Source organism: Vibrio sp. AND4 (assembly GCF_000171815.1).
Lineage (GTDB): Bacteria > Pseudomonadota > Gammaproteobacteria > Enterobacterales > Vibrionaceae > Vibrio.
Genome location: NZ_ABGR01000003.1, coordinates 230,686 through 288,356 on the forward strand (window position 1 = coordinate 230,686; position 57,671 = coordinate 288,356).

Annotated in this window: 38 protein-coding genes and 4 pseudogenes (1 of these 42 running past the window's edge); 24 read left to right on the top strand and 18 right to left on the bottom strand. The window is 42.8% G+C overall.

Annotation, left to right across the window (positions count from 1 at the left end):
- The 4 genes from malT to AND4_RS06285 all read left to right on the top strand — a co-directional run.
- On the top strand, positions 1 to 1,053 hold the 3' portion of the coding sequence (malT, locus tag AND4_RS06270) for an HTH-type transcriptional regulator MalT (RefSeq protein ID WP_009842090.1). 1,656 nt of this gene lie to the left of the window's left edge; the window shows 1,053 of its 2,709 coding nt (coding positions 1,657-2,709); its start codon lies off the left edge, out of view; its stop codon occupies positions 1,051 to 1,053.
- Between the two features lie 774 nt (positions 1,054 to 1,827).
- The gene (locus AND4_RS06275; RefSeq protein ID WP_043991502.1) at positions 1,828 to 2,745 is read left to right on the top strand and encodes a DUF368 domain-containing protein; all 918 of its coding nucleotides are present in this window, start codon (positions 1,828 to 1,830) and stop codon (positions 2,743 to 2,745) included.
- 183 nt (positions 2,746 to 2,928) lie between these two features.
- On the top strand, positions 2,929 to 3,354 hold the full coding sequence (locus AND4_RS06280; RefSeq protein ID WP_009842092.1) for a hypothetical protein: 426 nt from the start codon (positions 2,929 to 2,931) through the stop codon (positions 3,352 to 3,354).
- A gap of 9 nt (positions 3,355 to 3,363) precedes the next feature.
- On the top strand, positions 3,364 to 3,963 hold the full coding sequence (locus tag AND4_RS06285; RefSeq protein WP_009842093.1) for an SCO family protein: 600 nt from the start codon (positions 3,364 to 3,366) through the stop codon (positions 3,961 to 3,963).
- 238 nt (positions 3,964 to 4,201) lie between these two features.
- Here the strand turns inward: AND4_RS06285 and AND4_RS06290 are convergent, their stop codons facing one another.
- Together AND4_RS06290 and AND4_RS06300 are read right to left on the bottom strand one after the other, a co-directional pair.
- Positions 4,202 to 5,113, bottom strand: a complete 912-nt coding sequence (locus AND4_RS06290; protein ID WP_009842094.1) for a hypothetical protein — start codon at positions 5,111 to 5,113, stop codon at positions 4,202 to 4,204.
- A 288-nt stretch (positions 5,114 to 5,401) separates the two neighbouring features.
- Positions 5,402 to 7,126, bottom strand: a complete 1,725-nt coding sequence (locus AND4_RS06300; protein WP_009842096.1) for a S8 family peptidase — start codon at positions 7,124 to 7,126, stop codon at positions 5,402 to 5,404.
- Between the two features lie 1,009 nt (positions 7,127 to 8,135).
- On the opposite strand from AND4_RS06300, the gene AND4_RS06305 reads away from it, so the two are divergent.
- A complete protein-coding gene (locus AND4_RS06305; protein WP_009842097.1) occupies positions 8,136 to 9,311 on the top strand; it encodes an acyl-homoserine-lactone synthase in 1,176 nt (391 codons plus the stop codon).
- A 302-nt stretch (positions 9,312 to 9,613) separates the two neighbouring features.
- On the opposite strand, the pseudogene AND4_RS20440 reads toward AND4_RS06305, so the two are convergent.
- Positions 9,614 to 9,924: pseudogene (locus tag AND4_RS20440) on the bottom strand (IS110 family transposase); the annotation flags it as partial.
- A gap of 126 nt (positions 9,925 to 10,050) precedes the next feature.
- Between AND4_RS20440 and AND4_RS06310 the strand changes: the two are divergent.
- Positions 10,051 to 10,920 (top strand): acyl-homoserine-lactone synthase, encoded by an 870-nt coding sequence (locus AND4_RS06310; RefSeq protein WP_009842098.1) that lies wholly within the window; start codon positions 10,051 to 10,053, stop codon positions 10,918 to 10,920.
- On the top strand, positions 10,921 to 13,482 hold the full coding sequence (locus tag AND4_RS06315) for a response regulator (protein ID WP_009842099.1): 2,562 nt from the start codon (positions 10,921 to 10,923) through the stop codon (positions 13,480 to 13,482).
- Positions 13,483 to 13,638: 156 nt separating this feature from the next.
- Here AND4_RS06315 and catB read toward each other — a convergent pair whose 3' ends face one another.
- Positions 13,639 to 14,268: a type B chloramphenicol O-acetyltransferase gene (catB, locus tag AND4_RS06320; protein ID WP_009842100.1), complete on the bottom strand. Its 630-nt coding sequence runs from the start codon at positions 14,266 to 14,268 to the stop codon at positions 13,639 to 13,641.
- A 289-nt stretch (positions 14,269 to 14,557) separates the two neighbouring features.
- Positions 14,558 to 15,037, bottom strand: a complete 480-nt coding sequence (locus tag AND4_RS06325) for a DUF1456 family protein (RefSeq protein WP_009842101.1) — start codon at positions 15,035 to 15,037, stop codon at positions 14,558 to 14,560.
- A 614-nt stretch (positions 15,038 to 15,651) separates the two neighbouring features.
- Between AND4_RS06325 and sstT the strand changes: the two genes are divergently transcribed.
- Entirely contained in the window at positions 15,652 to 16,869 is a 1,218-nt protein-coding gene (sstT, locus tag AND4_RS06330) for a serine/threonine transporter SstT (RefSeq protein ID WP_009842102.1), read from the top strand.
- 266 nt (positions 16,870 to 17,135) lie between these two features.
- On the top strand, positions 17,136 to 17,630 hold the full coding sequence (locus AND4_RS06335) for a hypothetical protein (RefSeq protein WP_043991504.1): 495 nt from the start codon (positions 17,136 to 17,138) through the stop codon (positions 17,628 to 17,630).
- A gap of 58 nt (positions 17,631 to 17,688) precedes the next feature.
- On the opposite strand, the gene pdxY is transcribed toward AND4_RS06335, so the two are convergent.
- From pdxY to AND4_RS06365, 6 genes are all read right to left on the bottom strand, one after another.
- Positions 17,689 to 18,552 (bottom strand): pyridoxal kinase PdxY, encoded by an 864-nt coding sequence (gene pdxY, locus AND4_RS06340; RefSeq protein WP_009842104.1) that lies wholly within the window; start codon positions 18,550 to 18,552, stop codon positions 17,689 to 17,691.
- 419 nt (positions 18,553 to 18,971) lie between these two features.
- On the bottom strand, positions 18,972 to 21,389 hold the full coding sequence (locus AND4_RS06345; protein WP_009842106.1) for a hypothetical protein: 2,418 nt from the start codon (positions 21,387 to 21,389) through the stop codon (positions 18,972 to 18,974).
- Positions 21,390 to 21,899: 510 nt separating this feature from the next.
- Positions 21,900 to 23,117: an SEL1-like repeat protein gene (locus tag AND4_RS06350; protein WP_009842107.1), complete on the bottom strand. Its 1,218-nt coding sequence runs from the start codon at positions 23,115 to 23,117 to the stop codon at positions 21,900 to 21,902.
- A 325-nt stretch (positions 23,118 to 23,442) separates the two neighbouring features.
- Positions 23,443 to 25,068 carry an endonuclease gene (locus AND4_RS06355; RefSeq protein WP_009842108.1) on the bottom strand — a complete coding sequence of 542 codons (1,626 nt, stop codon included), beginning with the start codon at positions 25,066 to 25,068 and terminating at the stop codon, positions 23,443 to 23,445.
- A 306-nt stretch (positions 25,069 to 25,374) separates the two neighbouring features.
- A complete protein-coding gene (locus AND4_RS06360) occupies positions 25,375 to 26,184 on the bottom strand; it encodes a MalM family protein (protein ID WP_009842109.1) in 810 nt (269 codons plus the stop codon).
- 104 nt (positions 26,185 to 26,288) lie between these two features.
- Positions 26,289 to 27,593, bottom strand: a complete 1,305-nt coding sequence (locus AND4_RS06365) for a maltoporin (RefSeq protein WP_009842110.1) — start codon at positions 27,591 to 27,593, stop codon at positions 26,289 to 26,291.
- A gap of 443 nt (positions 27,594 to 28,036) precedes the next feature.
- Between AND4_RS06365 and glgX the strand changes: the two genes are divergently transcribed.
- A complete protein-coding gene (gene glgX / locus AND4_RS06370; RefSeq protein WP_009842111.1) occupies positions 28,037 to 30,004 on the top strand; it encodes a glycogen debranching protein GlgX in 1,968 nt (655 codons plus the stop codon).
- Between the two features lie 911 nt (positions 30,005 to 30,915).
- Here glgX and AND4_RS19415 read toward each other — a convergent pair.
- Both AND4_RS19415 and AND4_RS06380 read right to left on the bottom strand, forming a co-directional pair.
- Positions 30,916 to 31,359, bottom strand: a complete 444-nt coding sequence (locus AND4_RS19415) for a polymer-forming cytoskeletal protein (RefSeq protein ID WP_083796270.1) — start codon at positions 31,357 to 31,359, stop codon at positions 30,916 to 30,918.
- On the bottom strand, positions 31,263 to 32,216 hold the full coding sequence (locus tag AND4_RS06380) for a M23 family metallopeptidase (RefSeq protein WP_009842113.1): 954 nt from the start codon (positions 32,214 to 32,216) through the stop codon (positions 31,263 to 31,265). Before AND4_RS06380 ends, AND4_RS19415 begins: the two co-directional genes overlap by 97 nt.
- An 895-nt stretch (positions 32,217 to 33,111) precedes the next feature.
- On the opposite strand from AND4_RS06380, the gene AND4_RS06385 reads away from it, so the two are divergent.
- From AND4_RS06385 to AND4_RS06410, 6 genes are all read left to right on the top strand, one after another.
- On the top strand, positions 33,112 to 33,534 hold the full coding sequence (locus AND4_RS06385) for a hypothetical protein (RefSeq protein WP_009842115.1): 423 nt from the start codon (positions 33,112 to 33,114) through the stop codon (positions 33,532 to 33,534).
- The gene (locus AND4_RS06390; protein WP_009842116.1) at positions 33,527 to 34,489 is read left to right on the top strand and encodes a Gfo/Idh/MocA family oxidoreductase; all 963 of its coding nucleotides are present in this window, start codon (positions 33,527 to 33,529) and stop codon (positions 34,487 to 34,489) included. The genes AND4_RS06385 and AND4_RS06390 overlap by 8 nt, the downstream gene beginning before the upstream one ends.
- A 496-nt stretch (positions 34,490 to 34,985) precedes the next feature.
- A complete protein-coding gene (locus tag AND4_RS06395; RefSeq protein WP_009842117.1) occupies positions 34,986 to 36,719 on the top strand; it encodes a hypothetical protein in 1,734 nt (577 codons plus the stop codon).
- Between the two features lie 880 nt (positions 36,720 to 37,599).
- Positions 37,600 to 38,784 carry a hypothetical protein gene (locus AND4_RS06400; RefSeq protein WP_009842118.1) on the top strand — a complete coding sequence of 395 codons (1,185 nt, stop codon included), beginning with the start codon at positions 37,600 to 37,602 and terminating at the stop codon, positions 38,782 to 38,784.
- A 225-nt stretch (positions 38,785 to 39,009) separates the two neighbouring features.
- Positions 39,010 to 42,849, top strand: coding sequence for an RHS repeat protein (locus tag AND4_RS06405; protein ID WP_009842119.1), 3,840 nt, complete (start codon positions 39,010 to 39,012; stop codon positions 42,847 to 42,849).
- Positions 42,850 to 42,875: 26 nt separating this feature from the next.
- On the top strand, positions 42,876 to 44,114 hold the full coding sequence (locus AND4_RS06410) for an RHS repeat-associated core domain-containing protein (RefSeq protein ID WP_144017042.1): 1,239 nt from the start codon (positions 42,876 to 42,878) through the stop codon (positions 44,112 to 44,114).
- A gap of 31 nt (positions 44,115 to 44,145) precedes the next feature.
- Here the strand turns inward: AND4_RS06410 and AND4_RS20445 are convergent.
- Positions 44,146 to 44,361, bottom strand: a pseudogene (locus AND4_RS20445) (IS256 family transposase); the annotation flags it as partial.
- 7 nt (positions 44,362 to 44,368) lie between these two features.
- Positions 44,369 to 44,599 (bottom strand): annotated as a pseudogene (locus tag AND4_RS19425) (IS3 family transposase); the annotation flags it as partial.
- Positions 44,600 to 44,865: 266 nt separating this feature from the next.
- Here AND4_RS19425 and AND4_RS19430 point away from each other — a divergent pair.
- Positions 44,866 to 44,997, top strand: a pseudogene (locus AND4_RS19430) (transposase); the annotation flags it as partial.
- Between the two features lie 241 nt (positions 44,998 to 45,238).
- Here AND4_RS19430 and AND4_RS06415 read toward each other — a convergent pair.
- Both AND4_RS06415 and AND4_RS06420 read right to left on the bottom strand, forming a co-directional pair.
- Positions 45,239 to 46,144, bottom strand: coding sequence for a LysR family transcriptional regulator (locus AND4_RS06415; RefSeq protein WP_009842121.1), 906 nt, complete (start codon positions 46,142 to 46,144; stop codon positions 45,239 to 45,241).
- A 389-nt stretch (positions 46,145 to 46,533) separates the two neighbouring features.
- A complete protein-coding gene (locus AND4_RS06420; protein WP_009842122.1) occupies positions 46,534 to 46,962 on the bottom strand; it encodes a Spy/CpxP family protein refolding chaperone in 429 nt (142 codons plus the stop codon).
- Between the two features lie 394 nt (positions 46,963 to 47,356).
- On the opposite strand from AND4_RS06420, the gene AND4_RS06425 reads away from it, so the two are divergent.
- From AND4_RS06425 to AND4_RS06450, 6 genes are all read left to right on the top strand, one after another.
- Positions 47,357 to 49,243, top strand: a complete 1,887-nt coding sequence (locus tag AND4_RS06425) for a methyl-accepting chemotaxis protein (RefSeq protein ID WP_009842123.1) — start codon at positions 47,357 to 47,359, stop codon at positions 49,241 to 49,243.
- A 220-nt stretch (positions 49,244 to 49,463) separates the two neighbouring features.
- Entirely contained in the window at positions 49,464 to 50,402 is a 939-nt protein-coding gene (locus tag AND4_RS06430; RefSeq protein WP_009842124.1) for a hypothetical protein, read from the top strand.
- Between the two features lie 216 nt (positions 50,403 to 50,618).
- Entirely contained in the window at positions 50,619 to 50,864 is a 246-nt protein-coding gene (locus AND4_RS06435; RefSeq protein ID WP_009842126.1) for a DUF3297 family protein, read from the top strand.
- 455 nt (positions 50,865 to 51,319) lie between these two features.
- On the top strand, positions 51,320 to 52,039 hold the full coding sequence (locus AND4_RS06440; RefSeq protein ID WP_009842128.1) for an ABC transporter ATP-binding protein: 720 nt from the start codon (positions 51,320 to 51,322) through the stop codon (positions 52,037 to 52,039).
- Positions 52,026 to 54,569: an FtsX-like permease family protein gene (locus AND4_RS06445; RefSeq protein ID WP_009842129.1), complete on the top strand. Its 2,544-nt coding sequence runs from the start codon at positions 52,026 to 52,028 to the stop codon at positions 54,567 to 54,569. The genes AND4_RS06440 and AND4_RS06445 overlap by 14 nt, the downstream gene beginning before the upstream one ends.
- Entirely contained in the window at positions 54,569 to 55,693 is a 1,125-nt protein-coding gene (locus AND4_RS06450; protein WP_009842130.1) for a lipocalin-like domain-containing protein, read from the top strand. The genes AND4_RS06445 and AND4_RS06450 overlap by 1 nt, the downstream gene beginning before the upstream one ends.
- 67 nt (positions 55,694 to 55,760) lie before the next feature.
- Here AND4_RS06450 and AND4_RS06455 read toward each other — a convergent pair whose 3' ends face one another.
- Complete coding sequence (locus tag AND4_RS06455) at positions 55,761 to 57,107, bottom strand: sphingomyelin phosphodiesterase (RefSeq protein WP_043991508.1); 1,347 nt, start codon at positions 57,105 to 57,107, stop codon at positions 55,761 to 55,763.
- A 300-nt stretch (positions 57,108 to 57,407) separates the two neighbouring features.
- On the opposite strand from AND4_RS06455, the gene AND4_RS06460 reads away from it, so the two are divergent.
- Positions 57,408 to 57,668 carry a DUF2999 family protein gene (locus AND4_RS06460; RefSeq protein ID WP_009842132.1) on the top strand — a complete coding sequence of 87 codons (261 nt, stop codon included), beginning with the start codon at positions 57,408 to 57,410 and terminating at the stop codon, positions 57,666 to 57,668.
- Positions 57,669 to 57,671 lie beyond the last annotated feature (3 nt).

The window sequence follows — 57,671 nt, forward strand, 5'->3', positions numbered from 1 at the left end:
CTACAAGATTCTGGTTTCCGCTTGATTGAAGATCAACAACTGCAGCACATTCCTCTTCATGAGTTTCTATTGCGTATTCGCGCACAAGTACTTTGGTGCTGGAACCGTTTAGATGAAGCGGAAGAATGTACATACAAGGGTCTTCAAATTTTGGAGAACCACTCACCAAGCAAGCACTTACACAGCTACTCTATGTTGGCTCGTATTGCGGTTGGACGCGGTGAGCTGGATAAAGCAGGTAAGTTCATCGAACACATCCAACATTTGATGAGGCAGTCTACTTACCACGTAGACTGGACGGCAAACGCCTCACTTTCTCTGATCATATTCTGGCAAGCACGTGGTAACACAGGAGCAATTCAGGAGTGGTTGAACACCACCGTTCGTCCTGAATCCGCATGCAATCACTTCCTACAGTTACAATGGCGCAATATTGCGCGTGCTCATATCAACCTCGGTCAGTATGCCGAAGCACGAGAGGCTTTGGATTTTTTGCACAGCGAAGCTCACCGCACGAATTTGGTTACCGATACGAATCGCAACTTGGTTGTTGAAGCAACTTTAGCAGCTCGCCAGAAAAATGAAGACCAAGCGAAAGCGCTATTGAAGCAAGCGCTGATCATGACAAACCAGACCGGCATGATAGGTAATTTCTTAACAGACGGTGCCACCATTGGTAGCCTGCTAGAGAAGCTGAGCTTGCGTAATGAATTAAGCGATCTGGAACGCCATCGTGCACAAAAGTTGATGAAAGACATCTCTTCAAACCAGCGCAGCCGTTCTATTCACTTCGATGAAGACTTTATCGAAAAGTTGGTGAATAACCCGAACGTGCCGGAATTAGTTCGTACTAGTCCATTGACTCAAAGGGAGTGGCAAGTGCTTGGCCTCATATACTCTGGCTTTAGCAACGAACAAATCGCACAAGAGTTAGATGTGGCAGGAACAACCATTAAGACTCATATTCGTAACTTGTACCAAAAGCTGAACATTGCCAATCGTAAGGAAGCAATCTCCACAGCAGAAAACTTATTGCAGCTCATGGGTCAGTGAGCAAACAGTCCAATGAGACAGAAGCTCAATCGAATAAGTCAGTAGTAAACTCTAAGGCCGGTGCAATGCATCGGCCCTTTTATATCAATTACACCACGAAAATACTAAAAATGAGCGTTCTTACACGCAGCACGAACTGCTGTCGACAACGGTTTTGGCCCATTATCCTTTAAAAGTGCAAATTGCAAAGCCAGTAAGAAACGTTACACATATACAGAAAACAAAAAAAAAGCCAATCGCAAAAAGGGCAATTGGCTTATATATATTGTGAACAATGTGTATTCACTAACAACGTCAGTTGGCTAGGTGACCCTCGGCTTAAGAAGGGTCGAAAAGAATTATGCATTAATCATGCCAATTTTGAAAGGGCTATTTTTGGGCACAAGATCTCATATCAGATCTTGTTATATTTTTCATTTGTGCATAATGCAAAGGCCGAACGCAATATGCAATTCCAAAATGCAAAAGACTAATATAAATGATAAATGAATAATCAACACATCAAATAAGTGAGAATAATCCTTTATTCGGCACAATTTGCATTATGAGCAAACTTTAATATTTTGTTGCATTTGTCCATAAAACCTCGCCTACCAGTATGGTTGTATTGACTGACATCGCATACTCAAGTGACTTCAACAGCAAAATTCAGAGTATCTTTAGAATACGTCCCTATAAGCCGTCACTTCGATATCGACCGGAGCACTATTTAATACTTTTTTGACATCAATGTTTGTATACTCACTGCCATCAACATGACTAAGTACTTGAGAAATGAACTATCTAATCACCTACTTTAAAGGAATGGCCATGGGAGCCGCAGATGTCGTCCCTGGCGTATCAGGCGGCACCATTGCATTCATTACTGGGATTTACGATACACTGCTAGAAAGCATTCGACGCATCAATCCTTCACTTTTCTCAATTTGGAAAAGAGATGGTTTCAAAGCCACGTTTAATCATATTAACGGTTTCTTCCTGATTTCATTGTTTGCAGGTATCTTAACCAGCATTGCAACTCTGGCTAAGCTGATCAGTTGGCTACTAGAGACACATCCGATCCCAATTTGGTCATTCTTCTTTGGCCTAATTTTGGTATCGGTCTACCACATCATCCGCCAAGTAGAAAAGCGTGATGCGATACGCTTCGTTGCACTATTGATAGGTATTGGCTTTGCCTACAGCATCACGGTACTAAAACCACTTCACATGGAACCAACCGCGATCAACACCATCCTTGCGGGGGCGATTGCGATTTGTGCAATGATTCTACCGGGTATTTCTGGCAGCTTTATTTTGCTGCTAATTGGCATGTACGCTCCAGTGCTAGGGGCAGTAAAAGGCTTCCATATTGATATCCTTGCTCTGTTCCTTGTTGGCTGTGTCACTGGCCTGCTGACCTTCTCTCACCTATTGTCTTGGTTACTAAGTAAATTCCGCGATTTAACCCTAATGTTCCTGACAGGCTTGATGATCGGAACATTACCAAAGGTCTGGCCTTGGAAAGAAACGCTAACATGGCGCACGAATTCGAAGGGTGAGCAAGTACCACTTCTACAACATAACTTATCGCCGTTTGAGTTTGAGCACATCACATCTCAGCCATCGCAACTGGTATTGGCCATCATCATGATGCTAGCTGCAATCTTTTTGGTACTTGGTTTAGAGAAGTTTGCTGATTCAAACAAATAAACTCATGTCCCCTGTTTACACTTTAAGAGCGGAGCCATTGGTTCCGCTTTTTGTTACGACCCGATTCCATTGAGGAATGTTAAATGGATGGGTACAGTGCACAATTTATTGAAGTCACGAGCTTTAGTAACTGCCACCTGTGCTATGATGCTGGTCATGTTACGTGATAAGTACTGACTCTTAATGAAAGTGTTACAAATTACAGGGATAACTATCGCACTGGTTGCTGGCTTTTACGCACCCACTTTACTTAAAAGCTTCTCTTCAACACCCGCTGCAAAATCAGACGACGAATACTGTTTCCTCTCTACGCAACCCTGTGTCCAACATAATGTTGTGATGACACTTGGCGTCGATAATGCGCAACCTTTGATCCCAGCTCAGTTTCAAGTCGAATGGCAAGACAGCGAAGCCAAACAGCTCGTATTAAGCTTGGTTGGACGAGAAATGGACATGGGCGAGCCCAAATTCATACTAAAAAAAGTAGCACCGGGTAAATTTGTCGGCGACGTAACATTACCGGTTTGCAGACAAAGTTCAATGACATGGGTTGGTGAGCTTTCTGACGGAGAAAACACCGTCTACCCTGCCCTCAAAATGCAAAAATAAGGAATGATTATGAACCGTAATTGGTCTCTTATTCTCGTGGTTGCTTTCGCCTTTGGCTTTGGTGCTAAAACGTATCTAGACAGCCAAAAAAAAGCAGAGGAAAAGCCGCAAGAGCCCACCGAACAAAGCGTGCTGTATGGCGAAGGCGATAACGCTGTCGATATCTTCGATACCAACGATGAACGCATTCGTATTGTTTACTTTGGCTTTACTCGTTGTCCAGACGTATGCCCAACCTCACTCGCTATGCTCGCTGGCGCACTCAATCAAATCAACGACGCACAAAAAGCGCAATTGCGTCCTATGTTCATCTCACTTGATCCAGAACGCGACGGAGCAGATGCATCAGCCAAGTACGCTCATTATTTCCATCCTATGATTGAAGGCTTGTCAGCACCACTCAACGTGACCACCCCACTTGCTCACAAGTACGGCGTAATCTTCCGCAAAACAGAGATGGAAGGCTCGGAGCTGAAATACACACTCGACCACAGTTCTTATTTCTATTTCTTGAAGCCTGACGGCACACTCATCACCAAGGTGCCACATACGTTAACACCTGCGCCAATTGTCGAGGCAATAACCAAACTGACGGCGAACAACTCATAAAGCACAACTGCCATCAGAACGTTGGCACACTCAACCCTACTGCTCAGTCCTTTAGCGCAAACGAAATTTACAAAGCTCTTCCGTAGTGAAGAGCTTTTTTATTTATCATTCTGTTATGCAATCATACCAACCTGTAAGCGTTCAGAATATCGCCATCAAAGCTCCCCATGCTTTGTATCGAGTCTCCGCTCGCTCCAAAAAGTCACGCTTGGTGATCACACTGATATCGAGTTACTCATCAGTCATTCCTGGTCATATTTGGCATTTGCCCCAACATGCCATCTTCACCAAAATGGAATGTTTCAAGCTGAGCTCTAGGCGTGGTGCTCGATTTTATCGAGCTTGTATGCAGGGCCTCATCATTTGTACTCGCAGCATAAAGCTGCCCCGAAAATGGGATACTAGTGTCGTAATTTTCAAACCATACCGCCATTGCTTTTGTTAGCAAAGCATCAGACTTATCTACATGTGCCAAATAAGAGCCATGGTTAGCAAATATTCTCAAATCATGAACCAAATTCGGTATGTTTTCATCAGGAAAGACGGCGGCCATCAAGATGCCTGGGATCTTTTGGTACCACATATCACATACAGTCTGGAATGAAGTGCCTAGATCCTGTATTCGTCCTGGTTTCACGTAACGCATGGTAAAACCAAACAACGGAGGACCCTCTTCTCTACCGCCATCAGGTTTAATGAAGCCAGCGATACATTTCTTAAACTCGTAGTGTACGCCAGAAACAGCTTGGACTCTCTTTTTACACTCCTCATCCCACCCGCCGTACACAGTTAAAATATCTGGGCTTTCAGGTGAGCAGTCATACATATCCCACAAGGGTTCTCCTTTAGTAGGGCGAGATAAGTAATCGTTGAGGGCACTAGCATTTCGCACCCATACGATATGCCAGTATGCAAACGGATCTTCTGTGTCTGGGAAGGCAAATATTGCCTTTATGTCAGGGTTCTCTTTGTAAGTTAACTTGGAAAAAACTTGGTACGCACTTTTAAATTCGACAAGTTTTTCTCTGTTAATATGACGCTTACCATAAATAACAGCAGGTGTTATGTTTGCTGAACCATGTATAACAGCCCTCTCTTCGCACCGAGATGCGATAGGATTTGCTTGCTCTTTCTTATCTTTAGGTTTCATACATTCTCTTAACTGCGTTACCTCAACTCCCTATATTAATAGTTGAAGTTTCCGTTTTCTTCCCATTGAGTCAGTTAGAGAGTTCTCGACCTTCGGTCTATAAAATGCGCCTTCGCCATCTTGTAACTCAGTTTGGAATTTTAGCTGTTCCCCGTGATACAGCACGGGGATCAACATTAACAGAATGAAATCAATGACCTCAGAAAAAATAAAAACTAGGGGCATTTGTTAATGCCCCTTTTTGTACTAGGAAGCTAACGATGCCCATTGATTTAACATCTATAAGCTCTATGGCTGTTCAGATAAACTTGAAAAAATGGCTTCGGCATCAACAATACCGCCAGAAATTGACACCGTTTCAAATGGAACGAGGTCCGATGGCGAAGAAGGTTTTTTTACCAACAAACCTGAATAAAGTCTGGACTCTTCCATTAACAAAGACTTCAACTCTGTGGCCGTTAGATCTGGATAGTTTGACCAGACTAAGGCAGCAACACCCGAGACAACTGGCGCAGCCATACTTGTGCCACTGAGAGACGCGTAGGTATTATCAGGTGTTGTAGATAGAATACGATAACCTGGAGCGAAAATATCGACGCTGTTTTGACCAAAGTTACTGAAGCGGGCGACCAGTTTTTCGTCAGCGTATTGTGCTGAAGCTCCAACATCCATCCAAGTTTCAATTGGCTGCGACCAAGCATGTTGAGCAAATCGATTCGGGAAACTTGGTTTTAAGTCGTTGTCATTTTTACTGTTACCGGCTGAGTGAATAATGAGTACCCCTTTTTTAGCCGCATAGCGAAAAGCATGATCAACGATAAACTTGCGTGGGGAATAACTTTTACCAAAGCTCATGTTGATGATTTTAGCGCCATTATCAACAGCATATCGAACTGCGTTGGCAATATCTTTGTCACGCTCATCACCATTGGGGACGACTCGAACTGACATAATTTCAACATTTTGAGCAATACCATCAATACCAATCCCGTTACCGCGCTCTGCCGCAATGATTCCAGCTACATGAGTACCATGCCTGCCTGACGGACCTTTAACGAGGTTATTTCCATAGCCTTTCTCCCATGGATTACTGATATCATCTTGAACTATCATTTGACGACTATTGAAGTTGACATTGTAATGATATTGCAATGATTCTAGATAACGATTACGGCGAGAATCTAAATAATCAAAGGAATACCAATTCTCAAAAAGTTTAACCAAATTACCTGCAGCTTCAGAAACAAGTGGAGATTCATGTTCAATCAGAGGTGTTAATCCACTGATGCTAAAGTCGTCGTGTAAGATGACATCTAAAATCTGTTGTTGGTACGTTTGAGCAAGCTCTATTGCCTCTTCAACGCGCTCTAAAGCAGTACGCTTGCCTTCAATGGCTTGGAGAAAATCCTGCTCAATTTTTTTGAAGTACGCTTGTTGGTCTGCGTCCAAAGGTTGTTGTTCTGCTAAAATATCGAGGTACTTTTTGTATTCGCGTGTCACCTCTAGTGTGTCTTGATTAACGTTTTTTCCATGTTGGTTGCCAAGGAAATTCCAACCGTGCACATCATCAATGTAACCGTTGTTATCATCATCGATCCCATTATCAGGAATTTCATCTTGATTGGTCCAAAGCTTATTCTTCAGGTCCTCATGCTCGATGTCGACACCTGAATCTAAAACGGCGACGATGATCGTTTTTGGTATTGCCGGAGGCAATAATGCTTCATAAACAAAATTAGAACCGACACCTTGCACGTTGGATGATGTAGCTGAAAGATTAAACCAATCTTGCTGACTTTCTTCTGGTGGTGTTAAAAAATGCAAAACAGAATGCATCGGTTTAGGTTGCTTATTGATTGAATAATCTTCAACAATAGTACCTTTGACGTTTGTTATGTAAGGGGAATTTAGAGCATGAGGTGAATCAGTATCTTCCACAGCTTGCACAGCAAGAGCATTAGAGGAAGCTAAAATAGCTATATTTGTAAAAGAAAGTCTCAGCGTTTTCTTCATGGTAATTACAACCTTTCATTGTGGGATCGATGTTACGTTGAGAAAATCCTAAATATTAAAAACGACCTTGCGAACAAAATGTTAAACAAATGTTAATTTGATCTCACTAGAGCAAAAAACAATTTAATAAAATTTGAACTGACCATCTTTATAAATAAAACAGCAGATAATTTTATTGTGACTATGATTGTGAGTTTATATTGTTAATTCTAATATTTAACTGTTGTTAAGAGATTATTGAGATCAGTGTTTATAATACTAATTAATACTTTATCATTAAATTATCTAGTATCGGCCTATGCGCTTTAACGTCGTAGTGTAAAGACAAAGGCGCAACGTTATCCTACCCATGCAAATCAAGAGAGACTTTGAACTACCGCACATGTTAAATGCTAATTTAATGAAAAGTTATTCGGTTATTGAATCAGCACTAAACCGTTTTCTAAACTCTGTTGGGGTAAGGCCTACTCCCTCAGAAAGACCTTCCTAAAAGCGCTAACATCATGATGCCCCACTTCATAAGAGATTTCATAGATTCCTTTTTTAGTTAGTTCGATCAGTTGACATGCATTGTGCAATCGCAATTTTTTCAAGTACTGGAATATGGTTAAGACGACAGCTTTTGTAAATCACCTTTGTAGAGTTATAGGACTAACAAAGTAACTCTCTGCTATGTTCATTACAAAAAAAGGTTTAGCGTAGTGTTCTGATAACTTTTGGGAGGGTCCGTGTAATACCGTTTCGGTGTCTGCTATAACTTCCTGTATCGCAAACTCAGCAAAGTAATCTGCAGCGGAGTAATCACACTAAAAAGGAAAGGAGCAATTTCGAGTTACAAAGTTCCTCGGGTAAAATTCAATACTATCAAGCCCAACCTGACTCATTGCTGGACAAAAAATTAGATAAATTCTGAATCACTTAATGCAAATCAATAAATCATTATGCTACTATACACACATTGTCCCATTTAAATTCACATCCTGTGAACATTAATAATTAAGTAAATAATATGAATTTTGAGACGACACTTAATAGGATTCTAAATGAATCCCACTTATTAAGTGCAGGGAGAGTGCTCTCTTCAATAGAACCAATTATAGATAGACTTCCTAATAATATTTTCTCCACAATTCTTAGAACTCGAATTGAAATAACAAATCAAATAGATGAAAATGCCAAGAACTATAATATTGCAGGTATCTTAGAAACAGAAGCTTTCCAAAAATCGCTACTTTGTAAAATTGATCATTGGCCAATCGAATACTTCTTACTCGAGCAAATTGCAACGAAGTACTTTGGAAACTGGGCAATATTTTGGTGCGAATATGAAATATATATAATTAAATCTAAATACCCTGCAAAAGAATATCATGGTCTCGGTATGGAGCTTCCAATCAAGGAAGAAAACTACGCTTCAACGGTTATCAATGATATTGAAATGTCACAAAGTAAATACTATACCCACCACCACAGTGCCCCATTAGTGCTTAAAGATGCCATATTGCTGATTAATCTTTGTACTTTTATAGCAAAACTTAAATGGTATGAAATGTTAGAAACATTAGCTCTCTCTCAAACAGGGTGTCATTTTATACTTAAGTGCGAAACTGAAACGAAAGAGCTTCCTGTCATTGTTTCTTCTGCTAAAATTCAAGGTTGGAATGACTCTTCACAATGGCTCTATTTCACGCCCTTTTTCAAGCCTGATAATTGGAACTTATGCCTACCTAAATCTTTTGAAGAGAAATATATCGATTTAGAAGTGTTACAACCTGACTTTAAGCCAAGACTGGAATCAGCCAAGAACTTTGAAAACCACCTGTGGAATAGTCTTCAAAGAACAGATAAGATTTGTGAAGTTTTACGCCTCACAGTGAGCGGAAGCATGCAACAGTGCGCATTTTACTTATACCTAGCTCAGAAGCATCTAATGCGACACTTAGACGAACTAGGTTACAGATTGACGTTCACGATAATTGAACAGCCTTGGATGATTCGTTTCTACAATACCTTACAACTTAATGGGTACTTTCACACAAGTCGAAAAGACCTCAACGATACGGGAAGATTCACATACAAAGGCGCGTGGGTTGTACCTAACTTAAGAAAAGAATTAGATAGCTTGTGCTTTCGTAAATATAAACAAAGAGTTGTTATCGGAAAAGAAAGACTCGAGACAGATTAGTGACGGAAACCCTCATCACAAACATTCTGAATAGCAGAGCTATCATATTAGTACTAGCATGAGCGTCTTTTTTTGTCGATCGCTCTATTTTAGTCGGGGGCCGAAAAGCTTGGGTGATTCGGCCAACCATAGATAATTGCTGCTATCGTATTGTCTGAGAGGCTTTGTGGCGTAATTCAGCGGAACTAAATCCAAAGCCTACGCTCTGACCAGTTACGGCCACTGTCCCTCGTAACCAAGCTCCCATAGGATGCGAGCTCGAAGCTCTGCAACGTACTGCTCCATGAATGAGTCGTTTCCATAGGTCTCGAATAAGCTTCACAAATGGCTCTTGCATCATTTGCATCGCTCTTTTGTCTACCCACAAGAAGCTTAACATGCTGTGCTGAAATGAATGATACCTTAAAGCCAAGTCTTTCTAAGGCTTGCTTCAATAGCATGATGAAGCGCATGACCCCGTAGCCAGTAGAGTGTTATCTAGAAGCTAAGGGATTGTATGGGGCAGTTTAACTCGAGCAACCTTACGATTTAACGAGATAATACCGTCAATATTCAATACACATACTTGAAAGCAATTTTTAGCTAAATCGATACCGACAGTTTTAATAGATATGGCTGTTACTTCTAACCTTGATGGCTTTGCCTGTCGTGTAGTACAACAATGTTAGAGGGGAGGCACGTCCATAATATCAAAGTCCTTTATCTTATTCGAGAAATTACATAAAACCTGAATTATTTAATGCAAATTAACAACTTATTATGCTACTATCAACACAAAATTCCACCTATTAAGTGCAGAGAGAGCACTCTGGCAATATTTTGGTGCGAATATGAAATATATATAATTAAACCTAAATATCCAGCAAAAGAATATCAGGGTCTCGATATGGAGCATCCAATCAAGGAAGAAAACTACGCTTCAACGGTTATCAATGATATTAAAATGCCACAAAGTAAATACTACACCCGCCACTACAGTGCCCTTTTAGTGCTTAAAGATCTCACATTGCTGATTAATATTTGTACTTTTATAGCAAAGCTTAAATGGTATGAAATGTTGGAAACAATAGCTCCCTCTCGAACAGGATGTCATTTTATACTTAAGTGTGAAACTGAAATGACAGAGCTTCCTGTCATTGTCTCTTCTGCTAAAATTCAAAGTTGGAATGACTCTTCACAATGGCTCTATTTCACGCCCTTTTTCAAGCCAAGACAGGAATCGGCCAAGAACCTTGAAAACCACCCTTGGAATAGTCTTCATATAACGGACAAGATTTGTGAAGTTTTACGCCTCACAGTGAACGGAAGCATGCAGCAGTGCGCGTTTTACCTATACCTAACTCAGAAGCGCCTAATGAAACACCTAGACGAACTAGGTTACAAATTGACGCTCACGATAATCGAACAGCCTTGGATGATTCGCTTCTACAATACCTTACAACTTAATTGGTACTCTCACACAAGTCGAAAAGACTTCAACGATACGAGGAGATTCACATTCAAAGGCGCGTGGGTTGTACCTAACTTAAGAAAAGAATTAGATAGCTTGTGCTTTCGTAAATATAAACCGAGAATTATTATCGGAAAAGAAAGGGGGGAAATAGATTAGATGACTGAAACCTTTATTACACACATGCTGTACAGCAAAGCTATCGTGTTAACACTAGCATCTTTTTTAGTTCTGACATGGGTATCTTTTTTTTGTCGCTCGCTTTATCTCAATCGGGGACCAAGAAGCATCGGCAATTATACGTTTTACATCATCTATACAATCGGGTTATTTTTTTGGATCCTAAGCAATGCGTACTTCCATAGCGGTTTTTTGTTACTTTACTCTAAGCAAGCTGCTATCAAAATGGCGATCCTCGCTAATATTTCTGCATATATTGCATTCGCTGCGGCATATTTATTCTCATGCAGACTCAGAGAAAGTATATCGAGAAAGCCCACCCCTAAATTGCAATATGCATTGTTAATATGCTTTACAGTATTCACTGCCATAATCAATACCTACAAAGGACTTGCTGTCGTCGATGTTGTTATCTTAGCCCCGAGCCAGTTTAGTATAGTGTTTGGCCCTTACACGAAGTTTTTTTTCTATGTGCTTACGTTTCTGATCGCTTTAACTTTCATGAATTTGCTATATCTTAGAAACGCATCTGGGCGACTAGGCCAAACAAAGTCCAATTACATGATTGCTGGTATCGCAATTTTCATGACTTCAACAGCAATCTTCCAATTGGGATTTACTTATATATTACATGACTTTTCATTAACTTGGCTGCCACCTGCACTATCAATTAGCGAAATGTTCTTTGTTGGCTACGCTTTGCTTACATCACGCTTTTACAGTACAAAGCACATCGCCTTTATCACACTGTCTGTCATAGGCACCAGTGCCGTGTTCGCATTGTCTATCTCGTCTCTCAGTACTATGTTTAGTACATATAACGAAACAGTTGTAGCGGGCACACTTTGCTTCTTAGTTGGCCTAACTTGGACAAAGATTTACTACATAGTAAAACGCGCTGTCGCCAGAGTTCTGTATGGTTCACCATATACACCTGTGGAACAAGTTATTGCCCTAGAGCGCGACTTTCAATATTCAACTCGTAACCCAATTGAAAGACTTGCAGAGCTATTGAATATTCCTCACGAAAAATTACAGCTAGTCACAAATAACTATCAAGACATACCCTATGCGAAGTATTTATCCTCAAAAAAATCTATTCTCATTGTCGACGAAATCGCTAACGAACTTAGTGATTCACAATCCAATTTAGATGATACGCTGAGCGAGCTGCACACGAAAATGCACTTGAGTAACACAGCACTAGTTTTACCGCTTTACGATCATGACGCAAAAGTCTCTCATCTACTTATCTCCTCGCACAAAAAGGATGGTTCACTATTTTCTAACGAAGAGATAAGTGCACTTCAAAAGGTCTTCTCGAAAGTGCAAACTTATATCAATGCGAATAGAAAAGTCTCAAAATCCCAAGCCCTCGCTAATTCTATCGCACATGAAATGCGTAACCCACTCGCCCAAGTACAATTACAATTCGAGCATTTGAAACTACAGGTCTCTAATGAGGAACCAGTCCAAAGTATTCTAGGATCGATAGATAAGGGCACCTCAGCGGTCCTGAGAGGACAACAGTTAATTGATATCATCCTACGGGAGGCTCGCCACACTTCTTTGCAGCAAGAACCCACTTCACCTAGTTCAATTTCCCAAGCTCTTTCAACTGCTTTAGGACGTTACGGATTCGAAAACGAATCGTTTCGCCAGCGTATTCACTTTACTGGCGCTAATGATTTTATCGCTAATATTAACGACACTCTTTTTAGCTTTGTCGTATTCAATTTGCTTAGAAATGCGATTTATTATTTCGACTCTTATCCTGACAGCCAAATTGAAATCACACTAAAGGGAGGAGAGCACGAGAACTGTATACTTTTCCGTGATTCAGGCCCAGGCATCAAACCAACTCTTAGACACAAGATTTTCGATGATTTTTTTACACACAACAAGAATGGTGGCACTGGCCTAGGTTTAGGCTATTGCCAACGTGTGATGAAAACATTTGGTGGCAGGATTGAATGCTTTTCAGAGCTTGATGAATTCACCGAATTCCAACTATATTTCCCAGTTGTATCGGTTCACCCCACTATTTCTTTGCCTATCACATCAAATGACTCAACCGATAGGGACACAATAGACACTGGCTTCTCAGGGTTAACTCCAGTCAATATCAAAACGCCTGTAGGCACCACAAAAAAGACAGTACTTGTCGTTGATGATAAAGAGGTCCAACGGGTATTGGTAAAAATGTACCTAGAGCAATTGGATATCAATGTGATTCAAGCCGATAATGGCGAAACTGCTGTGAGTATTTTCCACTCAAATGACGTCGACTTGGTATTGATGGACATACAAATGCCAAAAATGAATGGATTTGAAGCAAGTAAGTTAATCAAAGAGATTTCTCCTCTAATACCAATCATCGCTTTATCAGGGGAGTCTGGAGAGCACGAATTAGATATGGTCAACGAGTTGATGGACGGTAGGTTGGAAAAACCAACTTCGTTAAACGCTTTGCGTCATACTTTGGACAACTGGTTAAGCAGAGACATTGTATTAAGCTCTATTGAAACTGAGAGAGGATAGTTAACAGCTAAAGTCAGCTTTATTGCACTTCCCAGCCCGCTTTGTCTTTTACTAGCGCATAAACCCTAATGCATAACAGACCACCAAAACGCTCATTCTTTTGAGGCATGAGCTACGCACAGTAAAATGCCACGAGTTTCGAATCTTAACAAAGAGTTATGTTTGTACTTCCGATTTCCAATAGTCATAAAGGCACTTGATGTCAGACGAACATAGTTGTTTCATGCAACCTTTTAGCTTTGACTCTGGCCAGTCCCACCACTTCATTTCAAGCAACATGGCTATCTGTGACTCAGAAAATCGATACTTAATGTGCTTAGCAGGGTTAGAACCAACAACCTCGTACGGTGCGACATCTTTGGTGACAACAGCACGGCTTGCTATGACCGCACCGTGACCGACTTTAACACCAGCCATTATCATCGCTTCAGAGCCAATCCATACATCGTTTCCGATGATAGTGTCTCCTGCACGTTTAAACCCATCCTCAGCGAAAGCAAAGTCGTCATTGTCCTGATAAAAAAACGGAAAAGTACTAATCCAATCATTTCGATGCCCTTGGTTTCCTGCCATCATGAACACTGCGCCTGAACCAATAGAGCAGTAACTACCAATGATGAGTTTGTCGACATCATCGCGATCTGGATTCAGATATCGAGCACAGTCATCGAAGCTATGGTTGTGATAATAGCCTGAATAATAGCTATGTTTACCAACGATGATGTTCGGATTTGTTACTTGTTCAATTAAAGGAACGCCTGCAAAAGCAGATTCAAAGTAGTTCATATTTCGATCCCCCTCGAAGCACATAACGCCGACTTAAATGGTAAGCAATGCGCTGCCGCGATATAACACCTTAACGACTAAACGCAACGCATAGCAAAAGTGCCAAGCGTTGCGAATCTATTTTATAAAAGGTTATACCCAAGTGACTTCAAGATGCAGGATTCAGAGCGTTTTCATTGATTCGAGAGCAAGGAAAACAACGCAGTGTAATAGCCAGCTCTTTCCAAGTTGTTTGACGCAGCAATCGGATCAATGACACGCTCCCAAAGGGCGAGGTTACTTGGGTATACTATGATAACGTCTCGTCACCAATTGGGTGCAGCTGACTCTTCAACCCCAGCAGGAAACTTTGAAGAACTTGGTCTTTACATTCTCTGTAATGCTTATTCTCCGGCTTACGGAAAAAGGCACTTAGTTCATGCTTGCTCAAACGAAAATCAGCAAGTTGCAGAATTTCGAGAATATCCTCGGCTTTCAAGTCCAAAGCAATGCGTAACTTTTGGAACACAATATTATTACTCAATTTCTCTTCTGGTTTAGGCTGCTCACCTTCACGTTTGCCGCGCTTGAAATTGATGAAGCCGTTTAGAAACACCGCGAACTCTGTATCACTAAGTTCGACAAACGATTCATCGTCCTCTTTTTTCAGCCAGCAGGTGACTTGTTCATCCGTTACAGTTAAGTCTGCTAAAGAAAAAATTGCAGTCATTACACTGTCTTTCAAATCAAACGTATGACGTACATCGCGTAAAATATCATTATTGGTCAAATTAGTTCCTAGTCTTAGGTAAATCCAGTGCGATCAACGTGATTACTGGAAGACTGTGATTTTATCAGGTTTACGGTCTACTTTGCGAGAGAATCATAACCCCCCATAAAGGATACCCACATCGAAAATGCCGCTAATGCCTGTTAACCGCAGCCACCGACGGATGACCCAACGCCCCTTCAATGCTGAACACTGCAATTCAACTGAACATAATAAGCAATGAATACGCTCCTTTCTCTGAATATCCTAAAAACACTGTTTTGTTACTAATCCGTAAACAATTGAACAAAGAGAGCCAATCCCTCACTTTTTTAGTAACTAACGAGAAAGTTATCAATCATAATACACCAAATAAATCAACACAAAAGACCAATAAAAATAACACCAAGCAAACATTTAGACCAAGAACAAACTAAAACTAGACACAAAATATTACCAAGTTAAGATATGTGATATTCAGCAAGATATGGCTGAATTTATAAATTAAAGATAACTATTAATCAGGACGCCTTAGCAACGCAAAAACAGAGTTTAGCCTTATCTAATCGGGCACATTACGCCGTGTGATGACTGAAATTGCACAGTTGCTGAGGTAAAAATTGCAGGAATGATGTATGCAACACAACAGTCTCGTTGCCCGATACGCTCGTGGTAACCTCGTTCTCCAAATCTTAGTCGGTATCGTATTCGGTGCCCTGCTCGCAGTAATTTCGCCAAGCCACGCTCAAAGCGTTGGTATGCTGGGTAGCCTGTTCGTTGGTGCTTTGAAAGCGATTGCACCAGTATTGGTATTCATCTTGGTTGCTGCATCAATCGCAAACCAAAAGAAAAACCAACACACTTACATGCGTCCAATCGTCGTTCTTTACTTGGCCGGTACCTTTTTTGCAGCATTAACCGCAGTGTTACTTAGTTTCCTTTTCCCGACCACTTTAACACTAGTAACGGGTGCGGAAGGTGCGACACCACCACAGGGTATTGCAGAAGTACTACAAACCTTGCTGTTCAAACTGGTTGATAACCCAGTAAACGCACTAGTAGAAGCGAACTACGTCGGTATTCTTGCTTGGGGTGTCGGCCTTGGTCTTGCGCTTCACCACGCATCAGCCACAACAAAAGCGGTATTCGAAGACTTAAGCCACAGTGTTTCTCACATTGTTCGCTTCATTATTCGTCTTGCACCTTTCGGTATCTTTGGTCTGGTTGCATCAACGTTCGCAACAACAGGTTTTGACGCACTAGCAAGCTACGCTCGCCTTCTAGCGGTACTACTGGGGTCAATGATGATCATCGCACTGGTTGTTAACCCAGCAATTGTGTACTTCAAAACCAAAGAAAACCCGTACCCATTGGTGCTGCAATGTCTGCGTGAAAGTGGCGTAACGGCATTCTTCACGCGTTCAAGTGCCGCGAACATTCCTGTCAACATGAACCTATGTAAGAAGTTAGATCTAGACGAAGACACTTACTCTGTATCTATCCCACTGGGTGCGACAATTAATATGGCGGGCGCGGCAATCACCATCACTACGCTAACACTTGCTGCCGTGCACACTGTGGGTATCGAAGTTGACCTATTGACAGCTGTCCTGCTTAGTATTGTTGCAGCAGTGTCAGCATGTGGCGCATCTGGCGTTGCAGGTGGCTCTCTACTGCTTATCCCACTAGCGTGTGGCCTGTTTGGTATTTCAAATGATGTGGCAATGCAGGTTGTCGCGGTTGGCTTTATCATTGGTGTGATTCAAGACTCTGCTGAAACCGCTCTAAACAGCTCAACAGACGTGATCTTCACTGCCGCTGTTTGTAAGTCAGAACAACGAAAAGCACAGTAAGACCGCAATATAGTCCGCGAGACATCCAGAATTAATGAACGGGGGCCAACACGGCCCCTTTTTTTTGTTTACACGTCACTTAATGCAGGAACACCAAACTAAGCAAAAATCCAAGTGGTCAATATAAACCAACATAATACATTGACCATTCTCACACTTTACATCAGAACCTTCTTAAATACGCGATTTTCTCTTAGACTTTAAAAATTCGATGCGTAAACTTTCGCCCATATGCACATGATTGAAATTAAAGTAAGGATGCACCGATTGTGTTGTTGTCTGGATTCTCGCTTAAGGAATGGCTGCTAACCGCTGTCTTGCTCGGTGGATTCACTGTATTTGTCATTAAGCATTCTCATCAACGTACCTCAAAAGCCCGCAGCGCAGCGGTTCAAGTACTCTACGCAGACATGCAATACCAAGTCTCCATTCTCAATCAAAATGCTAAAGCCTTTAAACAAGGTGAAAAGACAAGTCAGTGCGTACTAACGCCCGTAGGTTATCAAGAGTTTTACAATGGCTATCCAAAGACCCAAAGTGAATGTGGTGAGCTTATTGGTTTTTTTGACAATCTAACTATCGACGACGAGATGAAGCAAACGGATTTAGTCTTTATAGAGAACGACCTCTATTCCATTGTTGGTTATGGCGATGATGAATCACCTGAGTCATTGATGGAAAGTCAGTGTTACGCCTACTATCGAATGGACAGTAAAGGTGTTGATGGGCATAGCTTTAACATCGACACAACAGGCTGCTAATCATGTACAAAAGGGAGCGCTGGGCTCCCTAAATTAACACTGCTGAAAATGTTATGACTTAGCTTAACATCACAGCTTCCAACGGGAAGTGCTTGCTAGGCTCTACAAACTCTTGTTGTGCGGCAATGGTTTGCAGTTCCCATTCCCCCGCCTGATAAGTCGCATTAAGCACGCCGTAACATGCATCATGACAATGCTGAAAAGCTTGCCTTGCTGGCCAACCTTTCAGCAAGCCAGCGGTGAAGATAGCCGAGATCAAATCGCCTACACCAACAGGCGCTTTGGCGAATTCGAAATGAGGCCGCTTTGCCAGATAGCAGCCATCTTGCGTTGCAAGCAACATATTGAAACTGTCGTCTGACAAACAGTACAAATGTTTTACTAACACCACTTTCGGACCTTTCGCTAGCGCACGCTGACAAGCTGTAATTACATCATTGAGCGTGTGAATTTCCATCTCTGCAAATTGACTTAACTCGAACTGGTTAGGCACAATCACGTCTGCCATTGGCATGAGGCGGTTTAATAAGTTTTCTGCAATCCCCGGAGCCACAATACAGCCTTTGTCCGGCGCCCCCATTACAGGATCGCACACGTAGAGCGCGTCTGGGTTTGCTTGTTTTACTTTGGTGACGGTATCTTCAACTGCTAGACACTGCTCTGCGCTGCCTTGGTAGCCCGTCAGAACCGCTTGACACTTATTTAACGCGCCGATATTACCAAGACCACGAACCAGTTCGCTGATGTCATCAGCCGAGAACGCACGTCCTGTCCAGCCTTCTTGGTATTGAGTGTGGTTAGAGAATTGAACAGTATGAATCGGCCATACTTCGAAGCCCATACGTTGCATCGGGAAAACAGCGCTGCTGTTACCAGCATGACCAAAAGAAACATGAGATTGTATAGAGAGGATACCTTGCATAGTACCAGACCTCTTCTTGTTGTTATAAATAGTTTAAAGACAGCGGCGAGCGCGAAATTTTCTCAACCAGTAGTGTATACGACAAGCCTAGATGAACTCACTTAATTTTAGCCTCCTTCGCTGAATTGGCTGGAGACCTGGCTTGCAATACCATTTCTTAATTTCCATATTATCTAATTAAGCACCATTTCTTGAGGTACTCTTAGTCTCAATTCAATCCAGATGACACTTGGAATGACAGACTGCAAGGTCTCACCGCCAAGTTTAACAGCTTGACTCACGACTTTTCGTCCTCCAATTGTCAAAAATGAGTTTTCACATCGTGTCGGCTTGTTGCCAAACCCTCTCTTAATTAAGCGGTCTTTTACATAGAAACCTCGCACTTGATGTGAGGTTTCTTGTAATAAGACTCTTAACAACTATAACTCATCTTCTAATATTCTAAGTTTTGAGTTTTTCGTTGGAAACGCGGTGATAACGAAACCGTCACTGCCGACCACAATGGTGACATTCGTGAACAAATAGTGGAAGCGACCATATACAAATGTCACTGCGGCATAATCTCTTCGTTGTCCGCCCTCACCTGTCCTCATTGTAATATGAGGATTACCATCAGTACTGGTTAAAGCCGCCATAATCATTCGGGCCAACATCACTCGGTTATGAAAACCATGCTGCGCAAAGTCTACTTGGTGACCACCTGCTTTCTTTGTCCATATATGCGCCAGACCGAATCCTGCCCGCTCACCGCGACGTCCATTATCGGCATCGGATAGAACCACAAACCTGCGATTATTTCCCGCTGCCGCGCCATCATAGGCAATTGCCCATGAATGTGCCGCCAATTCATCTATGCTCATGCGTGAACTTACGCCACTGTGATTAAATGCTCGAATCATATTGTGAAAGTTTTGAGAGCCTGAAAGTCTGGTGAAATATTGCCTCCCAGTTTGCAAGAGCGGAGGTAAGCTCACCACAGCTTCTGTTGTTCCCTTACTTGCTCTCCTCCGTAATTTTGTCACACACTGGAAGCTATCATCAGCTTTAACCTCTGTATTGCCATTAGCGCAAGCTCCCGTCAGGACGTTGTCATTACGCTTTTGGCCTTTATTAGCTCGTTGTGAAACAAGTTGTTTCGGTTTTACGTTCGATGCATTGGCAATTTGCATGGCACTATTTAATAGGTCGATTGCAACCTCAGGGTTACGGTTAATAAAGTCATTGAGATGATCATTGCCAGTATTAACCGAAAGTGCAGGGCTCGCTCCTTGCTCAGCGAGATTCAGATGTTCTTGGACATCATAAATGACAGCTGCAAGCTGATCGTGGGTGAGGTCGCCCATCAGGTTAATTGCGTCATTTTGTTCCGTGGTACATGTTCCCTCATTCTCATCGGTATTCACATTGTCATTACAAACCAGTACATTCATTGCAGTGTTAAACGCATCGGGGTTATCACTATGTGGCCGAGCTTCTATCACTTCATAAACCACATTATCGATGTTCCCCATTGTCTGAGACTCATCAATAATAAGAGGGGGGACGTTGGCTATTGGTTGATGGTTTTGAACACCACAGACGCTTGGCTCTCCGAACCACCTTGCAAATCCCCAAGCACCAAGGCTTTGCAGCGACTGAATAAAATCTTCAAGACACCTTCTTTGTCGGCTGTGTGCATTTGGCAGCTCCAAAGGGATTACAGTTTGTTGAGCTAAAATGAGGTTATCTACGTCGCCAGCGTACCTATTGTCTGGAGTGCGATTAGAAAATACACTGATATGTTTCGCGCTAAAATAGCGATCATTGATGGCTTCAGAACTTGTGCTGTAAAGAAGATGATAAGAAGACCACTGGTTTTGTGAATAATCATCGGTTCGGAAGTGGATAGGGCTAGCGAGCAGTGAGTCACCCACGACCGTAACACCAGTTTCTGGGAAATATTCCGCATCATTCAGCTCGAAAGAAATGTTTGTTTTTTCGTTTAGTCGTTTTTGTGCTTTATCAGAAAAAATATTCAATGTTACTAGGGCATACCCTTCTTCAATACTTTCCTCAAGATTAAGCTCAAATTCCCAATACTTCATGAGAGGGTTACCAGAACCAGGCGTATAGAGCTTAGAATCCGACATTAGGGGACTAGGACCTAATGCTCGATCTCCTGTGCCGTTATACCTCATGCGAAGGTGGCTTCCGTTGATAGCCCCTACTAAGCCTACGTAACCCAAATTTCCATATTGGTCTACCGAGACTTGTGAATCCGCTATCGAATCTTCACCCACAGCTCTAATCATGAAACTTGTGCTATTGTCCGCATTCACTTTTACAAGGACTCTAATTCGACTGACTAAGTTGTCACCATACTTAGCCTGCGATACTTTATCTGTCGTTGCTGTATGGAGAACACCACCACTCAACGCCTGATCAATCGCTAACTCATTATAAATAATCTTTTGGTATTTAGTTTCACTACTGGTGTCAACTGCATAAAAGTTTCCGTCTTGTTTGGTACAAAGACTTTGTACTGTTCGAGTACTTGGATCATTATCTTCAATGCTAACCTTGTACCCAGAAGCATCATGAACCTCATCAATACTGTTGCCAGCGTCAATAGACAGTGTCTTTCCGTTATCTAAAAAATATCTCTCCCAGATGTTAATTTTTCTTTGATCATAGAGCACAGCAGATAACTTTTGGGCTTCTGCTGGTTTGAGAGCGCGATAGCCACTTTCGCACTGCTCACCTTGAACTTCTACATGACTAGGGGTGATATCAATCACGGCCAGTGAACTGGTTGAATAGAGTACAGATAGGAAGAACATTATTTTGTTTTTATGCATTAAACTTACCTCGTTCTTTGGAAAAATAACGTTTTGGATAAGGTGTATATCATTGATAAAAAAAGTAAAAATTGATTTAAAAATAAATAAACACAGGCCTAAAATATGAAATTAAGCCCCATCGTATAAAGATAATTAGGTTGTCTAATTACCTTCGACGATACAGATATCCCGCCCAACAGAGACGAAAAAACGTGCCAAGTTTGGTCGTTTTTTATCAACTTGAAACTTTAATGGACAAGTCGGGTGGGAAATGTCGAACCTAAAGGAATTTGCATTTAGTGGGAGGTAGCGCTACTCACCAATTGTTTTTAAGGACAGATTATTTTTAGGGACAAATTGTTTTTAGGAACAGACAGATTTTAGGAACAAACAGTCACAAGGAACAAATAGCCATTAGGAACAGATAATTGCGAGATTCAAAGTTAAACACGAGAAATGATACTCAAGGAACCTAAAGATGCTTGGTAAGCGAAGATCTGAGGTTCCTTGGTATATACGAGCCTATTTTTACGCTGTACGACCGTGGGAAGACTTATTGAGATTCTGAGGTTGTAAAAAGTCTTGCGTAAAATCGAGTGCTTCTTTCGGTGGCGGTTTTGGTGCAGTGACAACCTCTTGTTGAACTGGCATTTCAGTTTCATGGTTCAACGCTGAAGTACCCTCAATGGGTTTGAGGTCATCGTGATGCTCGTCACTCAACCGTTCATTCAGTTCATCCTCATCAGGAAAATAAGACTCTCGCTTATAGACCTTGTTCAAGGCACGAATAATGGCGTGTTTCTTTACCGTACCTGAGGCAAGTTTTCTTTGTAAGGGCTTAGCGATAGATTGCAAACCCACCACAACATCCACACCAATATTACTGGCGACCTCATCACGCACAACGCGTGCTGGTTCGTAACCCATGTTGGCAGATAAGAACAACCAAATGTACGCAATTGCATTACCTGTTTTGTCAGTGTCTTTCCATGCCTCACCAGCATGATACATGGCCTCTGCACTGCCACCTTCTGCGGCCCTTTCTAGCCAATAACAACCTTTTATTAAGCTCTTTTCTGTTCCCACGCCATTGAGATAGCACAAAGCCACTTGAATTTTACCGTCGACATTGTCTTGTTCTGCGGCTTTCATAAACCAAAACAGAGCATCTGAACGCTGACCAGAAGTGTTCTCCGGTGACCGTTGCCATTCCCCCATATAAAGCATGGCAGGAATGCATCCTTCATCAGCCGCCTCTTCGATCAATTGATGGCCCTTGGGGATATTTTTTTCGGTACCGCGACCAAATACGAGCGCTTTCCCATGGGCAAACTTTGCCTCAACATCCCCTTCTATGCCAGCTATCGCGGTACGCCAGAAATTCGCTTGTTCTTTTAAGATCACATCCTCACATACCCGCTCAGCTAGGCGTACGATGCCATACATACCGGGGACATTATCCAGTTTAGCGGCTTTGTCGTACCAATATAACGCTTGCTTAATATTGTCTCGTTCCGCCTCTTTGGCTAAATAAAGAATGGTCGGCACGTGACCCGTTTCAGCCTTAAATACACGTTCTCTAAGCTCTTGCTCTCGCGCTTTTTGCATCGCCTTGCGATACGCCGTCTCACGTGCTTTCTTCTCTGCTTCAAGACGTCGTTTACGCATCGACAGCGAGATCATCCAAACAAATATCAGGATAAGTGAAAGGCCAGTTGCCACAATAGCAATGCCCATACTACTCATAAACCGCCTCTTTAAGTCAGAACTCATCGTGGCTTCCCATCTTGGAGAAGCCTTCAAATTTTGGGATTGTGCGGCCGCACTTATCACGGCATGCAGCGCACTATTATATACCCAAATGACATCAAGATGCAGGATTCAGAGCCCCCGCAAAGCGAATCGCCTTGGCTTGAATACCTTATTACCGATTCTTGGCAAAGGATCACTCGATCCTTTACATTAACGCCACGCCTGCAAACCACGTCACACTCACTGAGTCAAAATATTCGCGCTAATCCAAGTGATTCACAAAACCCCTGTTATTCACGCCAATCCAAGCATCTTGAGGTTACTTGGGTATAGCCCAAATCATCTCAACAAACTCAGGGTGATCAATAAATGGGTTCCGGTTGCCCTGAAAATCAAACACTCTTTGGTTGCGGCTGATTTCCTTCACGCTCACTGGATCGTTTTTATGCCAACGCTTCAGCATGTTTAACATCCAGGGCTCAAACACTGTTGTGCTGGTACCATTCAATACCGCATCAGAACTGCTTGAATTGTTCTCCCAGTGACCGATGACATCTTCATAACGTGTCGCCATGTAAAAATATGCTCGAGCGAAGTCGCCTTTGAACTCATCAATAGGCTCAAACACTGTACCTACATAGTCCAACGACGTCGCAGCTAGTCCTAGCTTCGAACCATTACTAGAAACATAGGCGCTGCTACCTACTTCACCGAATGGCCAATTGCTGCGCTTAGCATTCACGTAACCATCGGTGGCAAACAAGTGATGACCATCAGAGTTCATCGGCTCTACCTTGCCACCAAACCAACTTTTTGGGAACGAATGCTCACGGTTGTAGCAATCACCCTCGGTTTTATATTGACCACATTGATCCGTAACCTTAGTAAAGTTGATTGTATCGTCACTGGTTGGCTTTTCAGAATACATATCGAGAATGGACCCATCTTGCTCATAGTAGTTATCCAAATCCGCCTCTTTTATCAGAGTCCAAATGGCAGAGTAGCCACGTCTAGTATGGTTCTTGATGATGTTGAACAACGCGGTTTTCAGCTCAAAACCGGTTTTCCCCTGTGCTGCTTTATAGTACTCCCCAACCACTGGCGGTGGCGTCGTTGAATTGCCAAGGGTAAAGGGTGTGGTTTGCGAATTCGTGAAGTCACCACCGGATGCGAGTATCGTCTCCCCTACCATTAGCGTGTATGAACCATTACCATTACCACAACAAATACCATCGCCATAACTATCACTGATCGTAAACTGGTAATCTCCGTTGACCAGACACATGGTTTTTCTATAGGCCTTCGAGGATTCAAAACCCTGTCCGGAAAACAGCACTTGCGATTGCTTATCCTTCAATTCCCAGCTCGTTTCTGAGCCATATCTATCTGTATTCAACGTCAGTGAAACTTCATTGTCATTACACGTTTCTATCGGGGGATGAGTGTCGCCACTTTGATTTGGCTGAAAGTGATCGACATAAACGATTTCTGAACCATCAAAACCTGATTCATCATAAAAGCGCAAACCAACCTTGATCGTTTTGTTTGATGATGCAGTGTAGCTGTGCGTTAGTTGCTGCCATTGATTAATTTGTTGCGGGTTGGAGTACCCATGATACCCGTCAACCACCAAACGTGCTTTGACATGACCTTCGGTGTGATAAACCGCGACAGAAAATGGGTAGGTTTTCCCTTGCTCGACATGAATGGTTTGTAAAAAGTCAGTATCACTTTGAGCACCAGTATTGACGATAACCTGAGCAGCAAGGCCACCTGATTGGTGTGGATTACTGGTGGGTGAAACAGCAATGCCAGAGTCAATCACGGACCACTGCACTGGCGCATTTCCATTCCATTGTTCAAAGTCTCCATTGACGACCCCAGCATAGGAAATTGGAGAACCAATGAGAGCAAAGAGACTGAGGGATTTCGTTATGGAGTTCATTATCATTTGCCATTCGTTGTATAACCCCAGAAAATATAAACATAACAGTTACATATGGATAATTTTTAAATCACATTTTAGGTTGCATATGGGGAAATATTTTCATTATCGTGCGGCACGTCTCACAATTGTGCACCGTTTCTATCACGGATAACACAATGACTGTGCGATATCAAACAAGAGAGGGACAAAGGCAAGGCAAGCGTGTGCAAACAAAATTTCGCGTTCAATTGCCAATAGAGCGGTATTCGATAACGATCTAAAAACGCCGGCCTGCTCAAACACAGCGCCGACGTTAGTACGGAATTATTTGGTATTTATCGCTTTAACAAAGACCTCTTGTGCGCCTTCAATTCCTAACGATTTTGCTTCATCAAGCAGTGTTAGCGCTTTAGGAATATCGTCCGCTGCTACCGATGCCTTGATAGAGCTGTGGTAGTAGCTGGTTAAATCCGTACCTTGCGGGATGTTGTCGCTTTTCGCAACAATCTTAGTATTCACGATGTCGTTCGCAGATACTGAAAAGCGGAACTGACCAAGTAAGCTGTGTTTCGCTTGAGGGTCTGCAATATCTGGCGGCTGAGTATGATTTGCCAGTGCGAAGGCTTTTGCAGGGTGAAGAACTTCAGAGCTTCCTCTTAAATCAGCAGAAGTTGTGTAAACCAATACATGCAAGTCATTACCTGTCATGTCTGGAATCACGTTCATTTCGAGTACGAATTTGTCGTTGTCCAACAGCTTTGCTGGCTCATACTTAAAGGTTGAGAAATCTGCTTGATAAATGGTTTCACCTGCCGTGTTCATCACCACGACGTTAGGTGCGTAAAGCTCTAGATTTTTGTTTACGAATGTCTCTAGTTTAATATCGAGACTGCCACGATTGCCTGGTAATGCGAATGCTGCAATTGCACCTGCGCTATTACCATCCAGTAGCATTTGGCTTTTATCAGTCAAAGCGAACTCAGTAACCGTAGGCACATCAACTGTTACCCAATGAATATCACCCGATTGTGTGATCACTTGTTGTTGACCTTTCGGGCTCATCTCGACTTGTTCTACAGAAGTACATCCTGTAGCCAACATTCCCAACAGCACGGGAGCAAGCCATTTTTTCATTACCGTCTACCTCAACTCATTATTGCTTTTTTTGAAATAAATACAGCCAGATAAGTTTCTGGCTGTATCATCCTAGGACAATTTAAGACTTAGTGGCTAGATGATTACCACCAAGCTTCAGCTTGTACACCGAATTGGAATGTATCGTCTGAACGACCGCCGTCAAATACGTTTGAGTTGTCTTCTTTATCAGCAGTTAGGTATGACGCGTAAACACGGATTTCAGGACGAGCCCAGAAGCTAGAGCCAGCAGACCATGCTTGAGCAACCGTTAGTTTACCGAACTTGTTCTCTGCACCGTCGTTATCATCGATAGAGTAACCTGCTTCGAAGATAGTTTTGTGGTTGTCATCCCATTTGTACATTGGACGCACAACTACAGACATGGTTTCCAACTTGTCTTGGCCAGCCGACATATCTTCACCAACGCCATATACTAACTGGTGACCCATTTCCCAGTTTTCGCCCATGCCGATTACACCCCAGTTGATTAGGCGGTAACCAGATGCGCCACTGTCAGCTTCTGCACCGTACCAGCTACCGTCACCGTAGTATGCCATTGTTTTAGAGTAGCCTTCTGTACCGTACTGGAATACTGTTTTGTTGAAGCCTGAATCTAGACCTTGAGTCAATTCAGCTGTGAACATTACGCCATCTTTAGCGTCTTTTGCTGCATCAGACGCGTCATCAGTTTCGTTAACTAGGGCATAGTTTAAGCCAAGTTCTAGAGAGCCGTTTTCCCATACTGGAAGACCCGCGTAACGTACATCAAGAGTATTAACGTTCGCTGCACCGCCATCGTTGCCTGCATCAGGTGTATCACCAACAGGATTCCAAGGTGGAGTGTCATTGCGGTCGTTACGTACCCAAGCTAGAGATAGTTTGCCTGGACCAGCTTCGATGTTTTCAATACCAGCGCCCGCGCCGGAGATATTCCAGTAATAGAAGTCAGAGATATGGATGTCGTGACGTTGGTAGTAACGCTTACCTGCCCATAGTGTTGCTTCTGGAGCGAAACCTAGAACACCTTTAGCTTGAACGTTGAACTGGCGTAGAGCGAATTCGGCGTCGTCGGTACAGCTGACTGCATCACCTTCATCGTTTAGACCACAGTTAGATGCTGTACCTTCCCAATCGTTAGAGCCGTTAGAAGTTACTGCGATCATCGAATCTACGTAGAACGTTTTACCGTTGTTGTTGTAAACTTCTTGACCTAATTGGATTTCCCCGTAGATGTCGCCTTCGTTACCTAGACGACCAATTTTTTTCTTCTCAAATGTTACTTGTTGACCACCGTCAGCGCTTGCGCCAACACCAGCACGCATGTAACCATGAAAGTCCACTGCGAAAGCAGAACCCGCAGCTAAAGTTGTCACAACCGCCGCCGCAATTACACTTACTTTTTTCATTCTTAACTCCATTAAGGGTATTTCTAATTCTGTCTTCCCTTCCTAATCTTTTGGCAAATATAGACAGTAAAAAACGCGCGAGATAAAGAAAGGTAAGATGGGAACATGTCCCCACTTGCTTCAACAGCAGCAAGATTACCCAAGGTGTATAAGGATGACGTCCTCCGCCCCTAATTATTTTAGGGGGGATGAGAAGGGATGAGAAAATGGACAGTACGCCGCTTTAAGGGGCCAGATCACCAATCTGGGGAGGAATTAGTAAGTTTGGGTAGGCTATCACCGCTACAAAGTGATAGCCATTTCATATTTTCGTAAAAAATAGGTCTTAGAAAGTAATTTAATTACAGTGATAATTTAGGATATAAGGTGGTTGACCTAGGTGATGGAAAGTTTTTTACTCATCGTTCTCGAAGGTCGTAATAAAAATTAAGAAAGACTCGCTGATGATACAACTCCACTCTCGCCCATATCCACTCGGCGCAACCGTTAGCAAGGAAGGTTGCAACTTTTCTATTCACGCGCCGATTTGTAAAGACATTCAACTTGCGCTCTTTGCAGAAGACGGTAGCTATGAGCTGCACGATCTATCAGACGAGTGTGCGGGTATTCGTCATACTTTCATCCCGCATATAAAATCGGGGCAAAAGTATGGCTATGTAGTGACGCATCAAGACCAACCTCTGTTGATCTCCGATCCTTATGCAAAGGCAATTGATAAGCGCCTTTACTACCAACCGCCCTTCTCCCCAATAAAAAGTTTTGATATGCCCAAATGTGTCGTGATTGAGGATAACTTCGATTGGCAAAACAGCGATCATCCACGCATACCACGAGAAGAAATGGTGTTATTTGAAACCCATGTGAAAGGGTTGACCCAACAACACCCTACCATCGCAAGTGATACTCGAGGCCGCTACTTAGGCTTATCGTCGCCAGAAATGTTAGCGTTCTACAAACAACAGAACATCAATACGCTGCAATTGCTGCCTGTGGCCGCGTGTATGCATGAGCCTCACTTGCTTAACATGGATAAAGTGAACTATTGGGGATACAACCCCTATTTATTCATGGTTCCCGACCCACGTTATGCAGAAATAGACGCCGTAATTGAACTGAAAACCACCATACGAGAACTGCATAAAAACGGCATCGAAGTGATTCTTGATGTGGTGTACAACCACACAGCAGAAGGTGGAGAAGGCCCAACCATCTTTAATTTAAAAGCACTCGATCCGCACTTCTACATTAAGCATGACCAGCGATTTGCTAACTTTACTGGCTGCGGCAACACCCTTGATATGACTTATCAACCTGCGCTCAACCTTGTCATGGATACACTGCGTTACTGGGTGAGCGAATTTAAAGTCGACGGCTTCCGTTTTGACTTAGCAGCAACATTAGGCCGTCAAGATAATGATTACAATCCTGAAGCGGCATTCTTTAAAGCCGTCGCGCAAGATCCGATTCTTCGTGAAACCAAATTGATTGCCGAACCGTGGGATATAGGACCAAATGGCTACCAAGTAGGCAATTTTCCATTGGGTTGGAACGAATGTAACGACAAACTGCGTGACATATCACGGAGCTTCTGGCGCGGTGATCAAGGTTACCTGAAAGAGTTTGCGACTCGATTGATGGGCTCGCGTGATATTTACAGCGCTGCACACTGGCCTTACAAACTGACGGTTAACTACATCACTTATCACGATGGCTTCACCTTGCAAGATTTGGTGTCTTATAGACAAAAGCACAACGAGGCGAACGGCGAACAGAACCGCGATGGCCACGGTGATAACCGCTCGGACAACTACGGCGTCGAGGGTACAACAGAAAACCTAATGATCATCGAGAAACGTGAGAAGCAAAAACGCAACTTAATTGCCAGCTTACTGTTCGCATTCGGAATCCCCCATATTCTGACCGCAGATTTACTCTCACATACTCAAGGTGGTAACAACAACGCTTACTGTCAGGATAACGAAACCAGCTGGTTGAACTGGGCAATGTCTGAAAGCAAGCAAGATTTCAAAACCTGGATGTCACAAATGGTCGCCAACCGCAATCAATACATGGTGCCATTCATTCGGGCATTCAGCGGTAAGAATCGTAATAATAACCGTATTTTCTGGCGTCGCATTGATGGTAGCTTAATGGAACACGAAGATTGGAACCGTTTAAGCTCAGTGGCCCTGCATTTAGGAATCGGCAAAGAAGGGCAAGAGTTGGTGTACCTGATCAACCAAACCAAGGCACCAGCCCGTTTCAGACTACCAAGTGAACGTGGCCAAGAATGGGTAACGGTTTGCGATACCAATGTACGCAACCTAAACCCGGGTCATGCAGAGGGGGAAGTACTTCTTTCTCCGACTTCAATGGCCATTTTGCATTATCAGCCGACTCAAACAACGTAACTGACTTAACTACTCCAAACTTATTGAAAGCACGTCGAATACTCTAGATTTTTATCTAAATTTGTCTATGGCACCGCATATTGTCGTGACGTAATAAAGATTAATTAAGCCTTTGTCTTATTCCTCTAAGAGAATGTTTATCAATCGATGTCAATTAATCGAGTGTGTAAGATCATCGTTAGTTTTGGTTGAGTACTGTCTATTTAAACAACATAGCTAATGATGGATTATAAACCACTGATTTTAAAAATTATTTTTCACACCAAAGAGAGGGGGGAAAGCCCTCACTCAGCGCTGTGAAGTTATGATTTTTTCATTTTACTATTCACACATAGGATTTGTGCTTTGTTGATAAGCGCTTAATTGCATATTGTACTGGTTCATTCCAATCAGTGATATAAATTAGTGCAGAAAAGTTCGTCAGAATAAAGCGAATATTTTCTATAAGTAGCTATTCTATAAAAATCTGAACAACGATAGCGAGGTCATAACAAGCCAAAAAGACCAGCAATTTTCCGTCGTAGATGTGGGTGGACAGTGTCGAATGAAACAATATTCAACCTAAGATTCTAGTTAATAGTATCAGCTATATTTTCGAAATAAATCACGAGATAAAGTCATAATCAGATAATATAAGGAGAAAATAAGGAGAAAATAAGGAGAAAATAATAATCTAGAACGCAATAAACTTTCAGTCATCAAAAATCAGAACCTTTTGAAAATAAGAAAAATTACAACGAGTTGAAATAGAAATATTACATTCGTACTATTAAGAAGTGGAAATGAATCGAATTGGTTGCGTCGCAATGATGACACCAAGAGCACTCTAACCACAATAAAATCCCTCACCAATCGGCGAGGGACTTTTTGTATTCGATAGGGATAAAGTTGGTTTTTATTCTTGAGGATAGTTAGGCGCTTTTGCGAGCTGATGACTTTTCTGTGTTCGCTGCTGCTTCTCTCGTTTCGACGGACTTATCTTTCAGCGTCACGCCCTCTTTCTCTGCAAGCTCTGCCGCCTCTCCAAAAAATCGACCACCTGGCTCAATGCTCAGGTTGTTGCTCCAAATTTTGCCGCTGACTCGGCCTTTTGGCAGGATTTGAATATGTTCCGCATGGCTGTTGCCGTCAAGCAAGCCATTGACGATGAGCTGTTTGGCGTAGATGTCACCTTTCACACGACCGCTTTCAGCGATGATCAAGGTGCCTTCGACATGCAACTGGCCATCGATGATGCCATCTACCTGAATGTTACTTTCTACTTTGAGTTCTCCGCTAACAGAACCCCCCTTGGCGATGAGAGTTGAAGCTGATGAGCCACTCGCTGTTCTACGGTTTCGATTAAAGATTCCCATCGTATTCTTCGCTCCTTAGTAAAAATATTCTCAAAATTATTAAGATCCCACCCCACGAATGGACTTGGGTTTAAGGCTCGCCCGATAAATCTCACCTCGTAATGAAGATGAGGACCGGAAGAGAGCCCGGTATTGCCGGAAATAGCGATGAGTTGCCCTTTTTTAACAAACTCACCGGTTTTAACTTTGAATGTTTTCAAATGCGCGTAGGAGCTTGAAAAACCAAATGAATGCTGCAAGCGCAAAAAGTTACCGTAGCCTTTGTTACTTCGAAGAGCAGCTTCCACGACGCCGTCAGCCGTGGCATAAACCTTCGTTCCCGTGTTAATGGCAAAGTCGAGTCCTCGGTGCATTTTTTTCTGCTTGGTGACAGGGTGAATACGCTTTCCGAACCCCGAAGACAGGCGAGCTTTGCCAACAGGGGAGCCGTTTGGAATTTGATTGAGCATTAGCAAACGCACATTGGAGGTAAGGGCGGCAACATTAAAACGCGCATCCAAACTGTCGCTGGTCGATCCTTTGGCGACGCCAAGCACTTTCTCTAGTTTAGCCAAACGTTCAGATACAAGTTGGACACGATCTTCTCGTTCTGATAAATCGTTCTCAAGGTCTGATTTTAGTTTTTTCAGCTCATTCAACTCTTGAGCGATATTTCGTGAATACTCGGATAACTTTGCTTGCTCTGATGCGGCTTCATTTAATTGATAGCAAAGATGACTGACCAGTATTGCAGTGGCGGCTAATCCCAAAGAGAGCGTCAGTAGGAAAATTTTAATGTTACGTTGCTTGTTTTTGCTGAAATACCAATGTCTAGAGCCATTGATGGTGGAAAAAGAAATAGTCAGCCGGTTTGTCATGACAACTACTTAGATATAGTGATGTAATCTTTTATTGATAGTTCTAACTTTAATTGAGAGTACCCTTGTCTTCTAGGGATGAGATAGAGGTAAATGTCAGGCTGTGAGTTGTTTTCAGATAATAAATAAAAGTATGACAATGGATTTAATATTGCATTGAATTTGGACGGTGGGCGATGACATGTCACTATCTGATAATTTTATCGGGTGCTGTGGCAAATAGTTGTTGTGACGTGACAGAGCATTCCTCCAGATACAATTATTCTGCGAGCGTACAAAATCGCACAAAGGCAGTCTCTAGACATGAGAGCCGATTTTAGTGTTGATTTTTCATTAATTGTACCAAAGTATCCAGATTTTACGACAAAACCGCTTTGCTTCCACTATCTTATGCTCCTTTTATTAATTTATAAGTGAAATTAAAATCTAATTTTAATAATTACATAAAACAAAAATTATTGAGATATTTTATAAAACAATTACTTTAAATGATTTAGTTAATTGTAATTCATTCTGTATAATAATGTTCTATTTTCTCTTGATGTGTTAAACAAATATGTTATGGTACTTAAAATATTAACTGACGGGTATCAAACCATGAAGTAATAAATAAAAATATCATTATTAGCAAGCCTACATTAGTTTTATGTATCAAATCTCGAGCGTTCAAAAGATTTATATAAATAGTATTTAACGTTAAACCTGCTTTTAGTCGCCCAAGTTATGTCGCGTTTCCTAATTCTGAATCTGGGGGATGCGTTTTGGTCGGGTGGATGAGTTCCTTTTTTTTGAAATCCAGAGATATGACGAAATCGGTATCATGCTGAAAAATAAAGGTGTGGGCCTTATGTTTGAAACATTAAAAAAAGCCTAAATTACATGATGGTGGGTGAGTATGAGTGATCCGGTAGAGAAGTATCGAAAGAATGGATTTGTTGTAGTTGATGTTCTTACCGCTGAAGAAGAAACAAAGGTGTTCGGAAACTCTAAGCACTATGCGTCCAACAATGCAGTATTGGATGGGCAATTGTGTGTGAAATTGAAGCCTGGGCAGGCGGCTATTTACAACAACATTGTACACCGTGGTTACTGTGAGCAGATTAAAGAACCAAGACGTATTGTACATATGGGTTACCATCCCATGCAGCACAGGCCGACTTGGCATGCTTACCATTTAAACACGCAACTGGTTGAGCAGTTGGACTTAGATATATATCCGATGAAACTCAAGGAGATGATTAGCAACAGTCTCAAAACGATGAAAGTGTATCCTCTTCAATCTGAGTCATGGTGTCGTATTGGAGAAGAGTATGCTTAATTGGGGCATTGCAGGTCTGGGAAATATAGCATATCGGGTCGCAAAAGACTTTGACTACATTTCAAATGGCCGATTAATAGCTGTTGCTTCGCGTTGCAAGGAAAAATCAAAAAAATTTGCTGCTGAATTTTCGGTTGATCATGCATTTGGAAGCTACGAGGACATGGCGAATTGCAGTAGTGTTGACGCTGTATACGTTTCAACGATCCACCCTCTTCACTACCCGCTGGCTAAGTTGTTTTTATCACAAGGCAAGCATGTAATGGTTGAGAAGCCAGCTGTTGTTTCGGTTAGCCAGTGGCTAGATTTGGTGGAAACGGCAAAAAGAAATAGCTGTTTTCTTATGGAAGCCATGAAATTTCCTTTGTTCCCTGCGTATGTGAAGATGAAGCAGTATTTACTAGAAGGGAATCATCGAGTAAATAAAATTAATGCCTGTTTTGGTAATCATCATGTGTTTGATAGAAACTGGCACCTTTTTGATAAAACGTTATACGGCGGTGCAAAGTACGATGTGGGCTGTTATCTCGTGTGGTTGTATGTCGATTTATTGTATTCATACATAACGTCAGACATAGATGTTAATCGTATTGAAGCGACAATTAATGAGAACTCTGATGTGGATGAAAGGACCGACTTCATATTCAAAAAACCTGCGCAAGCAACGCTACAAAGCTCCATTATTGATAATTATCCGCGCGATGCATTAATAACAACGGATCGTTCTACGATTAAAATACATGGTAAATGGTGGAACCCTAAAAAAATCGATGTACATCATTACAATAATGTATTCAGTATCGATGACTCCAAGAGTCAGGGAGGTGGGTTTCAATATGAATTCATCCACTTTGCAGAATGCGTTTTCCAAGGGTTTAACGAATCTCCCCTCATAACTCATAAAAAAACTGAGATTGTACTGAAACTAATTGAGTCTGAAAAATATGCTATATAACTACAAAATACTAAAAAAGGTGTCTTTACTTTTGCTTAAGCTTTGGAAAATGTTGAAGTGAAGGAAATAATACTCTCTCTGATACTGGAACATTTCAGCGTTGAACCCAGTGTTATAACAGCAATTGATAGTCAAGATGCACTACATAAATACCAATTGAGCCTAGATCTTGGGATTTCTTAAGCCCCACCAGCCAAGGATTCCAGCAGGTTGCAAACGGAACCTGCTGGAATTCTTTATTGGGTTGCCTGTCAATATTACGGGTGATCAATGCCAATTAGTTCACGGTTCGTCTTATAAATGTGTTTTTTTAAAGAAAATAACCTTCAGAAAATTGATAACTTTGTTCGTGTGTTTATGATGGCATTGCATAAAAATAAATACCTGAATATCCGAGAGAGGTGTCTCGTTCTCTCAGTGTGTTTATTTTAGGTGAATGCTTACTCAAACCAGCAGGTTGGTTTGAGAAAATAAAACCAAAACAACGGAGTTGGTCGTGAAAAAATTATTATTAGCTACTGCAGTGGTTGCAGCAGTCGGTGGTGCCGCTTTTTTGTACCAAGACAACCTTGCCCAAGGTGAATCGTCAAGCTCGCTGCTTGCTCAAGTACCTGCTGATACCTTGTTGGTTTCTTATCAAACGGAACCTTTCAACCATTATGAGTACATGAACGCGTTCGGCACATTACAACAGCCACCAATGGCTGAGCTATTTGCTGAAGAAGACCTGACGCCTGGTATTGAGTTTGCTGTCGATTTCTTAGATTCGTACATCGCCGCCGCATCTTCTCCAGAGAGTTTAAAAACCTTTTTGGGGACTGGCGACATGGTGAGCCCAGTTATGTATACCCTAGGCCTTGTGCCAGTTTATAAACTGCAGTTGGAGAACCCTAACGCGTTGTGGAAGACGCTGGATGAGCAGGAGCAACTGGCAGGCATTGAACATGAACTTGTGAAGCTAGGTATCGTGGAGTTCCGCCGTTATGAGCTTACGGATTCTCAAGACCCGCAATTGGGCATTGGCTTGGCAGTTGCGGTTGTTAATAACGTTCTAACCGTGACGTTTGACATTCCTGAACTGGGTGTTGAGAACCCACTTAAACTGGCATTCGGCTTAGAAGCTCCAGAGAGCAGCATCCTTGATTCTGGTCGTCTAGAGGCGGTGCAAGCTCAGTATGGCACGAACAATAACTCATTTGGGATTATTGATGTTCGTGAGGTGATTAAGGGCCTAACGACTGTTGATGGCAACAGAATGGCACGTCAGCTTAAGATGGCCGATTCAGATCCAACTTTAGAGCTACTGCGTTCTTCAGCGTGTCACACTGAGTTTACTCAAATTGCAGAAAATTGGCCGCAAATGGTCGCGTTTGCAGAATACAGCGCAAATGGTGATAAAGCCCGCTTCAATGGTAGTTTTGTTGTTGAATCGAAAAACCAAGTGATTCTTGAGGCGTTGCAATCTGTACGTGGCGTATTGGCAGAATCTAACGGTGATAAGAGCATGTTTAGCTTGGCGTTAGGTCTCGATGCTGCGACACTCGCGCCAGCGATTGGTAAGATCTGGACAAATCTAACCACCCCTGAGTACCAGTGCTCAATTCTAGCTCAGGCGCAAAATGAAATGCGTGATCAAAACCCAGCTCCTGCTATCAGTATGGGTGCTGGCATGGCAAATGGCCTTAAGGGTTGGAGTGTGGAAATGTTTGGCCTAGATATGGACATGAATGGCCAAGACGGCCCAGATCTTGCTCAGCTGGATGCGATCTTTTCTATCTCTGCGGACAATCCAAATATGCTGTTGCAAACGGCCCAAATGTTCATGCCTGAGCTCGCTAAGCTTGAAATTCAGCCTGACAACCAGCCAGTGAACATAGGTGGCTTACTTGAACCATATATCGGTAAACCTATGGATGTGTTTGCTCGTCTGAATGACAGTCACTTGACGCTCTACAGCGGTGACGCATCTGCTGCGGCAAGTGAGAAAGTCATGGCCCAATCTTTGACGGCAAATGGTTTAATGAGCTTTACTCTGGACCCAGATCGTTTGCTTGAAGTGCTTGATACTGTCTCTGAAGTTTCTGGTGAACCGGTTCCTGAAGATGTGATAATGGGTCTGCAAGGTGAGCTCATCGGCAGCATGTCTTTGGACGTGACTAAAGACGGTATCGCATTCGACTTCGATTATGTTAATTCAACCAAGCCTCAAGCGACGTTAGCGCAGCAGTAAAATGCGTGTTTCACTGGCTTTAATTTTGCAGCACGACTTCTTAAGTAAAAGGCGACCTCGTGTCGCCTTTTTGGTGTTTATCTTTTATACCCAAGCATCTTGAAGTGACTTAGGTATAAAGCATTTAGAGTAAGTAGAAATCCGCACTTGTGGTTGTTCAATATATATGTTTTTGAGTTTTAATAGATTTTATTATGTCCTCCTCTCATCACTCAATGCTGCAGCACCTAACTCAAATAAAGCATAACAAATCAATTTATAACATAAAGATTAAGCGTGCGAAATTCACATCATGAGCGACTACAAACGCCCTCGTTTTTAGCATAAAGGCTTTCAATAGCTCGCCACTGAATAGTTACATCGCTTCTTCAACAATCCAAAAAGTCAAAGAGCCACGGTTAATGATTGATTGGTTGTATTGCTTCCAGTTGTTCGTTTCGTGAAATATGTACTTCTAGTGTAAATGAGTTAATTTCATAAACTCATTTTTACAATAACTTTAAGCTGAGGGAAAAACCCTCGCTCTGCGCCGTGATTATTACATCATTAAAAATTATTATTTATCCGTTGCAGTGTGAACTGTGAAAGTGGTGCATGTGTTGCTAGCCCAATAGATACAGAAGCTCTATGTCAGATGTTTAATAGTCTTACTACTCAAGGGAAAGAGTAGCTACAACAAAATTATTATCTAGCTTCGGTTGCAACACAAGGTAGACAGTTTACCAGTAAATGAGTTGATACAGATATTAGTCGACAATGGTGTACGGATTAGCATTGATGAAAAAGGTCTGGGGCAACTATGATTTATCGAACGATTATGGCATAGCCTAAAAAATGAAAGAGTTATTTAAAAGTTACACGATTCCTCGCGAAACTGAGCTTGAAATCGGCAATTAAACTAAACGGAGATAATATTTTGAAAAACAATTTGAAGAAACTATCCATTGCATTTGTATGTATGGGATTTTTTTCCACTAACGCATTCGCCTTGGATAATAAGGGGCCAGAACCATCGGGGGTTCAAGGTCTTTACTTAAACACAATACAAGGTCAACAAAGTGTTCAAATTTATGCCAATGGCAATATGCAAGCTGGTATTAATGTCGGTTTTGAATTGAATGATGGTTGGGAATTTGACAGTGTTGAATTTAAAAATGCTGATACAGGAACCGAATTATCTGGCTGGAGTGTAAGCGAATCAGATAATGGCTATCCTCACGAAATTGACGCAGTTAAATCTTCTGATTTTATACCAAGTACTACAACACGATACCTTTCCACAAATAACGCTATCAGCGCGACTGTCTGCGTGGCGGTGACGGTTAGAAAGACTGATGATAAGTCAGTAACATCTACAAGCGATAACTGTAGTAAGAATGTTGATTCTGGAGAACAGGTTTATATAGATACTGTAGAGCCACCTATTAACCTTCCTATTACTTCATTTGATTCCGTCAAAATTTATGATAATGGAGGGGGTCAAAAGTCAAAAGGAATAGAAGTAACAGCTTATACTTTGAACAGCAGAGATGGGGTGAAATTGAAATCTTTGCCTAATGGTGACGTAATGGGTTATGACCGCACACCTGTTTATTTGTCTGGCGATTATTTGGCTCAATGGGGCGATGGGATCTTATACAATATAAGAGATAAAAACAACAAAGAACATACTGCGAACTATGCTTACATTGCCTCTTCAGAAGTGAAAAGTATCAATTTTCCAAGAGTTAATCCCGAAGTAATCTTATCTCAGTCTGTGCAGGCACCTACTAATGGGCTTTATTTTCTCGTGCTAAGTTATGATGACCAATTAAGATTGGGTGTAGAAAAAATTGATAATACATATTATAGATCCATTCTGAACTGTGAGGGCGTTATGGAACATAAAAGATGGTATAACGAAAAGGAGGTTCTTGGCCAGAGTTCAGCTAATTGTGAAGATTATGCGCCAGCAGGAGGAAGAACAAGTACGATAATTACTGTTGAAGACCGATATGGAAACGAGTTCCCATTGCAAATAACCATGAACCCTGATAGTGCGACATTGTCTGTTCCAGGATTTTAATCATGATTGTAATACATGCATGGAGCATTTAATTGCTTTAAATTTAATCTTTGAATACAGAAAGCAACGGGTTTACCTGTGGATGGATGCCAATCAAAAAATTAAATCGTAAGCTATTTTTAATTTTGGTCAATGCTTTAGTAAGTTCCCCGGAATACCCGGGGACATCTTCAAAATTTAAATATTGCATGTCATCTATTAATTTAATTATGAGGTTGATGAAATATGACAGATCAAACAATAACAAGTAACGCATATAATACCGGTGACTATATATCATCTGGAGTTGATGTTCGAACAGGAAGTTATTCTCTTGGTATTACGCTTGGCCGAACTAATTTCCATAAAGCAAGTAGTTCGGCATTTGATTTGCAATTAGCACATAGTGATGCCAGTAAAGTTAACTCAGGCTTCGGTCCTGGATGGAGCGTTTCTGTTAGTCGCTATTTTTCTGAAGACAATAATTCCGGGACACTTAATCTATCAACAGGGCAATCTTTTAGGATTGAGTGGAACGATGCATTAAAAGAATATGATATTCCCTACCTAAAGCTCAAAGATATTCGGGTCTTTTACATTGATAAAACAGATGAGATTAAGGTAGTTTATAAAGATGGAAGAGAAGACTATCTAGATTGGAATTCAGGTTTGCTGATGCGTTCGGTTTCTTCTCAGGGATTAGAAATATTTTTTGATTATTCCTCACATAATCTCAATGTCATGTCTTTGTGGAGAATTTCAGATTCTGGTCATGCGGAGGAAAATGAGGGTAAGGGTACCGAGTTTATTATTGATTGGTGGGATTCGAACGAAAATAAAACTTCTGTTAAACACAAGGTCGATGGCGAACTATTTCGAGAAGTCATCTGTGACTGGGATCTCGTTGAAGGTTTAACGAGTGTCACTTTTCCTGAACAAGATTCATCACTCGAAATCAAATATAGACACATAGAAGCGTGTGGCTATCAGGTCATAAGACAAGTGGTATATCCATCAGGGTTAATGGAGGAAGTCACTTATACCTCTGAAGGGCACCGTCTTCCCGGTGGCGCTCCCTTTGAGTACCTACCGCGAGTTAAAGACTTTACTCGCTCACCTGGTGACGGTCAAGACAAGCAGTATATCACTTATGACTATACCCAGCCCGACGGTTCGGCAAGAAGCTATTTGGGGTATAGCAGTGGTATTGGGTGGAAATCAGGCGAAGATACGCTATTCAAGCAAGAATCTGACTATCGTTATGAGGTTAAAGAAATCATCAACGGTACTAAATCAGTGCGACGTCAATATAACAAATATCATTTAATGGAATTAGCCGAGTATTATGACGGTGATTATCTATACCGCGTTGAAGACAATGTCTATTTTGCTGATTTGGACGTTAGTATTGAGCATCAACCAAGTAAATATAGCTTAATACAGGAGCAGAAAGTTATTTCTCATCGCAACGGGGAGTCAAATAGCGCATCGACGGTTTATGATTATGATGACTATGGCAACCAAACTTTAGAGGTTACGCCTGACGGCTCGCGTACTGAAAGTATCTATTACCCTGCTTCTGGTGATGGGAATAATTGCCCCGCAGATCCGAATGGTATGGTGTATTTATTGAAACAAGAAACCTTTATTCCTAACCCCATTACTCGCTCTTCACCCCGTTCTACAATCATGACTTATGTAGCTTGGACTAGACTGGATGATTCATCTAGATCATTTGCACTACTACACACTCAAGAGACTGAAACACACAAACAAACGTTTGATTATATATCAGACATTAGTTCTCCCTTAGAACACGGACGTGTTAAAACAGAGATCATGACCATTAATGGTGTCGACACGCTCACCACTTACGATTATGAATTTCTGGATAAAAATCTTAAGACGACTTTAACAATAAACACGTTTGATGGGTTGGTGACTTCTTCATCAGAGAGTGTAGATTACATCTATGGTCAAATGACTGAATCGGTAAGCCCTACGGGTATCTGTAACCTTACTGAATACGACTCATCGGGTCGCACTATTCGCGCTGTAGTAGCGGCAGGCAGCGACTATCAGGCGCAAAAATACTGGCAGTATCATGTTGGAGATGGCATCAATGCGATAACAGAAACGGACAGCCTTGGTAATGTGCTCATTACTCGTTTGAACAATGCGGGTAATATAATAGCCAAAGAGGTGGCCTTGAATTATACAACACCCAAGCGTATTCAGGATTGTCAATACGATGCCTTTGGCATGTTAGTTTTTCAAACCGATAGTGATTGGGTTGATGGTCAAAGGGTTAGTGTGACTGCAGAATACTCTTATGATGAAAATGGTAACGTTAAAGAAGTACGCCATGCCGATGGTCGCATTGAGCAAGTGGATAACGATCCGGTTAACTTAACCTCGACCACTAGGCTAGTTGGATTAATGTCAGAGACCACTTTTTTTGACATTGCAGGGCAAACGATTAGAAAAGAGACAAGAAACAGTTTAGACGATTTACTGGCTAAAACAGAGTACCGTTATGATGGCTATGGTAACCTCATTAATACAATTGATACAGACGGACATGTTACTACTTATCAATATGATGTCTTTGACAGAGTGGTAAAAACAACGCGACGTATCGATGGACAAGCCATCATTGAAGGTATGGAATACCCTATTTTTTCAGATACTGAGCAAGCATCAAGGGTTAGCGTTAATGAAGTAGAAATGGGCCGAAGAGAGTACGATGGTTTGCTGCGCCTTCAAGAAGAGCATGCAGCTGGCGCAACTCGCAGTTTTAATTACACTGGTTCATCACCTTTCGCTGATAATATGATTACCCCAAGGGGAGATCGCTTGAATATGGTTTACAACCCATTTCTTCAAGTACCAGAAAATACCTCTATTCTAGGTGATAACGCCTTAACTAGCCTATATGAATATGACTCGTATACAGGGCTGCCTTTACGAGAGTTTAATGCTAATAGTGAAAGAGTACTGCAAAGAGATAATTTGGGACAAGTTACCACTGAAACTGTCCATTTAAATGATGGTAGTGAGAGGGTTGCAAGTTATGATTACACATTATTAGGTAGCCCCACAAAGGTAGTTGATTTATTTGGTAACCGTACTGAGTGGAGTTACGACGATTATTTTCGCCCTCAATTTATCACTCATACACTACATTCAGGTAAGAAAACGATAACAGAAATTGAGTATGATGAGCACAGTCGTCCTTGGCGCTATACCAGCACTCAGGATGGAGAAGAGACAGTAGTTGAGCTAGGTATTAGCGATATTGGATTAGAAGAGAGCCGCCTTATCACTGTTGGGGGCGTCGAAATATTTCGTTCTAGTCAGGAATACACCTTGTCTCAACAAGTTGAACGTCGAATATATACCGACAACTCAGGGACAACCACGGAAGAGTATACTTATGATGATTTATATAGACTATCAACCTATGTCTGTAATGGACCTAAACAGCCTGATGATGGATATGGAAATATAATTTCCAGTCAGGAATTTAGTCATGACATCTTTGGCAATATTACTGAAGTGATCAGTACATTTGATGATAGCAGGGAGAACATAGCAACATTCACTTATGATGAGAGTAACCCTGTCAGGATGGTCGTTATGGAAAATACACATACTTCATATCCCTCGAAAATTAGTTTCCAATATGATGAAGCGGGTAATTTGCTGTTTGACGAGAATGATCTGGAATATCAATACAATGCTCTAGGGCAAGTGTCTGCTGTTGTAGACCAAGGTCGCCAAATTTCTAAGTATGCCTATAACGCGCAAAATCAGTTAGTTTCCCAAACCGCAGGTGGTTCGCCAGTGTATCTCTATTACCAGGGAGATAAGCTGGCCAATGAATCATCGGAGAATATAGATACTTGTTATCACCGTGCATCCCCAGGATTTACTCAGCGCAGTGTCACTTCAAGCTCTGAATCGTGCGAGCAGATCTTATTGGCAAACAGTCAAGGCAGTATAGTGACAAGTTTAACCAAGTCTCAAGATCAAAAAGAGCGTGAGCGTGAAGACCGCCAATACACGCCCTACGGTGAAGGGTAAACCAAATGCTAAAAAATGAGGTATTCATGAATAAATTATCAATGTCGAGTAGGCGCACTTTTTTAAAGCAAGCTGCCTCTGCGCCTGTTGTGCTTTCTTCTTTGACACCAGCGGGTAAAGCCATTGGAGGTATGACAGCGCCCTCACTAAAGAACAGTAAATTATCTGCCAACCCATTGGGGTTTAACGGTGAACGTCGCGACCCTGTGACTGGATGTTACCATTTGGGTAACGGCTATCGTATGTATAACCCTCGCTTGATGCGTTTTCATGCATGTGACAGCATGAGCCCGTTTGGTAAAGGAGGAATTAACAGCTATGCCTATTGTTTAGGGGACCCTGTAAATCAGTCCGATCCCAGTGGTCATTTTGCTATTATAGCGAGTGCTATAAGCGCAGCAGTGGCTTCAGCCATCGCGAGCGCACAGAGTATTGCAACAGGTGCGGCAATAGGAGCAGCAGTGGGAGGGGCCATTGCTGTTACGAGCGAGGGAATTCAGACGGCGATTGATCCTACTCATGACTTTAATTGGGCGCAAGTAGGTATAGGCATCGCTTTGGGTGCGATAGGCGGTGCTTTTGGTGCCGCAGCGCAAGGGGCCAAAGCGACCACCAAAGGTTTATTGGCAGTGGGTGATGCACTGACCTCCGGAACGGCTGACTTTGGTCTAAGTGTCGCGACAGGCACACCAGTGAAAGAGGCAGGAATCAACGCCGCATTAGGTGCGGTTATCGGTCTGGCAAGTGCTGGTGCTGGGGCTAGGGCTGGGGCTAGGGCTGGGGCTGGGGCTAGGGCTGGGGCTAGGGCTGGGGCTGAGGCTGGAATGATGTCCAATAAAGTAAGACCTAAGAAGCGTAATTATTGGTCTCAGATTGATATTGGTGATGATCGTTACTTATGGGTAGTTAACAAAGGTACAGATGTTTACGATGTAAAAAACAACCCTATAGCAAGTATAGCGAGAAGAAATTCAAATTCTGATGTTCATATCCTCTCAGGTGTTCATGGCTTTAAGAGTGGCCGAAACTGGTTGAAGGAGATGCGAAGTCCACGTTTAAATGATTATGAGCTTTACAAAGAGGATTTAAGATTTGTACATAATGTTGGAAATCGAAACGTATATGTGCACGATCTCCATAGTTCATTCAATTACCCTTATACAAGGAAAGATTTGAATAACGCTCATAAAAGGCCTGGCCACTATGTTCATGCATATTGTTATAGCCGTAGGGATGAGGAATTAATTAGGAGATTTAATTTGTAACCCATTATATAGCTCTGTGTAACTGTCGGGGTTACATGCATTCAGTGAGTCGGTCTTCGAACATAATCATAAAGCGGTTTAGTGCTTGTCGCCAGTTTCTAACCGGCACCGTCCACTTCTTGGAAGCATCTTGGATTGCCAGGTAGATCACCTTCCTAGCGGATTCATCCGCTAGGGAAGGCTTGCGCTTCTTAATCGCTTTTCTAATAACGCTGTTGGGAGATCCAATGGCGTTAGTTGTGTAAATGGCTAGATCAATACCCTCTCACCCGATTATAACCAACCTCTATGAGCCCAAAGACCGTTTGACGCATCTCATCTTTGATCATTATCGGTTCGTATTGAATTGCTTCCACTTTCGTAGAATGGAAGAAGCTCTCAACACAAGCATTGTCCCAGCAATTTCCTTTCCTACTCATACTTTGTTTTAGATTATAATCAGATATGAGGTCTTGATAATCATTCGAGCAATACTGTCTACCACGTTAACCCAGTGTCCAAAGTTATTGGTGAGGATCACTTTTATCTCTACGCCCTCTGCGATCAGACCAACGCCCAAGTCATTACCCAAACTGACAATTGCGTTTAGTACTGATGAGTTAACACTCTCTAACCCAATATGACCGGGGACCTTAAGAATCGTTTCTATTTTGAATTTTTTAATTCGCCTTAGACTTACTGTGATTGTTTAGGGTATTTGGCAATTTGACGTTACAGAACAACCAACTGTAAGCAATACAACCAATCACTCATTAACCGTGGCTCTTTAACCTTTTGGATTGATGAAGAGGCGATAAGCGGGTGGCCGCAAAGAAAACAGAATAAGCGCGGGAGGCCGCGTCGGTTCAGTGATTTAGCTATCACGATAGCACTCATGGTGAAACTTACACGATGATAAAAGCGTTGAACAAGCTTATTAGGTTAGGTACACCTGAAACCTGTCGTATTGACTAAGAAATATGCGAAACAGGGTTACTCTATCCCTAAATTTAATTACGCAATAAAGCCTATTTTAGCTTCAATTACAATTTATGGAGAGTACTCGCGCACGAACAAGAATGGCAAGAAATTGCAAAGTTATAGTCAGATTCGTGCGTACTAGTGGAAATAGAGTGGCTTCAGTATCAAGATGAAAAAGATGCATGAAATAAATCTTTTATGCGCTCTAATAGACATTGGTAGATGTCACCAGAGATATCTCGCCTGCTGACCAAAACAAGCCCTGTAGACCAATGTTGATTCAGAAAATCTGCATTTAACATTTTAATATTGGGGTGATTCTCAACAGTATTAATTGAAGGCAAGTAAGCCCAGCCATCTTTCTCAATAAACTTAACCACCAAATCAATACCGTTTAGAACAACTTGACGTCCGGAGTAAGAAGCTCGTTCCCCAATACCCGACTCATAAAAGCTTTGAAGTACGTACCTCGTGCTATCAAGTAAGTCTTCAAAGTTTATAGAGCCAAGATCTTGCAGCGGGGAGTCAACAGCTGTGAATATTTTCCCTTTTATTTCTCCTAGATAACAAGCCGTCAGCCCAGCCGGAGGGAGAAGATTATTAGCTTGATCATTTTTTAGTATTAAGGCTGCATCCAAACTTTTTTCATTAACCTCATTCAGTGCCTCTGGTCTATTACGATAAATCCAATCAACTGTCGCATTAGGATATTTCTCTTTAAGTGCAGCACTGACATCAACAATAAATTCATTACATATATTCATATCAATACCGATACGAAAGTGATGCTGTTCGTGTAATGACAAGGAGTCTGAAACCATCTGAAACCCATGCGCTTGTTTTACCAAGGAGCGAGCCCAACGTAACAGTATTGCCCCTTCCTTTGTCATGGTTAATTTATTACCACTTCGAGCAAATAACTCGGTATCCAAAGCAATTTCAAGATTGCTAACATGCTCACTGATCGTTGTTCTGTCTTTACGAATAACACGTGCGGCTTTAGAAAATGAGCCATGTTCAGCCACAGTAGAGAACGACATCAATTGTTCTAAAGTATATTGGATTATCATCAATACAGTCCCCATTAAAAAGTAAGTAGTCGTAAACTAAAACCGTAAATTTTGTCAACGCTTTATCTATATCGCTTAGTGCAAAGGATGAGTCTGGCGAGCATTATAACAACAAGAATCCAAAGGCCGTTTATGAGCTAAAAACTGGATGTAGTCTCTATAATTAAAACCTAAGAAAAAAATAAACTTTTACATTATTGGAAGGTTTTGTATAAACATCAACGATATTATCGAGGAAACGATAGACCAGTCGCATGAAAGAAATAAAACTGGCGCTAAAAGAGAGGCGTTGAACGCTTTTATTTTCTCTTCAAGTATTAAATTATCCATAAAAAAAGACTCCGAATAGGAGCCTTCGTGGTTTCAACTGGAAAAGCAACTGTCTGTGTTTACTGACTGGCTTGCTGGCGTGCTTTAAGTTGCTTCAGTTGCTCTTGCTGTCGCTTTTCTAGCGTCGTTTTTTGTTCTGCTGTCAGCACATTGTAGACATCATGCTGTGCTTTTAACTGTGCTAATTGTGCTTTAAGCTGTTTTGCGTGGGCTTGTTTGATCAGTGTCGCCGCTTTCACTTCATCAAATGACGATGCTTTAATCAACATTTCGAACTGCTTTTCAATACCTTGGGCCGCTTTGGGGTCTTGTTCTTTCGACAGCTCACTGCTTAGTTTAATCTGGATTTCTTCGATCTTTGCTTGTTGCTCAGTCGTGATGCTTTCTAGACCAAATGGCTTTGGGGCCACAGGCTGCACTGGTGCAGGCTCTGCGAAAACATTGGCACTGCTCAGAATAAGAATTGTCGGCAATAGATAGCGTTTCATTGGGGAACCTCTTTACTTAAATTTGGAGTTATGTGAGACCGAGGCGATACAACATGGTTTCCTAAATCCAATCAATATGAGACTTTAGTTCACAAAACTGAGCCCGTAAAAAATATATCAGCGCCTTTAAGTGCTTACCGTTTAATATGAGATATGCGCCAATTAGTAAGGTATACATCACAAGTTAGGAAACGGTTGTTATCTACAAACCGTTAGTGAACGCCTTGCCACTCAATAAGCCGCCTCAAAGGCAAGGAAAAATTGTTAAATACCTGCGCGCTGACCTAAAGAACACTTAAATACGCGACATCGATCTTAATTTATTTTGATAACCGAAATATAATGTCGCTATCGATTAAACATTTTTATAAATATAAGAGTCAACGAAACCTTTATGCTTAAAAATCTATCTCTAAAGAACAAACTGGCGATCTCCGCCAGTGCTGCCATCATCCTCGGAGGAGTGCTGGTAGAAGGTCTGTCTTTTCGTAATTCTTTGCAACGACTTGATATTGATGTCGATCAACGCCTAGAAAGCACAAGCGCATCATACAATCAATACGTAAGCGACTGGTTATTATCAAAAGAACGCGCACTCACATCACTATCCCAAGAAGCTGAGAAATCCGCAATGGTGGCGCACCTAAAACAGGTCCGTGACTCCGCCGCGTTTGACAATGTTTTCCTTGCTTACCCAGACGGCTCTCAAGATAATGCAAATGCTGTTGTTCTCCCACCGGGCAACAATGACCCTCGCAAGTGGGGTTGGTACACCAACGCCATTGCAAACCCTTCTAAAGTTTTTATGGACAACCCAACAGTTGCTGCGGCAACTGGCGCACACGTGGTCTCTCTGGGTAAGGCGTTGCAACTTCATGGCCAAACAAGCGTGCTGGGTGCAGACGTAGAAATCGGTGATATTCTCAATAGCCTAAACCAAGTAATTCTGCCGGGTGAAGGTTACATGTTTATCGCCAACGAACAGGGCAATATATTTATCCATAACGACAGTAAATTACTCAATAAACCGGTGAGTAAGATGGGCTTAAGCAATAGTGACATCGTCGCAGCCGCTAGCTCAGGTCAGAAACGCACCATCTCTATTGATGGAAAAGACTTCGTCGTTTACGCCAAAGCCATTAAAGGCACCAAACTAACGACAGTAACTGTCCTGGATAACGACTCTTTAGTTGCTCCAATTTACGAGGCGGTTTGGGGGCAAATTATCGCAACTACGATTGTGGTCATCATCTGTGTCGCTTTATTTAGTCTTCTGTGTAACATCCTATTCCGTCCGCTTTGCAACGTTTCAGATGCCTTATCGCAAATTGCCAATGGTAGCGGTGATTTAACTCAGCGTATCAAAGTGGAAAACCGCGATGAAGTCGGTGAATTAGCAGAGAACTTCAACCAGTTCGTTGCTAGCCTTCAACAGCTTATCGGTCATATTCGTCATCAAGCAGAAAACTTAAATGATCAATCAGAGCTGAGCACCAAACGTGCAAACCAATCGGTTGAAGAATTGAATAATCAGCAACAAGAAATCACGCTAGTGGCAACCGCAGTGACAGAAATGGCTTGTGCGACACAAGAGATTGCCTCTCATGCAGAACAAACCGCAAAAGTGGCGCACGACTCTTCAGTAAGTACACAAAACGGCCACTCTTTGGTGGTGAACACCAAAGACTCGATCAACAACTTGTCTTCAGAAGTAAACCAAGCCAGCGGTGTGATCAGCGAGCTAAACCAACACGCTCAAGACATCAACACTGTGTTATCAACCATTCGCGATATTGCAGAGCAAACTAACCTGTTGGCATTGAATGCTGCGATTGAAGCGGCACGTGCAGGTGAACAAGGTCGTGGCTTTGCTGTGGTTGCCGATGAAGTTCGTGTTTTGTCGCAACGTACTCATACTTCGACAGAGGAAATCAAATCCACCATCGAGACACTACAACGCACTACACAACGCGCAGTCACCTTGATGGAGCGCAGTTCTGAATTGGCATTAGGCTCGGTAGAAGATGCCGACCGCGCATCTCAAGCCTTGGATGAAATCAACTCAGCAGTAGCGATGATCAGCGATATGGCGACCCAAATTGCGACCGCAGCAGAAGAGCAAACTCACGTAACGAACGAGATCACCCAAAACGTGACCTCTATTAAAGATGTCACGGATCACTTAGTAATCGGTGCAGACGAATCCAAGAATCAGTCATCGGTACTTAAATCCCAAGCCGCTGACCTCAACTCGAAAGTGGCGACGTTCAAACTGACGTAAATCTCATTTCACCCCCATCAATTCCAAACCCCGCACGTTGCGGGGTTTGTTGTTTCTCCCCTCGATAAATTGGCCTAAATTGACCCGAAAGCCTTAAAAACCCGTACATAAGAGCATGATAGACCTATCAACGCCCATAAGATTATCAGAGCGTGAGGTAGGTTGTAATTTCAGAGAAGCGGCTTTTCGACCTTGTTCAGGAACATTTGAAGGGGTGTGTATGAATCTTATGGACCTACCCAGAAAAAGGGGAAAATGGAATTTAGAACTGTGCAAACAAAGCGCGGCGAATTTCAAAACTCGCACAGCTTGGTGCGATGGATGCAAAGCGGCTTACAGCGCCGCTTATCGAAATGGCTGGCTGGATCAGTGCTGTGCCCACATGCAGCGTGTTGGCGTAAAGTGGACATATGACAAGTGCAAGCGCAGCGCCGCCCGATATAATTCGCGCTCAGAGTGGAATCATGGTTGCAAAAGTGCTTATCACGCTGCAAGAAAAAACGGTTGGATAGAAGATTGTTGCATCCATATGCTCCCTTCCCGTACAGGTAAAAAATGGACGCTTGAGACTTGTGCAGAAAACGCAAAGCAATACGATACTCGGTCCAATTGGCAGCGAGGGTGCAGCGGAGCTTACAATGCAGCTAATCGTAACGGATGGCTGGAAGAGTGCTGCGCGCACATGAAGTCAGTTGAACTGAAGTGGGACCTAGCCGCCTGTCTCAAAAGTGCACGTTCCTTTGACACACGAACGCAGTGGATCAGCGCCTGTAAAAGCGCTTACCAAGCAGCAAGAAATCGTGGCTGGCTAGAACAGTGCTGTGCTCACATGGGTGCACCAAGAACGCAAAAAAAATGGACGCTAGACGCCTGCGTCCGAAGCGCCAATGAATACAAAACCAGAACGGCATGGCAAGAAGGATGCAGCGGTGCCTATTTTGCTGCTCACAGGAACGATTGGATGAACCAGTGCTGCCAACACATGAGATCAGCACGAGCCAAATGGACGCTCAAAATCTGTAAAGGTAGCGCGTCATATTTTTCGACCAAAAAAGACTGGTTGCGCTGCTGCCGTGGGGCGTACAACGCTGCTCACCGTAACGGCTGGCTTAATGAGTGCTGCTCACACATGGCAAGGCCGAGACCGCAAGCCGCTTAGTGAAACGCCGACCTTGGCCTCAACACTCTTCCCTTAGTGCAACAGGCATTGACGGCAATAATCAAAAGTCGTTCTGATGTTACCAATGACGGCGGTGACAAGAAATGAGCGTAACAGAATGCTATACGCATCAAACTCATTCCAACACTTCTTGAACACTCGCCTTGCACTGACTACAATGACGCACTTTTTCTAGTGACTTCAAGGTCAAACAAAATGACAGAGACAGCTAAACCTGCACTACCAGATCGCCTGGCTGGTAACCCACGTAGCCCATTCTTCATTAAAGAATGTTTCGAGCACCAAATCGGTATTCGCATTAACGGCAAAGAGCGTACTGACGTAGAAGAATACTGCATCAGCGAAGGTTGGGTAAAAATTGCTTCTCCTAAAGCAAAAGACCGTTTCGGTAACCCGATGTTGGTTAAGCTAAAAGGTGAAGTTGAAGCGTATTACGTTTAAACCACCTTCAGTATGAGAAAAGCCTAAAACCCACATGCTTTAGGCTTTTTTTTATTTAATGTCCTGAACTGTGTTTCTTGTAACACTGCCCCCTTTTTTATTCCAAGCCCTTGTGCTGCGTTCTCACCACCACTGCCGTGCCCAACAGTGGCCATTTGCATCTGGGTAGCCTTGAATTGTTATCGCTTTCAAAAGTAATCAATCGCAATGCTTTAGACACCATTCTCTCCCTTTGTGTTGTCCGCTGCTGATTGGAGCTTATGTCGATATCACGCATCCCTAACCAAGTGGAAACTTTTTCCCCAATCAATCCACTCCACCAGCCATGGAGTACAATTGATTAAAAGCTGATGTATCTCTCTGTTTTTATCTGAATGTTGTTTAAAGTTTTTGTGGAGCGACCAAAGCAGTGGTTACGGAAAGAAGCCATGGCGACGGGTTAGTAAGGAGAGAAAATGGAAAGCCCTATTGTAAGACTCAAACACGCCAGTAAAAGCTTTGTCGATGGCAAAGAAACCCATCTCGTGTTGGAGGGTGTCGACTTCACCCTGAATACGGGTGTAAGCGCGGCATTGACGGGGGCCAGTGGCAGCGGCAAAAGTACACTACTTAACATCATCGCTGGTTTTGAGCCTCTCTCCGGCGGTGAATTATGGTTAAATGGCGATAACGCCGCAGCTTGGAAAGACCAGCAATGGAGCCGATTCCGTTATCAAGAACTTGGCGTTATCTTCCAGCAGTTCAACCTATTAACACCTCTTAACGTCAAGCAAAACATCGCCTTTCCTTTGCATTTGAATCAACAAAAATGGAGTGACTGGTGCGATCATTTGGTCGAAGCGTTAGGCATCTACCCACTACTTGATAGACATGTATCAGCGCTCTCTGGCGGCCAACAACAACGCGTCGCTATTGCTCGCGCACTCGCCCACAAACCTAGGCTTCTGCTTGCCGATGAACCCACCGGTAACCTGGACCAAAAAACTGGCTTGGCCGTAATGAAGTTATTACGTGAAATCACCACTCAAACCAATACCGCAGTGCTCTTAGTGACTCACAGTTCCGAGTGTGCTGAGTTTATGCAGACTCGTTGGTGTGTGAAAGATGGTCGTTTGCAAAACGGACTGACGCAAATTCAACGCGATGTAAATGAGCCACATCATGCAGCAAGCTAAGCTTTCAAACACCAAATTGGCACATACAGGACTCACACTCAGTCTGTTTGCGTCACATTATCGCCAAGCGCCCTTGCAAGCGGCAGCCATTCTGGTCGGTATCGTGCTGGCGGTGACCTTGTTTGTCGCGGTACAGGCCATCAACCTCAATGCCAAGCGCAGTTATATAGAAACCACGGAGCAACTCAGCGCTCAAGCTCAAATCCTTATTATTCCACCTGCAGGACAACACTATTTACCTGAATCGCTTTACTTCACTTTAAGACAAAGCGGACTCAGTGCTGCACTGCCTGTGATTGAAGGGCGAGTGAGGGATGAACAAGGGCGTCGCTGGTCAGTGCAAGGCAGCGAGTTAATTGCTGCTGTCTCTTCGCGCACTCGCTATTCAACCCATCATCAACAAAAGTCGTCAGATAGCCCGCAAAACGTCTCTTTATTCGACAGTGTACTGCCCTTACCTGAACTTTTAGCTGGGATGCCGATCGTGATGATGAGCCAATCCCAGCATCAAAACTTAGGCGAAGTAGAAACCTTAACTCTGGACGATACCCCAGTCAAAGTGGTCGTATTGCCTGACGAATGGCAATTAGGTAACCGAATGTTGATGGACATTGGTTTTGCCCAGCAATTGCTCAAGAAACAAGGACAGATCAGTTACATTGCGGTTTTCCATGTTGGCAACGACACCAGCATTATCTCAAACCAAGATTCGCAAGTTAAATGGCAGACTATTATTGGTGAGCAGGGGCAATGGATCATCAATAATCAAAGCGCTGACCTAGGCTCACTGACTGACAGCTTTCACCTCAACCTCACCGCGATGAGCTTACTCGCGTTTTTAGTTGGGCTGTTTATTGCTTACAATGGCGTAAAGTACAGCTTGCTAAAACGTAACCGGCTGTTAGTGCAAATCCAACAGTCGGGTGTTGCGCCAAGCATTGTACTCTCTGCCTTATTAGTCGAACTGACCATCCTGGTTACCATCGGCACTTCACTCGGTTTTGTTTTGGGCATGCAGCTTAGCCATTGGTTACATCCAACCGTTGCACTAACACTAGAGCAACTTTACGGTGCGACATTGTTGCCCGGTACTTGGCAGTGGCAATGGTGGGCGCAAGCGCTGTTACTCACTTTAGCTGCAACATTGCTGGCGTGTTGGCAACACTTTAAACAGCGAGTACGCCAGCCGCTGTCCTCTCACGGTGGTCTTTATCAAGCACCAGAAACCTCCAGCGAAAATCAATTGTTCTTGATTGGTATTGTATTGACGGCCCTCTCACTCGTAGGGCTGTGGCTGAGTGAACATCACCGCGTCACCATGGCATGGCTTGGCGTACTCGTGGTGTCGATTCCTCTGTATCTACCAAAAACACTTTGCGTATTAACGAATAAGTGTGAAAAGTACACCGATTCCGGTTTATTACAGTATCTTTTTGCGGAGCTACGTGAACTGATCTCTCCACTTTCTCTCGCCATGATGGCACTGCTACTCGCCGTGACTGCAAACATGGGGATGAATACCTTAGTTGGCAGCTTTGAATCGACGTTAAAACAGTGGCTGGAACAAAAATTACATGCCGATATCTACGTGAGCCCATCCCAAGGAGACATCGCCAAGGTGGAACACGCTTTAGAGCAGTTCGATAAAGTTGAGACGGTCTATAAGCAATACTATGTCGACGATAATCTGCAAGGCTTGCCGATTTTACTCGGCACCAAAGACAAGGACACCTTAGAGCAAACCATGGTGTTTAAGTCGCAGATTGATGACTTCTGGCCACGCTTTTATCAAGGAGAGTTGGTCGCCATCAGTGAACCGACTGCGATCAAGCTAGGTTTATCAAAGGGCAGCAAACTTAAAATTAATGCGATGCCAAATAAGACGCTGCGAGTCGGGGCCGTTTTCCATGATTATGGCTCACCCAATGGAGAGATCTTGCTAGCACCAAAATTATGGAGAGAAAGCGGGTTTACCGATCTACCGACGAGCCTCGGCATTAAAGTCTCTGGAGATCCGCAAATCGTCTACAACCAACTGCGCGAGCAACTGAATCTTCACCCAAGTCAGCTCTATGATCAAGCGCAAATCAAATCCATCGCGTTGGATATTTTCTCGCAAACTTTCGCCATTACTCGCGCACTCAACGGCGTGACTTTGATGGTCGCCGTGATTGGCTTGTTCAGTGCTTGCTTTATGTTACTCGACGCGCGCAAAGCCGCCATTGCAAGGCTGTATGCCCTTGGTGTTAATCGCCGTAAATTAATGACCATGGCAATCGGACAAATTGTCGCTCTGGTTACTTTTACTCTGGTTATTGCCCTGCCCCTTGGTGCCATGGTCGGCTATGTACTCACGGATATCGTCACCTTGCGCGCTTTTGGTTGGAGCTTAAATTACCTGTGGAATTGGGGGGATGCCCTTAACATTGCGGCAATTACCATCTTGGTGGCGGTAGTTGCAACCTTGACCCCGCTGTGGCGACTGGTCAATAAACCGGCCATTTCCAGTTTGCAAAGCGAGGTGTTGTGATGGTTCGATTAGCGAGCAAACATACTCTAATCATTAGCAGTTTATTGCTATTTGGCTGTGAAGATCCCCAACAAAAAAATATGGGCACACCAAGTATGGGAATGCTGCTTGGCGATGGAGACACAAACAGCGAGAGTAATCAATTCAAACCCGTCGTTGAGGGTGTTGAGCTCACCTTCCCAACCGACCATCAAGCGCACCCGAGTTTTCGTCACGAATGGTGGTATTTAACCGCCAATTTAACCAATGAAGACGGCAACCCACTCGGCATTCAATGGACCCAATTTCGCTTTGCTACTGCGCCACCAACTGGCGAGGGTGAAGAGAAGAAAAGCGCATGGCAAACTAAGCAAATTTACATGGCACACAGCGCGGTGACGACGGTTAATAAACACTACGCCGACGAAAAATGGTCTCGTGGTCAGGGCTCTCTAGCCGGCGTAGACACTTCACCGCTTCGGGTTTATCTCGATGATTGGCAATGGCGATCAACAACCGATGAGCTCTTCCCTGCCAATCTGAATGCCCGCTCTAAGCAGTTTAGTTATTCACTCACTCTTACCAGTAACGCACCTTATCAAAAACAAGGCAAGCAAGGATACAGCACCAAAAGTGCCGATGGGCAGGTGGCTTCGTATTACTATAGCCAACCTTTTATAGAGGTAACTGGCGAAGTCACTATCGATGGCAAAGCCCATCAGGTATCGGGCAAAGGATGGATAGACAGAGAGTGGAGCTCACAATTCTTGCTCGACTCACAACAGGGCTGGGATTGGTTTGCCTTGAGGCTAAATAATGAAACCAGTTTAGTGGTTTTTCAATTGCGTGACTCCAAAACTGGAGAGCCCAGCTATTCCAACGCAAAACTGATGCAGCAAGATGGTTCTGGCATTGCTATTGCTCAAAAAGACATCCGCCTAAACACACTCAAAACAACAGAAATACAAGGACGCAGCTATCCAACCGAGTGGCAAGTTTCGATTCCAAATCAAAAAATTGAGATTACCGTTACTGCACTCAACCCAAACGCCGAAATGCCGCTGTCAATACCTTATTGGGAAGGGCCAGTACACATTGAAGGCTCGCATCATGGTCGTGGCTATATGGAGCTCACAGGTTATTAAATAGATGAAGACAATAATTCGTGCCTACAGATACACTCGGTAGGCACGAACAAGTCATTTGCCTACACTAATCGAAAGTAAAGTTACCGACCACACTAAAATGATCCGACAGGTGCCATTGCCCCCACTGATCCTTATTGATTCGCTGTTTCAACTTCACCGTGTTGGTGTTCTTTGAAGCCCTGCGGTGCTCCAAACTCACAAAAACATAGTCAAGGAACTCAGACTTTTCACCTCCAGAATACTTAGCTAAGGCATAAGGGTTGATCTTCGGCTCAAAAGTGGCTTCGGTATAGCCCATATAAGCCGGAGGGTCGACCTCAAGCGTTGCCAACATCAGCAAATACTCTGAAAAGTCACTGTTTTTATCGATGTTGAAGTCACCGGCATAGATCACAGCTTCGTCATCAGGAATCTGCTTGGTTAGCATAAAGGTTCGTAATAGACCGAGCTGTAAGCGACGAAGCCTTTTCGCCTCTCGGGTATCAAACGATGCAAGGTGGGTATTAAAGATGTGGTATATCTCGCCATTTTTATCTATCTTGGTGTAAACAATTCCTTTATCAGCATAGCAATCTGTTCCTGCGCAATGATCAAAAACCAAAGCATCCGATTCTAGAATTGGGTAGCGGCTTAAGGTCACTACACCACCGTCATAAATTGCGTGACTGTCTCCCCCCACCACCTCAGTTCGGTAAGGGTATTCAGCACTCAAAGCGTCGAACATTGGCTCTCGATGTCTCGAAAACACTTCTTGCAACGCCAGCACATCGTAACCAGACAAGCTGTGCTCCATCATAGATGCACGAGTAAAAATGTTTGAAGATACGGAAGGAATCATCCAAATGTTATACGTCGCAACTTGCAAAGCATTATCTCGGCTCTCCACCTCTGCAATATCATGCTCAGCAATGACAAACTCAACATCATCAGGCCCGGCGACATAAAGCGCCTTAACACCAAACTCTGCATGACGCCCGTTATCGCGTTTCATCTCTGTCACATATGGTTCGTAATCGCGTTTCAATATGAAGTTTTTAAATCCATAATATAACTTCGTGCCCGCACCATGCCCTCTAAGACGAACCTGTGCTGCTGGCGTTCCCTGTTCTTCTACCCAACCTCCTCCTTCTTCACTCTGACGTTCGACATGTATGTAGTAGTCGTAGGTGGCACCATTTTCGATACCGTAGTACCGATTGAATTCCGCAACTTTAACACGCTCAAACGGCATAATTATGACTGGCTCAGAGGGCGCAGTATATTGGTTGCCATTTTCAACAGGGGCCGTTGTATCGACAACGAATTTGATGCGTATTGCTTCATTTGTTCGATTTATGTAATAAGCGGAAGTGGCCAGTGCTTGAAAGGTCATGACCCAAAATAAGATGGCGATAGTCAATGCTCTCATCATTAATATTCCTTACTAGTTGTTATACGTGGACTTTCAATTTCAACCTAAGCCCTATATGCAACAACGAGCAAACCAGAGAGAACAAAAATGTGCGGTGTAACTTAATTGTGACTCAATTGTTAAATTTATGTGATATTTTTTCAGAATGTGACTATTTATAACTCACTCAAAGCAGTTTTCTTGTTAAATTCAAAAGCCTCCAACGCTCAGCACAGGCTCATACCCCCTCAATAGCTATCATCAACAAACCCGACAGTGGTAAACTCGGTTTGTTACACACTGTGATTAAAAGGAAATGCGATGAACCCGATTATTGCGCTACTGAAAGAGAACAATATCAGCGATGAACAAATCAACGAGATATTTCAAACTCTGACGCAAAACCCACTAGCGGCAATGGCAACAATCAGCCAACTAGGTTTGCCACAAGACAAGCTACAAATGTTGATGGCGCAAGTCATGCAAAACCCTGCGCTAATCAAAGAAGCAGTCGATGAGTTAGGACTGGACTTCTCAAAGGTTGAAGAAGCAAAAGAGAAGCTTCAAAACCAAGTTGACTGAGTC

What these genes read in the sequence shown, in the direction of transcription:
- AND4_RS06275 (WP_043991502.1), top strand. Translation starts at nt 1,828, where the DNA reads ATGAACTATCTAATCACCTACTTTAAAGGAATGGCCATGGGAGCCGCA.
- AND4_RS06280 (WP_009842092.1), top strand. Translation starts at nt 2,929, where the DNA reads ATGAAAGTGTTACAAATTACAGGGATAACTATCGCACTGGTTGCTGGC.
- AND4_RS06285 (WP_009842093.1), top strand. Translation starts at nt 3,364, where the DNA reads ATGAACCGTAATTGGTCTCTTATTCTCGTGGTTGCTTTCGCCTTTGGC.
- AND4_RS06290 (WP_009842094.1), bottom strand. Translation starts at nt 5,113, where the DNA reads ATGAAACCTAAAGATAAGAAAGAGCAAGCAAATCCTATCGCATCTCGG.
- AND4_RS06300 (WP_009842096.1), bottom strand. Translation starts at nt 7,126, where the DNA reads ATGAAGAAAACGCTGAGACTTTCTTTTACAAATATAGCTATTTTAGCT.
- AND4_RS06305 (WP_009842097.1), top strand. Translation starts at nt 8,136, where the DNA reads ATGAATTTTGAGACGACACTTAATAGGATTCTAAATGAATCCCACTTA.
- AND4_RS06310 (WP_009842098.1), top strand. Translation starts at nt 10,051, where the DNA reads ATGCAAATTAACAACTTATTATGCTACTATCAACACAAAATTCCACCT.
- AND4_RS06315 (WP_009842099.1), top strand. Translation starts at nt 10,921, where the DNA reads ATGACTGAAACCTTTATTACACACATGCTGTACAGCAAAGCTATCGTG.
- catB (WP_009842100.1), bottom strand. Translation starts at nt 14,268, where the DNA reads ATGAACTACTTTGAATCTGCTTTTGCAGGCGTTCCTTTAATTGAACAA.
- sstT (WP_009842102.1), top strand. Translation starts at nt 15,652, where the DNA reads ATGCAACACAACAGTCTCGTTGCCCGATACGCTCGTGGTAACCTCGTT.
- pdxY (WP_009842104.1), bottom strand. Translation starts at nt 18,552, where the DNA reads ATGCAAGGTATCCTCTCTATACAATCTCATGTTTCTTTTGGTCATGCT.
- AND4_RS06345 (WP_009842106.1), bottom strand. Translation starts at nt 21,389, where the DNA reads ATGCATAAAAACAAAATAATGTTCTTCCTATCTGTACTCTATTCAACC.
- AND4_RS06350 (WP_009842107.1), bottom strand. Translation starts at nt 23,117, where the DNA reads ATGAGTAGTATGGGCATTGCTATTGTGGCAACTGGCCTTTCACTTATC.
- AND4_RS06355 (WP_009842108.1), bottom strand. Translation starts at nt 25,068, where the DNA reads ATGAACTCCATAACGAAATCCCTCAGTCTCTTTGCTCTCATTGGTTCT.
- AND4_RS06360 (WP_009842109.1), bottom strand. Translation starts at nt 26,184, where the DNA reads ATGAAAAAATGGCTTGCTCCCGTGCTGTTGGGAATGTTGGCTACAGGA.
- AND4_RS06365 (WP_009842110.1), bottom strand. Translation starts at nt 27,593, where the DNA reads ATGAAAAAAGTAAGTGTAATTGCGGCGGCGGTTGTGACAACTTTAGCT.
- glgX (WP_009842111.1), top strand. Translation starts at nt 28,037, where the DNA reads ATGATACAACTCCACTCTCGCCCATATCCACTCGGCGCAACCGTTAGC.
- AND4_RS19415 (WP_083796270.1), bottom strand. Translation starts at nt 31,359, where the DNA reads ATGGGAATCTTTAATCGAAACCGTAGAACAGCGAGTGGCTCATCAGCT.
- AND4_RS06380 (WP_009842113.1), bottom strand. Translation starts at nt 32,216, where the DNA reads ATGACAAACCGGCTGACTATTTCTTTTTCCACCATCAATGGCTCTAGA.
- AND4_RS06385 (WP_009842115.1), top strand. Translation starts at nt 33,112, where the DNA reads ATGAGTGATCCGGTAGAGAAGTATCGAAAGAATGGATTTGTTGTAGTT.
- AND4_RS06390 (WP_009842116.1), top strand. Translation starts at nt 33,527, where the DNA reads ATGCTTAATTGGGGCATTGCAGGTCTGGGAAATATAGCATATCGGGTC.
- AND4_RS06405 (WP_009842119.1), top strand. Translation starts at nt 39,010, where the DNA reads ATGACAGATCAAACAATAACAAGTAACGCATATAATACCGGTGACTAT.
- AND4_RS06410 (WP_144017042.1), top strand. Translation starts at nt 42,876, where the DNA reads ATGAATAAATTATCAATGTCGAGTAGGCGCACTTTTTTAAAGCAAGCT.
- AND4_RS06415 (WP_009842121.1), bottom strand. Translation starts at nt 46,144, where the DNA reads ATGATAATCCAATATACTTTAGAACAATTGATGTCGTTCTCTACTGTG.
- AND4_RS06420 (WP_009842122.1), bottom strand. Translation starts at nt 46,962, where the DNA reads ATGAAACGCTATCTATTGCCGACAATTCTTATTCTGAGCAGTGCCAAT.
- AND4_RS06425 (WP_009842123.1), top strand. Translation starts at nt 47,357, where the DNA reads ATGCTTAAAAATCTATCTCTAAAGAACAAACTGGCGATCTCCGCCAGT.
- AND4_RS06430 (WP_009842124.1), top strand. Translation starts at nt 49,464, where the DNA reads ATGAATCTTATGGACCTACCCAGAAAAAGGGGAAAATGGAATTTAGAA.
- AND4_RS06435 (WP_009842126.1), top strand. Translation starts at nt 50,619, where the DNA reads ATGACAGAGACAGCTAAACCTGCACTACCAGATCGCCTGGCTGGTAAC.
- AND4_RS06440 (WP_009842128.1), top strand. Translation starts at nt 51,320, where the DNA reads ATGGAAAGCCCTATTGTAAGACTCAAACACGCCAGTAAAAGCTTTGTC.
- AND4_RS06445 (WP_009842129.1), top strand. Translation starts at nt 52,026, where the DNA reads ATGCAGCAAGCTAAGCTTTCAAACACCAAATTGGCACATACAGGACTC.
- AND4_RS06450 (WP_009842130.1), top strand. Translation starts at nt 54,569, where the DNA reads ATGGTTCGATTAGCGAGCAAACATACTCTAATCATTAGCAGTTTATTG.
- AND4_RS06455 (WP_043991508.1), bottom strand. Translation starts at nt 57,107, where the DNA reads ATGATGAGAGCATTGACTATCGCCATCTTATTTTGGGTCATGACCTTT.
- AND4_RS06460 (WP_009842132.1), top strand. Translation starts at nt 57,408, where the DNA reads ATGAACCCGATTATTGCGCTACTGAAAGAGAACAATATCAGCGATGAA.